Here is a 57,300-nt window from a genome sequence, read left to right on the forward strand (position 1 = left end):
CCCCAGTCCAAGGACAAGGGCATCGACTACGTCAGGAACATCGTCTCCTCGGGCTCCTACCAGTTCCAGAGCTACGACGAGGGCAAGCAGGTCGTCCTCGTCCGCAACAAGAACTGGGACCCGAAGACGGACCCGCTGCGCAAGCAGTACCCGGACAAGATCGTCGTCAACCTGAAGGTCAACGCCGAGACGATCGACAAGGACGTCCAGGCCGGTGACGCGATCGACCTGGGTGGCACGGGTGTCCAGGCCTCGACGCAGGCCCAGGTCGTCAACGACGCGGCGAAGAAGGCCAACACCGACAACACGTACGGTGGCCGTCTCGTCTACATGGCGATCAACACCAAGGTGAAGCCGTTCGACAACGCCGCCTGCCGCAAGGCCGTGCAGTACGCGATCGACAAGGTTTCGGTGCAGACCGCCGAGGGCGGCCCGATCCGCGGTGACATCGCCTCCACCGTCCTCCCGCCGGACATCCCCGGCTACCAGAAGTCGGACGTCTACGCGACCGACGGCAACAAGGGTGACTTGGCCAAGGCCAAGGAGCAGCTGAAGGCCTGCGGCAGGTCGGCGATCAACACGAACATCTCCGCGCGCAGCGACCGTCCGCAGGAGATCGACGCGGCCACCGCGATCATCAACTCGCTGAAGAAGGCAGGCATCAACGCCAGCCTGAAGCAGTACCCGTCGGGCAAGTACTTCACCGACTACGCCGGTGTCCCGAAGTTCACCGAGAGGCAGAACATCGGCCTGATCATGATGCAGTGGGGCGCCGACTGGCCGTCCGGCTACGGCTTCCTGCAGCAGATCCTGAACGGCAAGGCCATCGGCGCGTCCGGCAACACCAACCTCTCGCAGTACGACAACAAGGACGTCAACGCGCTGCTGGAGAAGGCGATCGGCACGCAGGACAAGGCCGCGCGCGACAGCCTGTACACCGAGGTCGACAAGAAGGCCATGGACGACGCGGTGCTCGTCCCGCTGACCTACTTCAAGGTCCTGCTGTACCGTCCGACGACCTTCACCAACCTGGTCTCGACGGCTGCCTTCAGCGGTCAGTACGACTACCTCAACATCGGCTCGACCAAGTAGTAGCCCCGGAAGGCAGGTGAAGGCATTGGTGCCCGCGGGCCGTGAGGCCCGCGGGCACCAGCGCCGGTCCCCGTGATCTCGTACATCCTCCGCCGGACGATCGCGGCAGTGATCCTGCTGCTGGTCGTCACCGCGGTCACCTTCGCCATCTTCTTCCTGCTGCCACGGCTCGCCGGCCAGACCGCCGACCAGCTGGCCCAGCAGTACATCGGGAAGAGCCCGTCGAAGGCCGACATCGCCGCGGTCAAGCACAACCTCGGTCTGGACCAGCCCCTGTACGTCCAGTACTGGCACTTCATCAAGGGGATCGTGTCGGGGGCCACCTACGACCTGGGCCCCACCACGGCGCACTGCAACGCGCCGTGCTTCGGCTACTCCTTCAAAACCCATGTCGAGGTCTGGCCGCAGCTCATGTCCCGCCTTCCGGTGACGATCTCACTGGCCGCCGGTGCCGCTGTGATGTGGCTGGTGTCCGGTGTGGCGGTCGGTGTCATCTCGGCTCTCAAGCCCCGGTCGTTCTTCGACCGCACGTTCATGGGCGTCGCGCTCGCCGGTGTCTCGCTGCCCATGTTCTTCACCGGCAACCTGGCCCTGCTGCTCTTCACCTACCAGTGGCCGATCTTCGGCCGCACCTACGTCCCGTTCACCGAGAACCCGGCACAGTGGGCCAACACGCTCTTCCCCGCCTGGTGCTCTCTCGCCCTGCTGTACTCCGCCATCTACGCGCGGCTCACCCGCTCGGGCATGCTGGAGACGATGAACGAGGACTTCATCCGCACCGCCCGCGCCAAGGGCCTTCGAGAACGCAGGGTGGTCGCCCGGCACGGTCTGCGCGCCGCGCTGACGCCGATCATCACCGTGTTCGGTATGGACCTCGGTCTGCTGCTCGGCGGTGCGCTGATCACCGAGACGGTGTTCTCGCTGCACGGCATCGGCGAGTACGCGGTGAAGTCCATCGAGGACAACGACCTGCCCCCGATCCTCGGCGTCACCCTGCTCGCAGCCTTGTTCGTCGTGATCGCAAATCTTCTGGTGGACCTGCTGTACGCCGCCGCCGACCCGCGGGTGAGGCTCTCGTGACCGAACTGTCCAAGACCGGCGCCGCCGTGGGGGAGCCCGTCAACGCGCCCTCGAACGCTCCGAGCGCCTTCCTCGAAGTGCGTGACCTCAAGGTGCACTTCCCCACCGACGACGGCCTGGTCAAGTCCGTCGACGGGCTCAGCTTCCAGGTGGAGAAGGGCAAGACCCTCAGCATCGTGGGCGAGTCGGGCTCCGGGAAGTCCGTCACCTCGCTTGCGATCATGGGCCTGCACCGGCTCGGCGCGCGCGGCAAGAACGTCCAGATGTCGGGCGAGATCTGGCTCGACGGCAAGGAACTGGTCAGCGGCGACCCGGACGAGGTGCGCAAGCTCCGCGGCCGTGAGATGGCGATGATCTTCCAGGACCCGCTGTCCGCGATGCACCCGTACTACACGATCGGCAACCAGATCGTCGAGGCGTACCGGGTCCACCACGACGTCAGCAAGAAGGTCGCCCGCAAGCGGGCCATCGAGATGCTCGACCGGGTCGGCATCCCCGAGCCCGCCAAGCGTGTGGACGGCTACCCGCACGAGTTCTCCGGCGGTATGCGCCAGCGCGCGATGATCGCCATGGCGCTGGTCAACAACCCTGAGCTGCTCATCGCGGACGAGCCGACGACCGCCCTCGACGTGACCGTCCAGGCGCAGATCCTCGACCTCATCCGGGACCTGCAGAAGGAGTTCGGCTCCGCGGTCGTCATCATCACCCACGACCTCGGTGTCGTCGCCGAGATCGCCGACGACGTCCTCGTGATGTACGCCGGCCGGTGCGTGGAACGCGGTCCGGTCGACGAGATCTTCGACAAGCCGCAGCACCCGTACACCTGGGGCCTGCTCGGCTCGATGCCCCGCATCGACCGTGAGACATCTGAGCGGCTCATCCCGGTCAAGGGCCAGCCGCCGAGCCTCATCAACGTCCCCTCGGGCTGCGCCTTCCACCCCCGCTGCCCGTACGCGGACATCCCCAAGGGCGGTGTCACCCGCACCGTGCGCCCGGAGCTCCAGCAGATCGAGGGCGGCCACTGGTCCGCCTGCCATCTCTCGCCGGAGGACCGTACGCGGATCTGGACCGAAGAGATTGTGCCGAAGCTGTGAGTGAGACGAAGAAAACGGGCCCGGGCCCCACGATTCCGCAGCAGGCGCCGGCTACTGACGAGCGCGAGGTGCTGCTCGAGGTCGAGGGCCTGCAGAAGCACTTCCCCATCCGCAAGGGCGTGCTCCAGCGCCAGGTCGGCGCCGTCAAGGCGGTCGACGGCATCGACTTCCAGGTGCGCAAAGGCGAGACCCTGGGCGTGGTCGGGGAGTCGGGCTGCGGCAAGTCGACCATGGGACGGGTCATCACCCGGCTCCTGGAACCGACCGCCGGAAGCATCCACTTCGAGGGCAAGGACATCACGAGGCTGAACGCGGCCGGGATGCGCCCGCTGAGGCGGGACATCCAGATGATCTTCCAGGACCCGTACGGTTCGCTGAACCCGCGGCACACCATCGGCGGGATCGTCTCGGCACCGTTCCGGCTCCAGGGCGTCGAGCCCGAGGGCGGCGTGAAGAGGGAGGTCCAGCGGCTCCTGGAGCTGGTGGGGCTGAGCCCCGAGCACTACAACCGCTACCCGCACGAGTTCTCCGGCGGTCAGCGCCAGCGCATCGGCATCGCCCGCGCGCTCGCCCTGAGGCCGAAGCTCGTGGTGGCGGACGAGCCGGTCTCCGCGCTCGACGTGTCGATCCAGGCACAGGTTGTCAACCTCATGGACGACCTGCAGTCCGAGCTGGGCCTGACGTACGTGATCATCGCGCACGACCTCTCGGTCGTCCGTCACGTCTCGGACCGGATCGCGGTGATGTACCTCGGCAAGATCGTCGAACTCGCCGACCGTACCGCGCTGTATGAGGCGCCGATGCACCCGTACACCAAGGCGCTGATGTCGGCCGTGCCGGTCCCGGACCCGCGGCGCAAGGCGGCCGGGAGCGAGCGGATCCTGCTCCAGGGCGACGTGCCCTCGCCCATCTCCCCGCCGAGCGGCTGCCGCTTCCACACCCGGTGCTGGAAGGCGACGGAGATCTGCCGGACGACGGAGCCGAAGCTCGTGGAGCTCAAGCCCGGCCAGCAGGTCGCCTGCCACCACCCGGAGAACTTCGCGGACCAGGCCCCGCAGGACACCGTCCTGCTGACCGCCGCGAAGGCGGCTGCGGAGCTGGTCTCCGACGAGGTCCCGGACGAGTCGGCGCGGAGGTCGGCCGAGACCGCCGCCGAGCCCTCCGCCGAGGCTGACGGAGAGCCGTCTTCGGAGGAAATCTCCAAGGAGAAGTAGGATCCTGGAAGCCCCCGCCTTGGTTTGTAAGGCGGGGGCTTTGTGATGGGTAAGAATAGAAGGGTGCTCCAGCAGATATTCAGCCCCTCCGTCCAGCACGCGCTCGACCTCGTCGGGATCTTCGTGTTCGCCATCTCCGGCGCGCTGCTGGCCGTGCGCAAGAACTTCGACGTCTTCGGCATCGCCGTTCTCGCCGAGGTCACCGCGCTCGGCGGAGGAGTGTTCCGCGACCTGGTCATCGGGGCCGTACCGCCCGCCGCCTTCACGGACCTCGGGTACTTCATCACGCCGCTGTTCGCCGCCCTGCTGGTCTTCTTCCTCCACCCGCAGGTGGAGCGCATCCAGATCGCGGTCAACGTCTTCGACGCGGCGGGCCTCGGCCTGTTCTGCGTCGCCGGGACTGTCAAGGCGTACGACCACGGGCTCGGCCTCACCGCGTCTGCGGCCCTCGGACTCGGTGCCGCGGTCGGCGGTGGTGTGCTGCGGGACGTGCTCGCCAACGAGGTACCCTCGCTGCTGCGCTGGGACCGCGACCTGTACGCGGTGCCGGCGATCGTCGGCGCCACCCTGGTGGTGCTGTGCATCCGTTACGACGCCCTCACCCCGTTCACCAGCGGCGTCGCGGTCCTCACCGCCTTCGTTCTGCGGCTGCTCGCGATGCGGTTCCACTGGCGAGCACCGCGCGCGTGGAACCGCCGGTCGACGGTGCGGGAGGAGTAGCTGCGGAGGATGGCCGGGCGCTCGGGTTTACGGACGAGTGCGGACACGTGCCGAGAAACTGCCCTTCCCTCACCTGAACCAAAGCTACCGCTTAGTAGTTTCTTGTTGTACCGTTCAGGCATGCCAGAAGCAGCCACCGCAGCGGCCGTACGGGCCACGATCGGAGACAGCGAGTTCGACCGGGACACCGCGGTCACCCGGCGCGAACCCGGCGTCTACGACATCGACCTCTCCGCCGGCTGGACGATCATCAGCGCCGTCAACGGCGGCTATCTGCTGGCCGTCCTGGGCCGTGCGCTCGCGGACGCCCTGCCGCACTCCGACCCGTTCACGATCTCGGCGCACTACCTGACCGCGTCCCAGCCCGGCCCGGCCGTCGTCCGCACGGACCTTGTCCGCACCGGACGGACCCTGTCGACCGGCCAGGCCTCCCTCTTCCAGTACGACGACGAGGGCCGCGAGGTGGAACGCATCCGCGTCCTCGCCTCCTACGGCGACCTGGACACACTGCCCGACGACGTCCGTACGACGGCCGAGCCGCCCGTTTTCCCGCCCATGGACCAGTGCTTCGGCCCCGAGGACGGCCCCGCCCCCGTCGACGGCAGCTCGGCCATCGCCGACCGGCTGATGCTGAGGCTCGACCCGTCGACGCTGGGCTGGGCGCTCGGCGCGCCGTCCGGGAAGGGGGAGATGCGTGCCTGGTTCGGGCTCGCCGACGGCCGCGACGCCGATCCCCTCTCAGTGCTCCTCGCGGTCGACGCGCTGCCGCCGACCGCCTTCGAGATCGGCCTGTCCGGCTGGGTCCCGACGGTCGAGCTGACGGTCCACGTCCGCTCCCGTCCGGCGCCGGGCCCGCTGCGGGTGTCGATCACCACCCGCAACCTCGCCGGCGGCTTCCTGGAGGAGGACGCCGAGGTATGGGACAGCGCGGACCGGCTGGTGGCGCAGTCGCGGCAGCTCGCGCGCGTCAGGCTGTGAGCGGCTGCCGCCCCGGCCGGGCCGCCAACTCCTCGTAGGCACCGGCTCCTTCGGGGGGCGGCCGGGCCGAGTCGAACGGGGTGTGTTCGTCGCGCTGTGCGTCCGGCAGGGCGTGTCGGGTGGCGACCAGGGAGAACTCGGCCGGTTCCGGGTCGAGTCGCGGGGTCGGGCGAGGGTCTCGGTGAGGTCCCAGGTGGGCGCCACGATCTCCATGGCATACCCGGACAGGGCGTTGTGGCCGGACACCTCGCCCCAGGGCGCGCATTGCCGACGGAGGTGCAGTGGGCGGGCAGCCGGCGCCCGGCCGCGGAGACCGCGCACCGGCGCTTCCATCCGGTCGGCGCCCGCCCAGGCCGCGAGGGCCCTCGTCCTGACCTCGTCGTAGCCGTAGGCCAGGTGTCGTCCACGGCCTGGCCGGCGAACGGCCGGACGGCGAGCCCGTCGACCCCTCGTCCGGGCTCAGTCCAGCCAGTGCCGGCGGCCGATGCTGATCAGCCGCAGCTGGCGGGTGGCGACCTGGGTGACGCGTTCCCGCCGCTCCCGCGGAGCCTCCAGCGCCTCCAGGAACAGCGAGGCCGTGATCAGCATCTGGTCGACGTACAGGTGGGCGAGCATCAGGAGGTCGTCGTCGCTCCAGCCGGCGGACTCCGGGTCCTTGGTGAGTTCCGCCTTCACCTCCTCGGCGAACCGGGCGAGTTGGGCCCGGATGGCCTCGCGCACGGGCTGGACTCCGCCATGTCGCTCGCGGGCGATGAATCGGACATGAGCGGGGTACGCGTCTACATGGCGGGCGATCAACTCGATGGCGCGCGCGATGCGTTCACCGCTGTCGCCCGCCGCGGACACCGTCGTCCGGATCATCGGGTGCAGGCTGCCCAGCGCCTCCTCGACCAGGGCCACGCCGAGGTCCGCGGTGGAGCGGAAGTGCCGGTAGAAGGCCGTCGGGGCGACGCCGACGGCACGCGTGACCTCGCGCAGGCCCAGGCTGCTCAGGCTCTGCTCCTCCAGCAGGGTCAACGCTGCGTCCAGGAGCGCCTGTCGGGTCTTCTGCTTCTGGGCCTGCCGGATCCCGAGGGTGTGACTCATACCATGCAGTTAACAACTGTTCTCCGGAATTGGAAAGCCGTGAAGCGCGCTAGACTCAGTAGTCAGTGAACAAGTGTTACTACAGTCGTTCGCCGAAACGTAACGAGAGGCGTCTCGCAGGCATCTCGGAGGGGGATCCCGTCCCATGCTGTTCCTCGTCGCCGCACTTCTGCTGCTCGGCGTCGTGCTGGGCACCGTTGCCCACGCGCCGCTCATCTTCACCGTCGTCGCGGCCGCCGTCATCGCCGCCTGGCTCGGCGTCTTCGCGCTCCGCGAGCGCCACGGCCGTCGTCACACGTCGACCCACTGATCGTCGGGAGCTGGCAGACATGCACCTCACCGCACCGGCCACACGCCGCACCGGTACCCGCGACGCCGACGGCATGGCCGTCGCGTCCTTCATCCTCGGCCTCCTGGGCCTCCTCGTCCTCAACCTCTTCCTCGGCCCGATCGCCATCGCCCTTGCGGGCGTGGCCCTGTGGCGCGGCACGGCCCGCCGTGGCCGCGCCTACCTGGGCCTCGGCCTGGGCGTCGCGGACCTGGTGGTCCTGCTGGCCTTCATGCAGGCGGACAACACGGTTTCGTGGAGCTTCTGAGGCCGCGGGCTGCGGTCTGAGCAGGACTCGGGGCCCCGAGGACGACGGGGCGCACCCTCGGCCGACCTGTCAGCGAGGCCGCCAACCAGGTCCCCGTAGAATCGGGTCACCATGGCATACCTCGACCACGCCGCGACCACCCCGATGCTTCCCGAGGCAGTCGAGGCACTCACGGCGCACCTGAGCACCACCGGCAACGCGTCCTCCCTGCACGCATCCGGCCGCCAGGCCCGCCGTGCGGTCGAGGAGGCCCGCGAGACCCTCGCGGAGGCACTCGGAGCACGCCCCAGCGAGGTCGTCTTCACCTCCGGCGGCACCGAGGCCGACAACCTGGCCGTCAAGGGCCTGTACTGGTCACGCCGCGACGCCGACCCCGCCCGCACCCGGGTTCTGGCCAGCCCCGTCGAGCACCACGCCGTCCTCGACGCCGTGCACTGGCTCGGCGAACACGAGGGCGCCACCGTCGAGTACCTCCCGGTCGACACGTACGGCCGAGTCCACCCCGAGTCGCTGCGCGAGGCCATCGCCCGCAACCCCGACAACGTGGCCCTGGCCACCGTGATGTGGGCGAACAACGAGATCGGCACGGTCCTCCCGGTCCGCGAACTGGCCGACGTGGCCGCCGAGTTCGGCATCCCCCTGCACGCCGACGCGGTCCAGGCCCTCGGTCAGGTCCCTGTCGACTTCGCGGCGTCCGGCCTCGCCGCGATCACGGTGTCGGGCCACAAGATCGGCGGTCCGTACGGCATCGGCGCACTCGTCCTCGGCCGCGAGTACACACCCGTACCCGTCCTGCACGGCGGCGGACAGGAGCGCCACGTCCGCTCCGGCACCCTCGACGTCCCGGCGATCGCCTCCTTCGCGGTCGCCGGCCGACTGGCCGCAGGGCAGCGCGAGTGGTTCGCGCGGGAGATCGGCGCCCTGCGCGACAGCCTGGTCGAGGCGGTCCGTACGGCGGTCCCCGACGCGATCCTCGGCGGCGACCCCGCACCCGGCGGCCGTCTCCCGGCGAACGCCCACTTCACGTTCCCGGGCTGCGAGGGCGACTCGCTGCTGCTCCTGCTCGACGCGCAGGGCATCGAGTGCTCCACGGGCTCCGCCTGCACCGCGGGCGTCGCCCAGCCCAGCCATGTCCTGCTGGCCACCGGTACCGACCCGGACCTGGCCCGCGGCACCCTCCGCTTCTCCCTCGGCCACACCTCCACGGAGGCCGACATCGAGGCGGTCGCCAAGGCGATCGGCCCGGCGGTCGAGCGGGCGCGGGCGGCAGGACTGACGTAGGGGCGTACGCCGCCCCGGTGTGCGATGTTCCCCCGTGCGAGGAGCCGCCAAGCCGCTCTTGGGAAAGGCCGACAGTTCATGTGATGTGTGTCACTGGTGTGTCAGGCCGAGGCGGCGCGTGCCTCCCGCACGAGTCGCATGTACCGGTCCCAGTCCCAGTGCGTCCCCGGGTCGGTGTGGTCCGTCCCCGGCACCTCCACATGGCCGATGACGTGCTCCCGGTCGACGGGGATGTCGTACCGCCCGCATATCCCCGCGGTCAGCCGCGCGGAGGCTGCGTACATGGCGTCGGTGAAGTCCTGCGGCCGGTCCACGAAACCCTCGTGCTCGATGCCGACGCTCCGCTCGTTGTACTCCCGGGCACCCGCGTGGAACGCCACGTCCAGCTCGCGGATCATCTGCGTGATGCGCCCGTTCCTGCGGACGATGTAGTGGGCCGCGGCCCGGTGGCCCGGATCCCGGAAGGCCTTGACCGCGCTCGCGTAGCCGCCCTGGGTGACATGGATGACGACCCGGTCTATCGAGTAGTCGTCCGGCCGGTCGGCCCACCGGAAGTTCGCCGAAGAGGCCGCCACCCACCGTGCGCCGCGGAAGTCCACCGCGCCCTCGACCCGCGACTTCTCCACGCCCGGCAGCCGCCACCACAGGTGCGCCAGTTCGTCCCGCGCGAGCGCGGCCGTGCCTGCGGCGGCCGCGGCCCCGCCGATGAGCAGGGCCCGCCGGCCGATCCGCCGGTCCGCGTCACGATGCGTCTCCCCCATGTGATCGTGAACGGATACTCGGGAGCCCCGGTTCCCGCGCCCCCGTACCCTTGAAGCGTTATGACTGACACCCCGCAGCGCACCCGCCCTCTCCGCGTCCTCGCCGCCATGTCCGGCGGGGTGGACTCCGCCGTCGCCGCAGCCCGCGCCGCGGAGGCCGGCCACGACGTCACCGGCGTCCACCTCGCGCTCTCCGCGAACCCGCAGTCGTTCCGCACGGGCGCGCGAGGCTGTTGCACCATCGAGGACTCGCGCGACGCCCGCCGCGCCGCGGACGTCATCGGCATCCCGTTCTATGTGTGGGACCTCGCCGACCGCTTCCGCGAGGACGTCGTCGACGACTTCGTCGCCGAGTACGAGGCCGGCCGCACCCCGAACCCGTGCCTGCGCTGCAACGAGAAGATCAAGTTCGCCGCCCTCCTGGACAAGGCGCTGGCCCTCGGCTTCGACGCGGTGTGCACGGGCCACTACGCCAAGGTGATCGTGAACGAGGACGGCAGCCGTGAGCTGCACCGCGCCTCCGACATGGCGAAGGACCAGTCGTACGTCCTCGGTGTGCTGGACGACAAGCAGCTCGCCCACGCGCTGTTCCCGCTCGGCGACACGGTCACCACCAAGGACGAGATCCGCGCGGAGGCCGAGCGCCGTGGCCTCGCGGTCGCCAAGAAGCCCGACTCGCACGACATCTGCTTCATCGCCGACGGCGACACCCAGGGCTTCCTCGCCCAGCGGCTCGGCAAGGCGGAGGGCGACATCGTCGACGAGTCCGGCAACCGGATCGGCACCCACGAAGGCGCGTACGGCTTCACCATCGGCCAGCGCAAGGGCCTGCGCATCGGCACCCCCGCCGCGGACGGCAAGCCGCGCTACGTCCTCGACATCTCGCCGGTGGACAACACCGTGACGGTCGGCCCGGCCGCCGCCCTGGACGTGTGCGCGCTCACGGCGATCAAGCCGCGCTGGTGCGGGTCCGCCCCGACCGGCCCCGGCACGTACACGGCCCAGCTGCGCGCCCACGGCGGCGAGAGCGAGGTCACCGCCGAGCTCGTCGACGGCACCCTGGAGGTGTCCTTCACCGAGCCGGTCCGCGGCGTGGCCCCCGGCCAGGCGATCGTGCTCTACGACGGCACGCGCGTGGTCGGCTCGGCGACGATCGCGTCGACCACGCGCGCGACGGCCGGGGCGGCCTGAACCGGCACCCCCCGCGTCAGGCGGCGAAGAACTCCGCCAGCACCGGTGCCAGGACGTTCGGGTCCACCATGTGGGTCTGACCTTCCAGGCTTCTGTACACGCCCTGGGGTACGGCCTCCGCGACCGCCCTGGTCGCCTCCCGCAGCCAGCGGGGGCTCGCGCCGCCCGCGACGGCCAGGACGGGGACGGTGATCGAGGCAAGCCGGTCCCGCGGCACCAGACCGTCGCCCATCACAGCGTTGTCGTAGGCCAGGCTCGGCGCGATCGCCTCCATACCGGCCCACAGAGGTGACTGGCGGGCGCCCGCGATCATCTCCTCGGCGAGGCCGGTGAGCCTCAGGAACAGCTCGACGGCGTCCCCGGGCCGGCCCTGCGCCAGCGCCTCGGTCAGGCTCGCGGTGTACTGGGCGCGCTCCTCGGCACCGCCGCCGAAATCGGCGAACGGCGTCTCGTACACGGCTACCTGACGGACCGGCAGCCCGCTCGCCGCCGCCTCCAGAGCCAGCGCGCCGCCGGACGAGATGCCGTAGAGCGCCGCGTCACCGTCCGCCGCCCCGATGAGCGCGGCGATGTCCTCGACCTCACGGGCCACCGAGTACGGCGCCGTGTCTCCGCTCGCGCCCCGGCCCCGGCGGTCGTACGCGATGACGCTGAAGCGGTCGGCGAGACGCGGGGCCAGGGGTGCCACCGTGGCGCCCGTGGACATCGCGCCGCTCACGAGGACGACCGTCGGACCCCGTCCGACGCGTTGGTACGCGATGGGGGTGCCGTCGCGCGAAATGGTCTGCTTGTCCATGTCTGGGGAGACTGCCGTATCGCAGGCGATTAATCGGTCACGACACTTCCGCTTCGCAGAAGCAGAGGCGGTCCGTGATCTCGGCGACATCGGGCCCGGGGCCGGGGTGGGCCCACACGAGGCCGGGCGCCGGGCGCGCGGGGCCGCCGAAACCCACTGGCGGGCACCCGGTTCCTCCCGCGTACGGTGACCTCATGCGAATCTGCGTCTTCCTGTCCGCCGCCGACCTCGACGACCGCTACACGCGCCCCGCACGGGAGTTCGCGGAGCTGCTGGGCAAGGGCGGGCACACCCTCGTGTGGGGCGGCTCCGACGTCGGGCTGATGAAGGTGGTCGCCGACGGCGTGCGGGAGGCGGGCGGCCGGCTGCTGGGCGTGTCCGTGGACTTCCTCGCCGCCAAGGTACACGCGGGCGCCGACGAGATGGTCGTCGCGCGGGACCTGGCCGAGCGGAAGAAGCTGCTCCTGGAGAAGGCCGACGCGGTCGTGGTCATGGTCGGCGGCACCGGGACGCTCGACGAGGCCACCGAGATCCTGGAACTCAAGAAGCACGGTCACACCGACAAGCCCGTGGTCCTGCTCAACACCGCGGGCTTCTACGACGGCCTGAAGGAACAGTTCCGGCGCATGGAGGACGAGGGGTTCCTGCCCTGCCCGCTCACCGACCTGGTGTTCTTCGCCGAGGAGCCGGTGGGCGCACTGGCCTACCTGGAGGAGAGCCAGGGCGTGCAGTGACGCCGGGGAGCACGATGCGAGCATGGCAGGCATGGCTACTCATGTGATCACCGGGGCGGGTTCCGGCATCGGCGCGGCCGTCACCCGCCGTCTGCACGCGCGCGGGGACGACCTCGTGCTGCACGCGCGCGACGCCGGCCGCGCGAAGGAGCTGGCGGCGGAGTTCCCCGGCGCGCGGACCCTCGTCGGCGACCTGGCGGACCCCGACAAGCTGAGCTGGGCGTTCTCGCACCAGACGCTCCCGGACCGGGTGGACTCGCTGCTGCACATCGCGGGCGTCGTCGACCTGGGCCCGGTCGGCGAGCTGACCCCGAAGTCCTGGCGCCACCAGCTCAACGTCAACCTGATCGCCCCCGCGGAGCTGACCCGCCACTTCCTGCCCCAACTCCGCGCCACCCGCGGCCACGTCGTCTTCGTGAACTCGGGGGCGGGCCTGAGCGCCCACGCCGACTGGTCCGCGTACGCCGCGTCGAAGCACGGTCTCAAGGCCCTCGCGGACTCGCTGCGGCACGAGGAGCACGGCAACGGCGTCCGCGTCACCTCGGTCTACCCCGGCCGCACCGCCGGCCCCATGCAGGCCAAGGTCCACCAGCAGGAGGGCAAGGACTACGACGCCTCGAAGTGGATCGACCCCGAGTCGGTGGCGACGACGATCCTGATGGCCGTCGACCTGCCGAGGGACGCGGAGATCAACGACCTGACGGTGCGGCCGGGGCGATGACGCCCGCCTGCCGGTGAAGGCAGGCAATGCCGACCTTGAGGACGAGTCCGTTCAGGCCGAAGCGGGGGCCGGCGGGCGGCAGCCCTTGAGGTGGGGGACAGCAGCCGCCGGTGCGGTGGCGGCAGCCTGTGGAGCGGTGCGGTGGCGGCAGCCTGTGGGGTGCGGTGGCGCGGCGTGGGGTGTGGTGGCGGCAGTGTGGGGTGCGGTGGCGGCAGCCTGTGGGGTGTGGTGGCGGCAGTGTGGGGTGCGGTGGCGGCAGCCTGTGGGGTGCGGTGGCGCGGCGTGGGGTGTGGTGGCGGCAGCCTGTGGTGCGGTGGCGGTGGCCCGTGGGGTGTGGTGGCGGCAGCCTGTGGGGTGTGGTGGCGGCAGTGTGGGGTGCGGTGGCGGCAGCCCGCGGGTGTGGTGGCGGCAGCCTGTGGGGTGCGGTGGCGGCAGCCCGCGGGGGGTGGGGGACGGCAGAGCTGGGGGGACGGCAGCCCACGGTGCGGTGGGCGGCAGCCCGCGGGGTGGGGGACGGCAGAGCCGCCGGGGCGTGGGGCGGCAGCCCCGGGGGGGACGGCAGCCTCCGGGGGGCGGCGACTCCCCCGGAGGGTTACGTAGGCTTCCGGGGTGAGCAACGACACTCAGTTCCGCTTTGGTGCCGCCACCGGCGTCGGGTCCATGCCCGGTGGCGGTGCCCGGGAAGCCGCCAAGACCGTCAGCGGGTCCTTCGAGGACTTCCCGTTCCTGCCCGAACTGCCCGCCCGGGGGCCGGGTGCCGACATGATCGGGCGTACCGCCGGGATGCTCGTCGAGCTGTACGCGCGCGTGGAGCCCAGCGGGTGGCGGATCGGGGACCGGCCGGGTCGGGACACCAAGCGGGCCCGGTCGTGGCTCGGCGAGGACCTCGACGCGCTGGAGGAGTTCACCCAGGGCTACGAGGGCCCGCTCAAGGTGCAGGCGGTCGGTCCCTGGACCCTGGCCGCCGCGCTGGAGCTGAAGAACGGCGAGGCGGCCCTCTCCGACCCCGGCGCCTGCCGCGACCTCGCCGCGTCGCTCGCCGAGGGCCTGCGGCTGCATCTCGAAGAGGTCCGGCGGCGCGTACCCGGCGCACAGCTGGTGCTCCAGCTCGACGAGCCCTCCCTCATTGCCGTGCTGCGCGGGCAGGTGAAGTCCGCCAGCGGCTACCGCGCCCACCGCGCCGTCGACCGGCAGGCGGTCGAGGCCGCGCTCCGGGACGTCGCCGGGGTTCACGGCGGCGGCCCGGTCGTGGTCCACTCGTGCGCGCCGGACGTCCCGTTCGCCCTGCTGCGCCGGGCGGGCGCTACGGCGATCTCCTTCGACTTCTCGCTTCTCACCGAGCGTGACGACGATGCGATCGGCGAGGCGGTGGAAGGGGGTACCCGGCTCTTCGCGGGTGTCGTGCCGGGCACCGACGGTCCGCTGTCAGACCCTGCCGGTAGCGTCATGGGTGTCAGGACGCTGTGGCGCAGGCTGGGGCTGCATCCGGGGCTTCTCACGGAGGCGGTCACGGTAACTCCGTCGTGCGGACTCGCGGGGGCCTCCCCGGAGTACGCGCGCAGGGCTCTCGCCCACTGCGTCCGGGCGGCGAGATCTCTCGCGGACAACCCAGAGTAACGGGAGGACGACACGGTGGCCGGCGACAAGCAAGCGGAGACGACGGTGCCCGCCGAGGCACGGGAGAAGCACGCGCAGCTCGCTGAGCAGATCGAGGAGCACCGCTTCCGGTACTACGTGAAGGACGCTCCCGTCATCAGCGACGCGGACTTCGACACACTCCTGCGCTCCCTCGAAGCGCTGGAGGACGAGTATCCCGAGCTGCGCACGCCCAACTCGCCGACCCAGAAGGTCGCCGGTGCGTACGAGACGGAGTTCACGTCCGTCGAGCACCGCTCGCGCATGCTCTCCCTGGACAACGCCTTCAACGACCTGGAGCTCGCGGCCTGGGCCGAGCGTGTCCACAAGGACGTCGGCAGTTCCGGCCACCACTTCCTGTGTGAGCTGAAGGTCGACGGCCTCGCCGTCAACCTCACCTACGAGAACGGCCGTCTGACACGCGCGGCGACCCGCGGCGACGGCCGCACCGGTGAGGACATCACGCCGAACGTCCGCACGATCGCGGAGATCCCGGACCGCCTCGCGGGCGACGGTGTCCCGGACCTCGTGGAGATCCGCGGCGAGGTGTACTTCCCGATGGAGAAGTTCGAAGAGCTGAACGCCCGCCTGGTCGAGGCCGGCGACAAGCCCTTCGCCAACCCGCGCAACGCGGCGGCCGGTTCACTGCGCCAGAAGGACCCGCGCGTGACGGCCACCCGCCCGCTGCACATGGTCGTCCACGGCATCGGCGCACTGGAGGGCTTCGAGGGCCTCACCCGCCTCTCGCAGGCCTACGACCTGCTCAAGACCTGGGGCCTGCCCACCTCCCGGCACAACAAGGTGGTCGACGACATCGACGGCGTACGGGAGTTCATCGCGCACTACGGAGAGCACCGGCACTCCGTGGAGCACGAGATCGACGGGGTGGTGGTGAAGCTCGACGAGATCCGCCTCCAGGGCCGTCTCGGGTCCACGGCGCGCGCGCCTCGTTGGGCGATCGCCTACAAGTACGCCCCCGAAGAGGTCAACACCAAACTGATCGACATCAAGGTGGGCGTCGGCCGCACCGGCCGCGTCACACCGTATGCACAGGTCGAGCCGGTCACCGTGGCCGGATCCGAGGTCGAGTTCGCGACGCTCCACAACCAGGACGTGGTCAAGTCCAAGGGTGTGCTCATCGGCGACACGGTCGTGCTGCGCAAGGCCGGCGACGTGATCCCCGAGATCCTCGGTCCGGTCGTGGACCTGCGGGACGGCAGCGAGCGTGAGTTCGTGATGCCGGCCGAGTGCCCGGTGTGCGGGACGCCGCTCCGCGCGATGAAGGAGGGCGACATCGACCTGCGCTGCCCCAACGCCCGGACCTGTCCGGCGCAGTTGAGAGAGCGCGTCTCCTATCTCGCCGGCCGGGAGTGCCTGGACATCGAACACTTCGGTGAAGTGGTGGCGGCCGCGCTCACCCGGCCCCTGGAGCCGGCCGACCCGCCCCTCGTCGACGAGGGCGACCTTTTCGACCTCACCGTGGACAAGCTGCTCCCCATCAAGGCGCACGTCCTCGACAAGGACAGCGGCCTGCCCAAGCGCGATCCCAAGACGGGCGAGGAGAAGGTCGTCACGGTGTTCGCCAACCAGGCGGGCGAACCGAAGAAGAACACGCTTGCTCTGCTGGAGAACATCGAAGCCGCCAAGACCCGTCCGCTCGCCCGCTTCATCAACGGTCTCTCCATCCGGCACGTCGGCCCGGTCGCGGCCGAGGCCCTGGCCCGCGCCTTCCGTTCGATCGACCTCATCGACGAGGCGAGCGAGGAGGAACTGAAGAACACGGACGGCGTAGGCCCGATCGTCGCCGCCGCGGTCAAGCAGTGGTTCGCCGAGGAATGGCACCGTGAGATCGTCCGGAAGTGGAAGGCCGCCGGTGTCGTCCTCGAAGAGAAAGGCGCAGGCGAGGACGAAGGCCCTCGTCCCCTCGAAGGCCTCGTCGTCGTCGTCACCGGCACCCTCGAACGCTTCACCCGGGACGGGGCAAAGGACGCACTGCAGAGCCGGGGAGCGAAAGTCACCGGTTCGGTTTCCAAGAAGACCTCTTTCGTCGTTGTGGGTGACAATCCCGGTTCGAAGTTCGACAAGGCGATGCAGCTCAAGGTGCCTGTTCTGAACGAGGACGGGTTCAACGTCCTGCTGGAACAAGGGCCGGAAGCCGCCGCCGAAGTCGCCCTTCCGCCCGGGGAGTAGCGGTTGAAGTCCACCCGATCGGCGCATATCAGATGCATACGGGTGGCAGAGGCGCATTCGGGCAACCGTCGACGACCGCTGCCCGAGGAAGCCTTCCGCGGCCTACTGTTGAGGTGTGCGCCTGCCGTGCCCAGCTGCGGTCGGGGCATCCGCTTGCTCTCGCGGAGCGAGGGTAAGGGTTTTCCAACGCGGCCGTTGACGGATGTCGGGCCGCGTGGCGTGGGCACCGCCGGCTGTGAGAGGGACGGGAATGGAACCGACCGAGAGCGCCGCCCCGGACTCATGGCTGCGCCTGCGCCGGATGGCCGGCGCATGGTGGGGGAGCCGGTGGTCCGGGCGGCCTTCGGAGCCTGCGGACGCGGAGGGGCGCGCCGCCGGACCGCACGCCGGAGTGGACGGCCGCGGCCCCGCCCAGCCCACCGCCGAGCACAACCCCGCACTGCCGGGCGCCGACCACGAACGTCACCTGTCCTGGCCCCCACTGCCCGCGGCGGTCGTCGCGGGCGCAGGGTTTCTCCTGGGCGCCGGCTTCTACCGGGGCTTCAGCGGGGACCACGCGCTCTTCCCGTCCGGCACGGTCGGCTGGTCCCTGGCCGTACTCACCGGCGTCATCGTCGGCCACCTGGTCGCGCTCGGCCGCGCCCGCTGGTGGGGCGGCACGGGTTCGGGCGCCGCCCTCACCCTCGCCGTGCTGCTGCTGTACGGCTGGATGCCCGCCGGGATGGTCAGCCTCACCGTCGTCGTCCTGGTCGGCATAGCCCGGCGCCACCGCTGGCGGCAAGGCGTGCTGCACGGGGCGGTGGACGTCCTCGGCATCGGCGCGGGAGCCCTGGTGCTGGCCGCTTTCGGCCGTGTCCCGTCCGTCGAGAACCCCTGGAACCCCGACACCTGGACGCCCTACACCGCAACGGGGGTGGTGCTGGTCGCGGTCGCCTATCTCGCGGTCACCCGCACCCTGCTCTGGTATCTGCACGCCCCGCGCGGCGGCCTGCCCACCGTCGCCCGCACCGCCCTGGTCAGACAGGGCCTGGTCGCGATCGCGCTGCTGGGCATCGCGCCGCTGGTGTGCGTGGTCGCCGTGGCCGAGCCCCTCCTGCTGCCGCTGTTCGCCATTCCCCTCATCGCCCTCGACTCGACCCTGTGGATGGCCCGGGCCCGGGCCGAGGAGCAGCTGCGCGATCCGCTGACCGGATTGCCCAACCGGCAGTGGCTGCTGGAACGCATCTGGACCGCGCTGGACGACGCCGAGCGCATCGGCGCCCGCGCCGCCCTGATGCTGATCGACCTCGACCGTTTCCGGTCGGTCAACGACACGCTCGGGCATCTCGCCGGTGACCGGCTGCTTCTCCAGATAGCCGACCGGCTGCGGATGGCGCTGCCGCGCGGGGCGGAGGCCGCGCGGCTCGGCGGCGACGAGTTCGCCGTCTTACTGCCGGTCGCCGACTCCACGACGTCCGCGACCCGCATCGCCCGCGGCCTGGTCGCCGCGCTCAGCTCCCCGCTCGACCTCGACGGCCTCACCCTCGTTCTGGAGGCGAGTGCGGGGGTCGCCGTCTTTCCCGACCACGCCCTCGACGCCGAGGGGCTGCTCAGGCGGGCGGACGTGGCGATGTACCAGGCGAAGCGGGACCGTACGGGCGTCGAGGTCTACGAGTCCAAGCGCGACTCGAACACGCCGGACCGGCTCGGACTGCTCGGCGACCTGCGACGGGCCCTCGACGCGCACGAGGTCCAGCTGCACTATCAGCCGAAGGTCCGCTTCGACGGACAGGTCGCGGGCCTTGAGGCGCTGGTCCGGTGGGTGCACCCGGAGCGCGGGAAGGTGCCGCCCGACGAGTTCATAGCCATCGCCGAGTCCTCGGGGCTGATGCCGCATCTCACGGAGTACGTGCTGGAGACGGCGCTCGGTCAGGTGGCCGCATGGCGCGCCCAGGGCCTGTTCGTGCCGGTCGCGGTCAACGTCTCCCCGCGCGACGTCCATACCCCCGGATTCGCCGGGTCGGTCGCCGCCCGGCTGGCCCGCCACGGAGTTCCCGCGGGTGCGCTGCAGCTGGAGATAACGGAGCACGTGCTCCTGGAGGACCCGCAGCGGGCCGCCGACACGCTCGCCGCGCTGACCGGGCACGGCGTGAAGATGTCCCTGGACGACTTCGGCACGGGCTACTCCTCGCTGGTGCACCTGCGCCGGCTCCCGGTCAGCGAGCTCAAGATCGACCGCTCGTTCGTGGCCCGGCTGGCCGTCGACACCCAGGACGCGGAGATCGTCCGCTGCACGGTCGACCTCGCCCACTCGCTCGGCCTGCTCGTGGTCGCCGAGGGCGTGGAGGACGACGAGACCTGGGAGCGGCTCCGCGACCTGGGCTGCGACGCCGTACAGGGCTGGCTGGTGGCGGCCGCGATGCCGCCGGAGGAGACGACGGCGTGGCTGCGCGCGCGGGGCTCCCGCGGCTGGCAGCGTCCGCGGGCCGCGCTGCCCGCGGCGGCGTCCGACGAGTAACTCTCCCGCCCGCCCGTTCAGGGGATCGGGCCCCGGCCCGGTGTCCGCTGCGCATCCGTGTCACCGGGCCGCGCGGCACGGCCCCGTGGCACTGCGGAGTGCGGGCCGGCAAACCGTTTCACGGGCACGGCCCCCCGCCCCATAGGATTAGGACCTGTCGCCACATGCCTGCCTGCCCCTCCGGGCGGACGACGGGAATGTGACGACAGGCCCTAGGCCCAAACCACACACACTCACCCCAGAGGATCGCTGCATGCCTGGCATCACGCGCGAGGAGGTCGCCCACCTCGCCCGGCTGGCGCGTCTGGAGCTGAAGCCCGAAGAGCTCGACCACTTCGCAGGCCAGCTGGACGACATCATCGGCGCGGTCGCCCGCGTCAGCGAGGTCGCCGACCAAGACGTACCGCCGACCTCTCACCCGCTGCCGCTGACGAACGTCATGCGCGCGGACGAGGTCCGTCCCTCGCTCACCCCCGAGCAGGCGCTCTCCGGCGCCCCGGCCCAGGAGCAGCAGCGTTTCAAGGTGCCGCAGATCCTGGGGGAGGACTGATCCCATGACGGACATCATCAAGCTCACAGCGGCCGAGATCGCGTCGAAGATCGCCTCCGGCGAGCTCACGGCGGTCGAGGTCACCGAGGCCCACCTCGCCCGTATCGAGGCCGTCGACGAGAAGGTGCACGCCTTCCTGCACGTCGACCGCGAGGGCGCCCTCGCGCAGGCCCGCGCCGTCGACGAGAAGCGGGCCCGGGGAGAGAAGCTCGGGCCGCTGGCCGGCGTGCCCCTCGCGCTCAAGGACATCTTCACCACCGAGGGCGTGCCCACGACCGTCGGTTCGAAGATCCTCGAGGGCTGGATCCCGCCGTACGACGCGACCGTCACCAAGAAGCTGAAGGCCGCCGACGTCGTCATCCTCGGCAAGACCAACATGGACGAGTTCGCCATGGGGTCCTCCACCGAGAACAGCGCGTACGGGCCGACCGGCAACCCCTGGGATCTGACCAGGATCCCCGGCGGCTCCGGCGGCGGCTCCTCCGCCGCGCTCGCCTCCTTCCAGTCGCCGCTCGCCATCGGCACCGACACCGGCGGTTCCATCCGCCAGCCCGCCGCCGTCACCGGCACGGTCGGTGTGAAGCCGACGTACGGCGCGGTCTCCCGCTTCGGCATGGTGGCCTTCTCCTCCTCCCTCGACCAGGGCGGGCCCTGCGCCCGTACGGTCCTGGACGCGGCCCTGCTGCACGAGGTCATCGCCGGACACGACCCGCTCGACTCCACCTCGATCGACGAGCCGGTTCCGCCGATCGTCGAGGCCGCCCGGGGCGGCAGCGTCGCCGGGATGCGCGTCGGCGTCGTCAAGCAGTTCCGCGGCGAGGGCTACCAGGCCGGTGTCATCCAGCGGTTTGACGAGTCCGTCGCCCTTCTGAAGGAGCTGGGCGCCGAGATCGTCGAGCTGGACTGCCCGTCCTTCGACCTGGCCCTGTCGGCGTACTACCTGATCGCGCCGTCCGAGTGCTCGTCCAACCTCGCCCGCTTCGACGGCCTGCGCTACGGCCTGCGTACCGGCGACGACGGCGCCCACTCGGCCGAGGAGGTCACCTCCCTCACCCGTGAGGCGGGCTTCGGCCCCGAGGTCAAGCGCCGCATCATGCTCGGCACGTACGCGCTCAGCTCCGGCTACTACGACGCGTACTACGGCAGCGCCCAGAAGGTCCGCACGCTCATCAAGCAGGAGTTCGACCGGGCGTTCGAGCAGGTCGACGTCATCGTCTCCCCGACGACACCGACCACCGCCTTCCCGATCGGCGAGCGCGCCGACGACCCGATGGCGATGTACCTGGCCGACCTGTGCACCATCCCCACCAACCTGGCGGGCAACGCGGCCATGTCGCTGCCCTGCGGCCTCGCGCCGGAGGACAACCTCCCGGTCGGCCTGCAGATCATCGCCCCGGTGATGAAGGACGACCGTCTTTACAAGGTCGGCGCCGCGGTCGAGGCCGCCTTCGTGGAAAGGTGGGGGCACCCGCTTCTCGAGGAGGCTCCGTCGCTGTGAGTGCACTGACCAAGGCCAAGGGCTTCAAGAAGTCCAAGTCCGGTACGTACCTGTCCATCGCCGGGACCGCGTTCGGCGCGATCGGTGTCGCCAAGCGGCTCAAGAAGGCCCGCGCCGAGCAGGACACCCTGGTCCTGATCGACGCCACCGTGTCCGCCGTCGCCATCGTCACCGGCCTCGCCATTCTCTACCGCGAGCTGAAGCGGCTGGGCGACGACGACGTCCTGCTGGGCTGAGAGGGAAGTTTCACCGTGACCACCACGACCGACCTGGTGTCGTACGAGGACGCGCTGGCGTCGTACGACCCCGTCATGGGCCTTGAGGTTCATGTCGAACTCGGCACCAAGACCAAGATGTTCTGCGGGTGTTCGACCGAGCTGGGCGCCGAGCCCAACTCGCAGACCTGCCCGACCTGCCTCGGCATGCCGGGGTCGCTCCCGGTCGTCAACGCGACCGGCGTCGAGTCCGCGATCAAGATCGGTCTCGCGCTGAACTGCGAGATCGCCGAGTGGTGCCGCTTCGCCCGGAAGAACTACTTCTATCCGGACATGCCCAAGAACTTCCAGACCTCCCAGTACGACGAGCCGATCGCCTTCAACGGCTACCTCGACGTGCAGCTGGAGGACGGCGAGACCTTCCGCGTGGAGATCGAGCGGGCCCACATGGAGGAGGACACCGGCAAGTCGACACACGTCGGCGGCGCCACCGGCCGTATCCACGGTGCGTCCCACTCCCTGCTCGACTACAACCGCGCAGGCATCCCGCTCATCGAGATCGTCACCAAGCCGATCGTGGGTGCGGGCGAGCGCGCTCCCGAGGTCGCCCGGGCGTACGTCCGTGAGCTGCGCGAGCTCATCCGGGCCCTCGGTGTCTCCGAGGCCCGTATGGAGATGGGCCAGATGCGCTGCGACGTCAACCTGTCGCTGATGCCGAAGGGTGCCGAGAAGTTCGGCACGCGCTCCGAGACGAAGAACGTGAACTCGCTGCGTTCCGTGGAGCGTGCGGCCCGTTTCGAGATCCAGCGGCACGCGGCTGTCCTGGGCAGCGGCGGGACGATCATCCAGGAGACCAGGCACTTCCACGAGGACACGGGGTCGACCACCTCGGGCCGTGTGAAGGAGGAGGCCGAGGACTACCGGTACTTCCCCGAGCCGGACCTGGTGCCGGTGGCACCCTCCCGTGAGTGGGTCGAGGAGATCCGCGCCGTGCTGCCGGAACTTCCGCTGGTCCGCCGCAACCGGCTGCGCGAGGAGTGGGGCGTCAGCGCCACCGACATGCAGTCGATCCTCAACGCCGGTGCCCTGGACCCGATCGTCGACACGATCGAGGCAGGCGCCGAGGCCGCCTCCGCCCGCAAGTGGTGGATGGGCGAACTGGCGCGCAGCGCCAACGAGTCGGGCGTCTCGCTCGACGAGCTGGCGATCACGCCGGAGCAGGTCGCAAGGGTCACCGAGCTGGTCGCCTCCGGCGACCTGAACGACAAGCTGGCCCGCCAGGTCATCGAAGGTGTCCTCGCCGGCGAGGGCACCCCGGACGAGGTCGTCGACAAGCGCGGTCTGAAGGTCGTCTCCGACGAGGGCGCGCTCACCGCCGCCGTCGACGAGGCCATCGCCGGCAACCCGGGCATCGCGGACAAGATCCGCGGTGGCAAGGTGGCCGCGGCCGGCGCCCTGGTCGGCGCGGTCATGAAGGCCACGCGGGGTCAGGCGGACGCGGCCCGCGTCAAGGAGCTGATCCTGGAGAAGCTGGGCGTCAGCGAGGGCTGAGCCTTCGGAAGCAGAAGCCCCAGGGGGATGCATCGGTGCCCATGCGTCCCCCTGGGCGTCTCCCATCAGCCCCGGGCGTGCCGATCAGAGGCCCCCCACCACCCGCGCGAAGCCCAGCGCGCGGCCCTGGTCGACGCACACCAGCTCGACTGACTCACGAGCCATGCGCGCCATGAAGTCCTGCGGGCTCTCCTTGGCGCCGGCCTGTCGCACCACCGCCCCGCTGCGCGTCCAGTTCCGGCGCCACCAGGCGGGGGACCGGAACGCCCAGAAGCCCGGGCCCCAGAAGGGCCCCAGATGCTCCCGGCGGCTCGGTCATCGGTGAACGGGCTCCTTGAGTCCTTCGTAGTGGAAAGAGATGCGTAGGAGCTCGGTCGGACCTTCGGACAATGCACCTGCCTCGGTCGGCGGTGGTGCGCCTCGGGCGGCCGACGCCGGGACGCCGGCAGCGCCCCGGGCTGCCCCGCGTCAGGTTTCTCAGCCGGAGGCGCTACGCTCCCCCGGCATGAACGGACGCGGTGATTCCGAAATACCCGACGCCGGGGATCCGGCCGAGGACGCCCGGCGGGCCCGCTGGACGGCGGCCGGGACCGGGGCGCTGCTCGCCCTCGCCGGACTGGCCGCGGCGGCGCTCCGCTTCACCGGTTCCGCGCCGGCACTCGTCCCCGCCGCCTACGCCGTCGGAGCCGTCGTGTGCGCGTCGGCATCCTTCCTGGGCTCCCGGGGCCGCACCCGGCGCGCCCTGTGGCTGCTGGTCGCCGGGGCGATGGTGATGGCGCTGGGCGACCAGTTCGACTGAGGCGGCAGAGTGAATCGAACCGTCCTGTGAGTTGTCTCGCACTCCTGTGAGGAAGCCCACGAACGCGGCAAACGATCACTTTCGCCTGTAAGAGTGGCTTCGCATTGCTCATGCGTTCTTTGCGGGCTGTTCAGTTCATTGACGACTGTTCCCGGCCAAAGATCCACAAATCCACCCCCGGGAGCACGTCTCGTGGCAGCCCTTGCACGCTGGTGTGTCCAGCGCCGCCTCGTCGCCGTTCTGCTCTGGCTCCTCGCCTTCGGCGGGGTGACCGCGGCCGCAGCCGTCGCCGGTTCCGCGTACTCGAACGACTACGAGGCTCCGGGCACCGAGTCGGGCCGCGCCGCCCAGCTGCTGCAGGACGGCTTCCCGGGCCTCGGCGGCGACAGCGACACGGTTGTGTGGCACACCACGTCCGGCACCGTCCGGGCCGCCGACGTCGAGCAGACCATGACCCGCACCCTGGCCCAGATCGCCGACCTGCCCGGCGTGGCCGCCGTGGTCAGCCCGTACGACGGCCAGGGCGCGGCACAGATCAGCGGCAACGGCCGTACGGCGTACGCCACGGTCGTCTTCGACGACCGGGCCGAGGACATCGACCACTCCGAGGCGCAGGCCGTCGTCGACACCGCCGAGGACGCCGGAACCGACGGGCTCCGGGTGGAGCTGGGCGGCAGCGCCGTCGCGCTCACCGAGTCGTCCGGCGGCCACATGGCCGAGGTCGTCGGTGTGGCCGTCGCCGGTGTCGTCCTGTTCCTCGCCTTCGGCTCGCTCGCCGCCTCCCTGCTGCCCATCGCCACCGCACTGGTCAGTGTCGGCACCGCGTACGCCGGGATCGTGCTGCTCGGGCACGCGATGACCGTCGCCGACTTCGCGCCCATGCTCGGCATGCTGATCGGACTGGGCGTAGGCATCGACTACGCGCTGTTCATCGTCACCCGGCACCGGCGTGGGCTGAAGCGCGGGCTCTGCGTCACCGAGGCCGTCACGAACGCCGTCGCCACCACCGGACGCGCGGTCGTCTTCGCAGGTGCCACGGTTTGCATCGCGCTGCTGGGGATGCTGACCCTGCGGCTGAACTTCCTCAACGGAGTCGCGATAGCCGCCTCGCTGACCGTGGTGCTGACGGTCGCGGCCTCCGTGACCCTGCTGCCCGCCCTGCTGTCGTTCATCGGGCCCCGCGCCCTGAGCCGGCGCGAGCGACGCAGGCTTGCGGAGCACGGGCCCGAGCCCGAGCTGCCGACCGGGCTCGCCGCCCGCTGGTCGGCTTTCGTGGAGCGTCACCCCAAGCTGCTCGGCATCGTGGCCCTGGTCGTCATGACCGTCCTCGCCCTGCCCACCCTCTCCCTCCGCCTGGGCACCTCCGACCAGGGCAACGGCCCGACGTCCTCGACCACCCGCCAGGCCTACGACCTCCTGGCGGACGGCTTCGGGTCCGGCGTGAACGGCCCTCTCACCCTCGTCACCAACGTCGACGGCGCCGAGGACAAGCTCGCCCTCGACAACCTGGACGCCACGATCCGCACCACCGAGGGCGTCGCGTCGGTGACGCCGGTCACGTACAACACGGGCGGTGACACGGCGTACTTCACGATCGTCCCCGAGTCGGCCCCCCAGTCCCAGAGGACCAGCGACCTCGTGGACCGGCTGCGCACCGAGGTGCTGCCGCGCGCCGAGACCGGCACCTCGCTCGACATCCACGTCGGCGGTCTGACGGCGAGCTACGACGACTTCGCCGACGTCATCGTCGGCAAGCTGCCCCTGTTCGTCGGCGTCGTCGTCGGTCTGGGCTGTCTGCTGCTCCTGCTCGCCTTCCGGTCCGTCGGCATCCCGCTCAAGGCCGCCGTGATGAACGTCGCCGCCGTCGCCGCCGCCTTCGGTGTCGTCGTCGCGATCTTCGAGTGGGGCTGGGGCAGCGAACTGCTGGGGCTGGGCCGCGCCGGGCCGATCGAGCCCTTCCTCCCCGTGATCATGGTCTCGGTGCTGTTCGGGCTCTCCATGGACTACCAGGTCTTCCTGGTCAGCCGGATGTACGAGGAGTGGCTCGAGACCGGCGACAACCGGCGTGCCGTCCGGGTCGGCCTCGCCGAGACCAGCCGGGTGATCAACTCCGCCGCGGTCATCATGATCTCCGTCTTCCTGGCCTTCGTGCTCAGCGGAGACCGCGTGATCGCCATGTTCGGCATCGCGCTCGCCTCCGCCGTCGCCCTCGACGCCTTCGTGCTCCGTACGCTGCTGGTGCCGGCCCTCATGCACATGCTCGGCGGCGCCAACTGGTGGCTGCCCCGCTGGCTCGACCGGCGCCTGCCGCGCATCAGCATCGAACCGCCCGAGGCCCGCGCCGCCCATGAGAGGCTGGCCGCCGCGACGGACGCCGAGGTGGCGGACGTACTGGCGAAGGAGCAACAGCGGGATGTACGCGATATCCCTGGGTGACGACGGAGCCGAACTGCGCCCCCTGGAGCCGTGGCACGCCGAGGAGTTCCTGGCGCATCTGGACCGGGGCAGGGAGTTCATCAACCAGTACGTCCCCTTCGGGGAGAAGGCCACCGACGTGGCGTCCGCGCGGGACACCCTCCAGCGGTACGCCGACATGCGCGCCGCCGACACCGCCTCCCTGCACGGCCTGTGGCTGGAGGGCGAGCTCGTGGGCGGGGTGCTCTTCCTGAACTTCGACGCGGAGAACGGCAACTGCGAGGTCGGCTGCTGGCTGGAACCCGCCGGCACCGGGCGCGGGCTCGTCACCCGCGCGATGCGCGTGCTCATCGACTTCGCCGTCGAGCGGCGCGGAATCCACCGGGTCGAGTGGGTCGCCTCCGCGGGCAACCGGCCGAGCCTGGACGTGGCCCGGCGGCTGGGCATGACCAGAGACGGCGTGCGGCGCGAGAGCTACCTCCACCACGGCGTACGGCACGACCTGGAGGTGTGGTCGATCCTCGCGCCCGAGTGGCGTGAGGCACGCGCGCGTGCCGCGCACAGCGATCATTAAGAGACCTCTCAGACTCCGCCCCTACGGTGCGGGGCATGGGAACCAGGACAGTGGACGAGACGGGGGCCGGGACCGGCGCCCGGGCGAAGACCGACGAGGAGAAGGCGGAGGTCACCGAGGCCGAGCAGGCCACGGAGACGGAGGCCGCCACCGCTGACACCGCGGCGGACGCCGTCGCCGACGAAGCCGCCGAGACGGCGGCCGAACTCGACGACGTGACCGAGGAGCAGGGCCCGTCCGGCGTCGGCCAGGGCGCCGGGGCAGTGGTCTCCGCCGCGCTGGGCGCCGTCTCGCTCAGCGGCGGCTGGATCGCCACCGTCGCCGCAGCGCGCGAGACCCTCGTCGGACAGCTCCAGACCTCGTCGAGCGCGAGCGTCGCCCAGCAGGTCAAGGAGGTGTACGGCGACGCCTGGCACACCACCGCGTTCTGGGGTGGCCTGTTCGCGCTGGCCGCGCTGATCGTCGGCGTCGTCGTCCTCGCCCGGCCCGCGTTCGGGGCCCCGGGCAGGCCGCAGGCCACGTGGATCAAGTCGGTCGCCTGGGGCGGCGTGTCGCTCGGCGTCATCGGCCTGCTCCTGGCTGTCCTCAAGTACACCGACATCCTGCTCGGACTGCCGTCCACCGGCTGAATGACCGCAGGTTCTGAGGGGTCTTAGGGCAATCCGTAGGCGCCTTACGGAGCTCCTCGGGCCCCTCACGCACGCCTAAGGCCCCGCTCACCGCCGAAGATGCGGAACTCTCCCGATGTGGCGGAACCCTCTGGGAGACGAAGGTTGAGGCATCGCGGATAACCCGCCGCGGCGAAGCCGGAAACCGAACTCTCCGAGGGACACGCCATGTACGAGTACGAGATCCAGCAGCTCCGTTCCGCCGAACTGATCCGCCGGGCCGAGAACGAGCGGCTGGCCCGCGAGGCCGTCCGCAGCCGTCGCGCCGCCCGCCGCGAGGCCGCACGCCGCGAGGCCGACGGCGAGGTGGATACCGGCCGCCCCCGCCGGCACCGGTTGCCACGCACCGCGTGAGCGCCGGGGCAGGGCAGGACGGCCGCACGGCACAGGCCTCCCCGGCCGAGGGCACGCTGCTCCTCCCCGCGGCCGTCCTCCCGAAAAAGGGTGCGTCACCGCCCGGGCCGCATGCGATGCTCGGGCGGGTGGAGACCAGATCCGTCAGCCCGGTGTTCGTGGGCCGCACCGAGGAACTGCGCACGCTGAACGATGCTCTCGCCCGCGCCACCGCGGGCGAGCCGCAGGCGTTGCTCCTGGGCGGCGAGGCCGGCGTCGGCAAGACGCGTCTCGTCGAGGAGTTCGCCACCGCCGCGTGCCGCCGAGGCGCCGTCGTCGCGCTCGGCGGCTGCGTCGAGATCGGCGCCGACGGACTGCCCTTCGCCCCCTTCTCGACCGCTCTGCGAGCCCTGCGCCGCGAACTCCCGGACGAACTGGCCGCCGCTGCCGCCGGGCAGGAGGAGGAACTGGCCCGGCTGCTGCCCGAAGTCGGCGAAACGGCCACCGCCCGGGACGCACGCCGGCCCGACGAGGAGGGCATGGCCCGCCTCTTCGAACTCACCGCCCGGCTGCTGGAGCGGGTCGCCGCCGACCGTCCGGTCGTCGTCGTCCTGGAGGACCTGCACTGGGCGGACGCCTCCACCCGCCATCTTCTCGCCTACCTGCTGCGCACCCTGCGCACCGGCCGCCTCGTCGTCCTCGCGACCTACCGCGCCGACGACATCCACCGCCGCCACCCGCTGCGCCCGCTGCTCGCCGAACTCGACCGGCTTCGCACGGTCCGCCGAATAGAACTCGGCCGCTTCAACCGCGCCGAGGTCGGCCGCCAGATCGCCGGAATCCTCGCCCGGGAACCCGACCCGGGGCAGGTCGACGACATCTTCGAACGCTCCGACGGCAACGCCTTCTTCGTCGAGGAACTCGCCGTCGCCGCCCATGAGGGCAGCTGTTGCACCGGCCTCACCGACTCCCTTCGCGACCTGCTCCTGGTGCGCGTCGAGGGCCTGCCCGAGAGCGCCCAGCGGGTCGCCCGGATCGTCGCCGAGGGCGGCTCCATCGTCGAGTACCGGCTGCTCGCCGCCGTCGCCCGGTTCGCCGAGGACGACCTCATCGAGGCGCTGCGGGCCGCCGTGAACGCGAACATCCTGCTGGCCGCGCCGGGCGGCGACGGCTACCGCTTCCGGCACTCCCTGGTCCGCGAGGCCGTCAGCGACGACCTGTTGCCCGGCGAGCGCTCCCGCCTCAACCGCCGCTACGCCGAAGCCCTGGAAGCGGACCCCGCGCTCGTCCCCGCCGACGAGCGTGTCATGCGCCTGGCCAGCTACTGGTACCACGCCCATGACGCCGCCAAGGCGCTTCCCGCCGTCCTGCACGCCTCCGTCGCCGCCCGCCGCCGGCATGCCCACAGCGAACAACTGCGGCTCCTGGAGCGGGCGATGGAGCTGTGGGACTCAACCCCCGAGGAACTCCGGGCGAGGCTGCGCCCCGCCGACTACACCGAGGTCTACGCGCCCTGCGGCTGCGACCCGGCGACCACACCTCTGCACTACCTCGATCTGATGGCCGAGGCGGCCGTCGCCGGCCGGCTGTGCGGAGAACGCGAGCGCGCCCTGAAGATCACCAAGCGGGCGCTGCACCTCCTGGAGGAGGAGGCGGACCCGCTGCGCGCCGCCTGGTTCTGGACACAGCGCTCCCTGCTGGTCCAGGCGCAGGCCCGCGGCGACGGCTGGCGGGAACTGGCCACCGCCCAGGAACTGGTGCGCGGACTGCCTCCCTCCGAGGTCCATGCCGAGGTGCTCAGCAGCGTCGCCAGCTGGTCCATGCTCCATGAACCGGGTCCCGACGCCCTGGCCGCCGCCGAGCGCGCCGTGGAGTACGCGCGCATGGTGAACGCCCGCGAGACCGAGCTGAACGCACGTCTCACCCTCGCCTGCCTCATGGTCAACTCGGGTGACATCGAGGCCGGGCTCGCCGCGATGTACGAGGTCAAGGAGCAGGCGCTCCAGGAGGGCATCTCGTCTGTCGCGGGCCGCTCCTACGTGAACCTGCCCTCCGAACTCGAAGCGGTCGGCCGTTCCCAGGAGGCCGCCGCGATCCTCCGGGAAGGGACCGTCTACTCCCGCAGGTTCGGCCTGCTGCACACCGAGGCCTGGGCCTGGGGCAACCTCTCCGACTCGCTGCACTCGCTCGGCCGCTGGGACGAGGCCGCCGAGGCCGCCGGCCAGGCGCAGCGACGCGAGAACAGCGCCAGGCCCCAGGGCACGGGCGCCCTGCGCCTGGCCCATGTCGCGCTGGACCGGGGCGACGTGGCCGAGGCCGCCCGCCAACTGGCCGCCGCCCGCCACCATTTCGGTGCGCATGACTCCATACCCCAGCAGTGGCTGTCCGTGGCCCGCATCGCCGTCGGCGTCGCGGCGGGCGAGGGCCGCATCCTCGACGTCCGCGCGGAGCTCGAGCGCGCCCTGGACGCCGGCGTCCCGCCCGGCACCCACCGCTATGGCTGGCCCCTGCTGCTGGCCGCCGCCACCGCCGAGGCCGACGCCCGCGCACGGCCCGCCGCGCAGCAGGGCCGCGACAAGGCACTCGAACGCCTCTTCGGCGCCGCCAAGTCGCTCACCACGGACGTCCCCCTGTGGCTCGCCCACGAGAAGTGGGTCCGTGCCGAACTCCTCCGCGCCGAGGACCGCGCCACCCCGGGCATCTGGTCGGACGTGGTCACCGCCTTCGAACGCCTGGAGCGGCCCTACGACCTCGCCCGCGTCCGCCACCGCCTCGCCGAGGCCCTTCTGGCGGCCGGAGGCGAGGACGAACGCGAGCGCGCCACCGAACTGCTCCGCCTCGCCCACGCAGTCGCCGAGCACATCGGCGCCCGCCCGCTCGCCGACGCCGTCACCCTGCTCGCCCAGCGCGCCCGCCTCGCCCTGACCGGCGCCCCGGCGCGGCCGTCGCCGCCCGCGGACCAGGTGAAGGCTCTCGGGCTCACCAGCCGGGAACGCGACGTCCTGCGCCTGGTCGCCGCCGGCCGCACGAACCGCCAGATCGCCGAGGAGCTGTTCATCTCCCCGAAGACGGCGAGCGTCCACGTGTCCAACATCCTGGCCAAGCTCGGAGTCTCGGGCAGGGGAGAGGCCGCGGCGACCGCGCACCGGCTGGAACTGTTCCCGCCCGACGCTCTCAAGGCTCCGTCGGCGGGCTGAGGCGTACGCTGTCAGGACCGGCAGGGGAGGCGCCGTGTTCAACATGTTCGAGGAACTGTTCGCACCCGGCCGCAAGCACACTCAAGACGAGCAGAACCGGCTGGAGCTCACCCGGGAGGACGTCGGAGACGGCGATCCCGGGCGCGGGCCGATAGACCTCACCTCCGGCAGGGTCGTCGTACGGCTGCCGAAGCCGGACGATCCGGACGACGATCCGGACCACGATCCGGACGCCGAGCCGGACGACGCGGCGGGCCCCGCCGGCGGTGCGGCCTGAGCAGGACAGGCCCTAGCGCACCCGCACCTCCAGAATCCGGTCGTCCCCGTCCTTCGGGCTGCCCCGCCCGTCCGTGTTGCTGGTCGTGATCCACAGCTTGTCGCCGCCCGCCGGGACCACCGTGCGCAGGCGGCCGTGCTCGCCATCGAGGAAGGCCTGGGGGTCCGCCGAGGCGTCCGTTCCGTTCAGGGGGATGCGCCACAGGCGCTCGCCCTTCAGGCCGGCCATCCAGATGGAGCCCTCGGCGTAGGCGATACCGCTCGGGGAGGCGTCGTCCGTGGCCCACTGGGCAATCGGGTTGTGGTACCCGGCATCGCCGGACCTGCCCTCGGCCTCCGGCCAGCCGTAGTTGTCGCCCGGCTTGATCGCGTTCAGCTCGTCCCAGGTGTCCTGGCCGAACTCCGAGGCGAACAAGCGCTGTCTGGCGTCCCAGGCGAGGCCCTGCACATTGCGGTGGCCGTACGAGTACACCGGGGAGTCGGGGAAGGGGTTGCCCGGGGCCGGTTCGCCTTCCGGGGTCAGGCGCAGGATCTTGCCGCCCAGGGACTCCTTGTCCTGGGAGAGCCCGCGGTCACCGCTCTCGCCCGTGCCGGCGTACAGCATTTTGTCGGGCCCGAAGGCGATCCGGCCGCCGTTGTGGATGAAGCCCTTGGGAATGCCCCTGAAGATCGTGTCGGGCGCGCCGAGCCGCTCGCCGGCCGGCTTCTCCTCGTCGTAGAGCATGCGGACGATGCGGTTGTCCGAGACCGAGGTGAAGTAGGCGTAGATCATGTGGTCCGAGGCGTAGTCCGGGGAGAGGGCGAGGCCCATGAGGCCGCCCTCGCCGGCCGGTGACACCCCGGGCACCTCGCCCACCTCGGTCTTCTTGCCCGTCTTCGTGTCGACCCGGGTGATCGTGCCGTCGTCACGGGAGGAGACGAGGAGGTCTCCGTCGGGCAGCGGGGCGAGGCCCCATGGGGTGTTCAGGTTCTCGGCGACCGTGCGGAGCACCTTCACCGAGCCCTTTGCCGGCGGTGTCTCCTCGGCCTGCCGGGAGGGCGCGGACTGCGCACTCGCCCCACGCGACGGAGCCCTCTCGCCGCCGCCCGGCGGTCCACCCCCTCCGTCGTCGGAGGAGCAGCCGGCCGTGAGCAGGAGCGCGGCTGCGGCCAGGACGGCCGGCACAGCTCGACGATGCACGATCGTGGTCCCTTCGACGCGGCGGGTTCTACCTGTCATACACCGCTCGCGCCTCACAGGTTCCCGATCAACGAACCGCGAATCGCCGAAGCCGTTGGACTGCGCCCGGATGCCGGCCTGGCCGCGCGGGGATCCGGGCGTCTGGCCGCGTCCGGGTGCCGATGCCCTGCTCGCGCGGATGCCGGCCTTCTGACGGTACGGATCTCACGGCTCTCGGCGCCTTGATCGCGTGCGGAAGTCAGCGTTCCGGCCGCGTGGATCCGGCGCACCGGCCGCGTGAGAATGCCGCCGCCCGCCGCGCGGGGATCTCAGCGTGCGCCGCGGATGCCGGTGTCCTGGGTAGCGCGGATTTCGGCGCCGTGGCCGCCCACGGATGCCGTGGCCCCCGCCCCGACCGCCCACGGATCTCGGCGCCCCCCGCCGCCCACGGATCTCGGCGCCCCCCGCCGCCCGCATCTCGACGCCCCGACCGTCCGCGGGTCCGCCGTCCGACCGCCCGCGGATGCCGCCGTCCGACCGCCCGCGGATGCCGCCGTCCGACCGCCCGCGGATGCCGCCGTCCGACCGCCCGGGAACTCAGTCCCACGACCCCTGCGCCACCGGCAGCTCCGCCACCTCCGTCAGATCCTCCGGCGTCAGCCGCAGCGCGGGCGCGGCCGAGTTGTCCGTCACCCACCGCTCCTGCTTGGCCCCCGGAACCGGGACCACGTGGCGGCCCTGCGCCAGGACCCACGCCAGGGCGACCTGGGCGGGTGTGACCGTCTCGCCGTGCCGGCGGGCCACCCGGCGCAGTCCGGCCACGATCGGCTGGTTCGCGGCCATCATCTCCGCGGTGAAACGGGGGTGGCGGGCACGCACGTCGTCCGGCTCGAAGCCCTCGCCGGGCGTCAGCGTGCCGGTCAGGAAGCCGTTGCCGAGCGGCATCGCCGCCAGGAAACCCACACCGCGGGCCTCGCACCAGGGCAGCAGCCCCTCCAGCGCCTCCGGTGACCACACCGACAGCTCCGCCTGCACCACGCTCACCGGGAAGACCTGCTGCACCCGCTGCAACTGCCGGATCGTCGCGTCGTGCAGCCGCGTTCCTGAGCGGCGGCCGCCCCGCGCACCCACCGCGCACAGTCCCAACGCCCGGACTTTTCCGGCCTGGACGAGCTCGGCCATCGCGCCCCAGGTCTCCTCGACCGGAACCTCCGGGTCCGCCCGGTGTAACTGATAGAGATCGATCACGTCCGTCTGCAGGCGCCGCAGCGAGGCGTCGCACGCCCGCTTCACATAAGCGGGGCGGCCGTTGGCCACGACGTGCTGCTCACCCACCAGCAGGCCGACCTTGGTCGACACGAAGGCGTCCGCGCGCCGCTCCTTCAACACCCGCCCCACGAGCAGCTCGTTGGTGAACGGGCCGTACATGTCGGCCGTGTCGAGGAGCGTCGAGCCCGCGTCCAGCGCCCTGTGCACGGCCCTGAGCGATTCCTCGCCCCGCTGCCGCGAACCGCTGTACGCCCAGCTCATCGGCATGCACCCGAGTCCGACGGCTCCCACCGCGAGCGCCGCCGCGCCGATCGTCCTGCGCTCCACCTGCCCGTGACCCTCCCTCTCCTGGCCCCCAACCTAACCTCTGCGCCGACGTGTGCCTGACATAGCCTCATGGCCATGACTGCTGACGTGTGGCTCCCGATCGCGCCGGACGAGATCGAAGGCCTTCCCGAGGGGCTGGGCTACCGCTTCTGGGACGGAGCGCAGGACTTCCCGGCGGACCCGGCCGGCTGCGCGTTCTACGTGGTGCCCTACATGAAGCCCGCCGAGGTCTCACAGCGGCCCCTGCCCGCGATGCGCTCCCTGCAGGTCGTACAGACGCTGTCGGCCGGCATCGACCATGTGGAGCCGGGCCTCAAGTACCTGCGTGCGGGCGTGCAGTTGTGCAACGCGCGCGGCGTGCACGAGGCGAGCACCGCCGAACTCACCCTCACTCTGGTCCTCGCCTCGCTGCGCGGCGTTCCCGACTTCGTCCGGGCACAGGACCGGGGGGAGTGGCTCGGCGGGTTCCGGCCCGCGCTGGCAGACAGGAACGTGCTCATCGTGGGGTACGGGTCGATCGGCTCGGCCATCGAGGACCGGCTCACTCCCTTCGAGGTCGCGCGGGTGGCGCGCGTCGCGCGCTCCAGGCGCACCACGGTGCGCGGCCCGGTGCACCCGCTCACCGAACTGCCCGCCCTGCTCCCGGAGGCGGACGTCGTCATCCTGTCCACACCGCTGAGCGAGACCACCCGCCACCTGGTCGACGCCGACTTCCTGGCCCGGATGAAGGACGGCGCGCTCCTGGTCAACGTGGCCCGCGGCCCGGTCGTCGACACCAGGGCACTGCTCGCCGAACTGGAGACCGGCCGCATCACCGCCGCCCTCGACGTCACGGACCCCGAACCGCTGCCCCCGGAGCACCCCCTGTGGCAGGCGCCGGGCGTGCTCATCAGCCCGCACGTCGGGGGGCCGACTTCCGCTTTCCTGCCGCGGGCCAAGCGGCTCCTGGTGGAACAGCTGACCCGATTCGTGAACCGGGAGCCCCTGCGCAACGTGGTCCTTACGACGGGCGCCACGAGCGCTCGGCCGGCGGACCCAGAAGGCGCATAATCCGTTTCCGGTACCCTCCGCAGTCTTCCGGACGCGGTCCGTGCCCGCATCCCCGCTGGTCGTCACGGAGCGTAGAGGAACTATGTCCCTGAGTGACGAGACTGGTGTATCGTCCGGACAGGGGCAGCGCCGCGTACCGTTCGGCGCCGGGGACGGACATTTCAGACTGTGAGGGGGGGCGACGGACGATGCACGGCCTATGGACGAGCGATCCGACGCGGCGGGGCCGTCGGTGGCGACCCTGGCGCACGACCACGCGCAGACTCGGCCACCACGGCACCCATGGCGGCCGGCAGGACGGTCACAGCAGCCGGCACAGTCATCATCACCGGCGGCACAGCAGCCGCAGGAGGCATGCGCACCCGGCACACCGGGACCGCCGGGACCCGGGAGCCACGCGGGCCGGGAGGGTCCGGTGAGCTCGCCCCCGCCCCCCACGACCACCCTCGACGGAGCGCTGCGGGTGCGGCCCGCGTCGAGGACGCTGCTGCCCCGCCCGCCTGGCTGTGGCGGCGGTTCGGGCCTGGTCCGTCAACTCGTCCTGGTCCTGGTGTGCGCGGCGTACGCCGTCGGCTCCGCGCTCGGCTGGGGCTCCGGTGAACTCGCGCTGATCATGGGCGACTTCGGGCTGAGCGCCGCGGCCGGCACCGCCGCAGTGTCCTGCTGCGCCTACGCCCGGAACCGACGTATCCGCTTTCGACCCGCCTGGCTGCTGTTCGCCCTCTCCTCGGCGATGGCGGCCCTGGGCAACATGGTCTGGGGGTGGTACGAGGTCGTCCTGGGACAGCCCGTGCCCAGCCCCAGCTACGCCGACCTGTTCTTCCTGTGCTTCGCGCCGCCCGCCATCGTGGGCCTGCTCGTGCTCGCCAAGCGGCCGGTGACGAAGGCGGGCTGGGTCTGCCTCGCCCTGGACGCCTGGCTGATCGGCGGCTCGCTGCTCACGCTCGCGTGGAGCCTCGCGCTCGCGCAGGCGGCGAAGTCCGAGGGATCGAGCGTGGCGCACACCGCGCTGTCGCTGGCGTACCCGCTGCTGGACATCGCCCTGGTCAGCATGGTCCTCGCGCTGCACTTCCGGCGCTCGGCGGGCAACCGTACGGCGGTCAACACCGCGATCGGCGCGCTCGCCCTCACCGTGATGTGCGACGCCCTTTTCACCTCACCCCTGCTGCACAACAACTACAGCTCCGGCCAGCTGCTCGACGCCGGCTGGTTCGCCGGTTCGCTCCTGCTCGCGTACGCCCCGTGGGCCACGCCCCAGCACGGCGGGGCAGCCGACGACGGGCACACACGCGTGGTGCACGAACACCTGCCCGGGCAGCGTAGCGGCCCGCACCACCTAGCGCTCCCGCAGGGAGGTGATCACAGCCGGTATCCGGCCACCCAGCCCATCGCCGGCTCGCTGGCCGCCCTCACCCCGTATCTGGCCGCCGCGGTCTGCACACTGGGCATCCTGTACAACGTGCTCAGCGGTCGCAGCGTGGACCGGGTGGTGCTCCTCACCGGCACCACCGTCGTGCTCGCCCTCGTGGTGCGCCAGGGCATCATGCTGCTCGACAACATCACCCTCACCCAGGAACTCGCGCAGAAGGAGAACCACTTCCGCTCCCTGGTGCAGGGCTCCAGCGACGTCATCATGATCGCCGCGCCGAACGGCATCCTCCGCTACGTCTCCCCGGCCGCCGTCGGCGTGTACGGCCGCTCCGCGGAGGAGCTCGTCGGCACGGAACTGGCCGGCCTGATCCACCCGGAGGACCTGGGCTGCGTGGTGCACGAGGTGCGCCGCTTCCTCGCCGCCAGCCCTCTCGAGGAACCCACTACGCGCATCGAGTGCCGTTTCCGCTCCGGCGAAGGCGGCTGGCTCAACGTCGAATCGACCATCAACCGTCACCACGGCGGCCTCATCTTCAACAGCCGGGACGTGACCGAAAGGGTGCGGCTCCAGGCGCAGCTCCAGCACAACGCCGAGCACGACCCGCTCACGGACCTGCCGAACCGCGCCCTGTTCACCAAGCGCGTCCAGCAGGCCCTGTCCGGCCGCCGGTCCTCCGACCGCGGCGCCGCACTGAGAAACACGGCAGTCCTCTTCATCGACCTCGACGGCTTCAAGGCCGTCAACGACACGATCGGGCACCAGGCCGGGGACGAGCTGCTCGTCCAGGCCGCCCGCAGACTCCAGGGCGCGGTGCGGCAGTCGGACACCGCCTCCCGGCTCGGCGGCGACGAGTTCGCGGCCCTGGTCGTCGGGGACGGCACCCGCGAGCGAAGCGCCCGCGAAGGTCACATCCTGGAGCTCGCCGACCGTCTCAGGATCACGCTGTCGCAGCCGTACCTCATCGACGGCAACGATGTCCGGGTCGCCGCCTCCATCGGCGTCGCCTTCGCGGAACCGGGCCTCGGCGCGGGAGAGCTGCTGCGCAACGCCGACCTCGCCATGTACCGGGCCAAGGCGGGCGGCAAGGGCCGGGTCGAGCTGTACGCCCCGCAGATGCAGCAGGACGTCGTACGGAAGGCGGAGCTGGCCACGCGTCTGCGTGCCGCGCTGCACGACGGCGAGTTCGCGCTGCTGCACCAGCCGGTGGTGTGTCTGGAAGACGGCCGGATCACGTCGGTCGCGGCCCAGGCACGCTGGCGGTCCTCACAGGGGGTGCTGTTCACGCCCGCCGAGTTCCTGCGGGTCGCCGAGGACAGCGACAAGACCGCAGAGCTGGACCGCTGGATGCTGGAGGAAGCCGTCGAACAGGCCGCCGAGCGCGCCGGGACCGGCCTTGCCGTGCCCGTGGCCGTGCGGATGGGCGCCCGTCGGCTGCTGGACCGCTCGATGCCGCTCGGCTCCGTAGAGGCCCTGCTGACACGGCACGGTCTGCCCTCCGGCTCCCTGGTGATCGAGCTGTCCGACGCCGATCCACGGGTCTCCCTGGACGAATTGGAACGCCGCCTGGGCGCCCTGCGCAGGCTCGGCGTCCGGATCGCCCTGGACGGCTTCGGCAGCGGATACGCGGCCATCACGGCACTGCGCAGGCTCCCCGTCGACGTGCTGAGAATCGACCGCAGCCTGGTCGAGGGGGTCGTCGAGTCGGCGCGGCTGCACAAGATCACCAGTGGGCTGCTGCGGATCGCGACCGATCTCGGACTGCACTCGGTGGCCGACGGCGTCGACCTGCCGGAGCAGGTCGTGGCGCTGCGCGCGATGGGCTGCACACACGGTCAGGGCATGGCGTTCTCGGGGCCGCTGGACGAGTACCGGCTGCGCCGGGCACTGAGTTCCGGCCATTGTCCGGTGCCGCACGGACCGGCCGAGCCGGCCTTCGCAGGAGGGGGTTCGGGGGTGTACACCAGTGGTGTACCCGCCGTTCTGGGAGGCGGAAGTGCCCTGCGCTCACATAATGAGACTCCCGTCCCACCCACTTGACACGTGGTGCGTGCCGGGGGGAGGGTCAGTGCCATGCGCACCCGAATTCTCGTACTTGGAAAGCGCGTCGGCTGAAGCTGGTGACGTCCGGACAAACCCGGAACTCCCAGCGACCACTCCCGGCGCGCTCCCCTCGCTTGCCTCATGGCACGAGGGGTTTTTTGTTGCACAGGCACCTGCCGTACAACAGCCGTACACCGCACAAACTTCGCAAAAACCCTCAGCATCGAGAAGAGAATGCCGATGACCGAGCAGGCCACCGGGGCCCATCATCCGCAGCCGCGGCCCCGATCCGGAGGACAGCAGTCCGCGCCCGAGCACGTCACGGGTGCGCAGTCCCTCATCCGCTCTCTCGAGGAGGTCGGCGCCGACACGGTATTCGGCATTCCCGGCGGTGCGATCCTTCCGGCGTACGACCCGCTGATGGACTCCACCAAGGTGCGTCACATCCTGGTCCGGCACGAGCAGGGCGCCGGCCACGCGGCCACCGGTTACGCGCAGGCCACCGGCAAGGTCGGCGTCTGCATGGCGACTTCGGGACCGGGCGCCACCAACCTGGTCACCCCGATCGCCGACGCGCACATGGACTCCGTGCCGCTGGTCGCGATCACCGGCCAGGTGGCGTCGAAGGCGATCGGCACGGACGCCTTCCAGGAGGCGGACATCGTCGGCATCACGATGCCGATCACCAAGCACAACTTCCTTGTCACCGAGGCCGAGGACATCCCGCGGGTGATCGCGCAGGCGTTCCACATCGCCTCCACCGGCCGCCCGGGCCCGGTCCTGGTCGACATCGCCAAGGACGCCCTCCAGGCGCGGACGACCTTCTCCTGGCCGCCCACCATGGACCTGCCCGGCTACCGCCCGGTGACCAAGCCGCACGCCAAGCAGATCCGCGAGGCCGCCAAGCTGATCACGTCCGCCAAGCGGCCCGTCCTCTACGTCGGCGGCGGCGTGCTCAAGGCCAAGGCCACCGCCGAGCTGAAGGTCCTCGCCGAACTCACCGGAGCGCCCGTCACCACCACCCTGATGGCGCTCGGCGCGTTCCCCGACAGCCACCCGCTGCACGTGGGAATGCCGGGCATGCACGGTGCGGTCACCGCCGTCACCGCGCTGCAGAAGGCCGACCTGATCGTCGCCCTCGGAGCCCGCTTCGACGACCGTGTCACCGGCAGGCTGGACAGCTTCGCCCCGTACGCCAAGATCGTCCACGCCGACATCGACCCGGCGGAGATCGGCAAGAACCGCGCCGCCGACGTGCCGATCGTCGGTGACGCCCGCGAGGTCATCGCCGACCTGGTCCAGGCGGTGCAGAAGGAGCACAGCGAGGGCCACCAGGGCGACTACAGCGCGTGGTGGAAGGACCTCAACCGCTGGCGCGAGACGTATCCGCTGGGCTACGAGCAGCCCGAGAACGGCTCGCTGTCGCCGCAGCAGGTCATCCAGCGCATCGGCCGGCTCGCTCCCGAGGGCACGATCTTCGCCGCCGGTGTCGGCCAGCACCAGATGTGGGCCGCGCACTACATCGAGTACGAGAAGCCCGCGACCTGGCTGAACTCGGGCGGCGCCGGAACGATGGGCTACGCGGTCCCGGCCGCGATGGGCGCCAAGGCCGGGGCCCCGGACAAGACCGTCTGGGCGGTCGACGGCGACGGCTGCTTCCAGATGACCAACCAGGAGCTCACCACCTGCGCCCTGAACAACATCCCGATCAAGGTCGCCGTCATCAACAACGGTGCCCTCGGGATGGTCCGCCAGTGGCAGACCCTCTTCTACAACCAGCGGTACTCCAACACCGTGCTGCACTCCGGCCCCCACGACGTCAACCCGGAGGCCCGGGGCACCCGCGTCCCCGACTTCGTGAAGCTGTCGGAGGCCATGGGCTGCTACGCCATCCGCTGCGAGGACCCGGCGGACCTCGACAAGGTCATCGAAGAGGCGAACTCCATCAACGACCGCCCCGTCGTCGTCGACTTCGTGGTCCACGAGGACGCGATGGTGTGGCCGATGGTCGCCGCCGGCACCTCCAACGACGAGATCATGGCCGCCCGGGACGTCCGCCCCGACTTCGGCGACAACGAAGACGACTGAGCGAGAGAGACGAAAGAGAAATGTCCAAGCACACGCTCTCCGTCCTGGTGGAGAACACCCCGGGCATCCTGGCCCGGATCGCCGCCCTCTTCTCCCGCCGCGGCTTCAACATCGACTCGCTCGCCGTCGGTGTCACCGAGCACACCGACATCTCCCGCATCACCATCGTGGTGAGCGTCGACGACCTGCCGCTGGAGCAGGTGACGAAGCAGCTCAACAAGCTCGTCAACGTGCTGAAGATCGTCGAGCTGGAGCCGGGTTCGGCCGTTCAGCGGGAACTCGTTCTGGTGAAGGTGCGTGCGGACAACGAGACGCGCTCGCAGATCATCGAGATCGTCCAGCTGTTCCGGGCCAAGACCGTCGACGTCTCCCCGGAGGCCGTGACCATCGAGGCCACCGGCTCCAGCGACAAGCTGGAGGCCATGCGCAAGATGCTGGAGCCGTTCGGCATCAAGGAGCTCGTCCAGTCCGGCACGATCGCGATCGGACGCGGTGCCCGTTCGATCACGGACCGGTCGCTGCGCGCGCTCGACCGATCGGCGTAAGGATGAAACCGGGCGGCCGGCCCGCTCCGGCCGCCCGCATTCCGAGACCACGAGACGTCCCTTCCGCCCGCCGTCATACGGTGGGACGCAACACCTGCACTCAAGGAGAGAACCCAAAGTGGCCGAGCTGTTCTACGACGCCGACGCCGACCTGTCCATCATCCAGGGCCGCAAGGTCGCGGTCATCGGTTACGGCAGCCAGGGCCACGCCCACGCCCTGTCGCTGCGCGACTCGGGTGTCGACGTCCGCGTGGGTCTGCACGAGGGCTCCAAGTCCAAGGCCAAGGCCGAGGAGCAGGGCCTGCGCGTGGTGACCCCGGCCGAGGCCGCCGCCGAGGCCGACGTCATCATGATCCTGGTCCCGGACCCGATCCAGGCCCAGGTCTACGAGGAGTCCATCGCCCCGAACCTGAAGGACGGCGACGCCCTGTTCTTCGGCCACGGCCTCAACATCCGCTTCGGCTTCATCAAGCCGCCGGCCGGTGTCGACGTCGCCATGGTCGCCCCGAAGGGCCCGGGCCACCTGGTGCGCCGCCAGTACGAGGAGGGCCGCGGCGTTCCCTGCATCGCCGCTGTCGAGCAGGACGCCTCGGGAGGCGCCTTCGCACTGGCCCTGTCCTACGCGAAGGGAATCGGCGGCACCCGCGCCGGCGTCATCAAGACGACCTTCACCGAGGAGACCGAGACCGACCTGTTCGGCGAGCAGGCCGTGCTGTGCGGTGGCACCGCGGCCCTGGTCAAGGCGGGCTTCGAGACGCTGACCGAGGCCGGCTACCAGCCGGAGATCGCGTACTTCGAGTGCCTGCACGAGCTGAAGCTGATCGTCGACCTCATGTACGAGGGCGGCCTGGAGAAGATGCGCTGGTCCGTCTCCGAGACCGCGGAGTGGGGCGACTACGTCACCGGCCCGCGCATCATCACCGACGCCACCAAGGCCGAGATGAAGCAGGTCCTCGCCGAGATCCAGGACGGTACCTTCGCCCGGAACTGGATGGAGGAGTACCACGGCGGTCTGAAGAAGTACAACGAGTACAAGACCGCGGACTCCGAGCACCTGCTGGAGACCACCGGCAAGGAGCTGCGCAAGCTCATGAGCTGGGTCAACGACGAAGAGGCCTGAGTCCTGACCGCGGCGGCACCTCGGGGTGCCGCCGCGGGGCTCTGCTCCCGGACCCCGCTCCTCGATCGCCGAAGGGGCTGACCGTTGTTGGCCGCCGCGTCCAACCTCGTCCGGGTGATCCTTCCGTAGAGGCGTAAGACGATTCACGTCGCGCCACTACACTGCTGCACAACAAACGCGTCAGGCCCACAGCGTCGTGCGTCTTCCACGCGGCTAAGCGACACCGAGGAAGTGCAGGCACGTCTTCACGCCCCCCGGCACGCGCTCTCGCCGCACCGGCCGAAGGCCCGAGTAGCTCCGCTACGAGGACCTCCGTCCGGCACAACCGAGAGCACGCACCGAACGACGCACGACCGCAACCGCACTTCCCCGATGCCGCTCCCCTCCACCGCATGCGGCCGTCGGGACGGCCGTCCGCATTGGACATGTGAGGACTCACGTGAGCTCGAAACCTGTCGTACTCATCGCTGAAGAGCTGTCGCCCGCGACCGTCGACGCGCTTGGCCCGGACTTCGAGATCCGGCAGTGCAACGGCGCCGACCGGGCCGAGCTGCTGCCCGCCATCGCCGAAGTGGACGCGATCCTGATCCGCTCCGCCACCAAGGTGGACGCCGAGGCGATCGCCGCCGCGAACAAGCTCAAGGTCGTCGCACGAGCCGGCGTCGGCCTGGACAACGTCGACGTCTCCGCCGCCACCAAGGCCGGCGTGATGGTCGTCAACGCCCCCACCTCCAACATCGTGACCGCCGCCGAGCTGGCCTGCGGGCTCCTGCTCGCCACCGCGCGCCACATCCCGCAGGCCAACACGGCGCTGAAGAACGGCGAGTGGAAGCGCAGCAAGTACACGGGGGTCGAGCTGGCGGAGAAGACCCTCGGTGTCGTCGGCCTCGGCCGCATCGGCGCGCTCGTCGCCCAGCGCATGTCGGCCTTCGGTATGAAGGTCGTCGCGTACGACCCCTACGTCCAGCCTGCCCGGGCCGCGCAGATGGGCGTGAAGGTCCTGTCGCTGGACGAGCTGCTCGAGGTCTCCGACTTCATCACCGTGCACCTGCCGAAGACCCCCGAGACCCTCGGGCTCATCGGCCACGAGGCGCTGCACAAGGTCAAGCCGTCGGTGCGCGTCGTCAACGCCGCGCGTGGCGGGATCGTCGACGAGGAGGCGCTGTACTCGGCGCTCAAGGAGGGCCGCGTCGCGGGCGCCGGCCTCGACGTGTACGCCAAGGAGCCCTGCACCGACTCGCCGCTCTTCGAGCTGGACCAGGTCGTGTGCACCCCGCACCTCGGCGCCTCCACGGACGAGGCGCAGGAGAAGGCGGGCATCGCCGTCGCCAGGTCGGTGCGCCTCGCCCTCGCCGGTGAGCTGGTCCCGGACGCGGTGAACGTCCAGGGCGGTGTCATCGCCGAGGACGTCAAGCCGGGCCTGCCGCTCGCCGAGCGCCTCGGCCGCATCTTCACCGCCCTCGCGGGCGAGGTCGCGGTCCGCCTCGACGTCGAGGTGTACGGCGAGATCACCCAGCACGATGTGAAGGTGCTGGAGCTCAGCGCCCTCAAGGGTGTCTTCGAGGACGTCGTCGACGAGACCGTCTCGTACGTCAACGCCCCGCTCTTCGCGCAGGAGCGCGGCGTAGAGGTGCGGCTGACCACCAGCTCGGAGTCCGCCGACCACCGCAACGTCGTCACCGTGCGCGGCACCCTCGGCAGCGGCGAGGAGGTGGCGGTCTCCGGCACGCTGGCCGGCCCGAAGCACCTGCAGAAGATCGTCGCCGTCGGCGACTACGACGTCGACCTCGCGCTGGCCGACCACATGGTCGTCCTCAAGTACGAGGACCGTCCGGGCGTCGTCGGCACGGTGGGCCGCATCTTCGGCGAGGCGGGCATCAACATCGCCGGCATGCAGGTCGCTCGCGCGGCGGCGGGCGGCGAGGCGTTGGCTGTGCTGACCGTCGACGACACGGTTGGTCCCACCGTTCTGGCCGAGGTGGCCGAGGAGATCGGCGCGACCTCCGCGCGTTCGGTGAACCTGGTCTGAGGTGACCGCCCTGGGGGCTGCCGCCCCCCGGGCCCCCGCGGTCGGCCCTGAACGGGCCTCGTCCTCAAACGCCGGACGGGCTGGTACGTCAGCTCGTCCGGCGTTTTCCTGTGCCCCTCACCCAGTCGAAAGGGCCGGGTCCAGGAAGGTCCTTCGACTCGGGGAGCAGGGCCGGGCGGAGAACCAGCAGCAGAACCATCGCGGGCAGGTCGACCAGGAAGACGGAGCCCCACCAGAAGTACTCGACCAGCACGCCGCTCATCACCGAGCCGAGCGCGATGCCGGCCGTCATCACGCCGGACCACATGCCGATCGCCTTCGCGCGGCGACCGGTGCCGAGCAGCTCACCGAAGGCCTGCGGCGCGTCATCGCGGGAGTCGGGAACGCCTGACCCGGCCGTCCGGTGACCCGGCGGCCGCGCTGCGCGGCGAGGTCCGTGTCGCCGTGCAGACGCAGGGGCGTGCCTACAGTCGCGCACCTTTCAAGGTCATGTGCAGCAGCAGCCGGTCCTCGCCGTCGTCCAGGTCCAGGCCCGTCAGCTGCTCGACGCGGGAGAGGCGGTAGTAGAGGGTCTGGCGGTGGATGCCGAGTTCGGCCGCTGTGCGGCCGGCCTGGCCCGCGCAGTCGAGGTAGACCTCGGCGGTATGCGCCAGCTCACGGTGGGCGGGGGAGAGGAGAGGGCGCACCGCGGCATCGTGGACGATCTCCGGGGGCAGCGCGGTGAGCAGGCGGAACGGGCCGATGGCCGCCCACTCGGCGACCGGGCCGAGCCGGGGTTCCGACAGAGCGGCCCGTGCCGCCGCCGATGCCTCCCGCCAGGCCGTCCCCAGCTCCACGAGACCGGGGCGGGCGGCCGCGATGCCGGCGGCCACGTCCGCGACCCCCGCCGCCGTCCTGTCGTGCGCCCGCTCCAGGAGCCGCGTCGCCGCCGACACCGCCGGGGTCAGGGTGTCCGCCGAACGCAGTCGTACCAGCAGGGCAAGGGACTGGGCCGTCGTCCCCGACGGGACCGTGCACAGGGCCGCGGCTCCCGGCACCGTGCGGACCGAAGGGGCGTCCTCGGGGCCGGCCGAGGGCCAGGGAGCCACGCAGACCACTGTGTGGACGCCGTCGGCGCGGGGGCCGAGGCCGGCGCGGAGCTCGGCGACCGCCATGTCGTGCCGCCAGTCGTGCTCGGCGGTGAGGACCGCCCGCAGCTCACGGGTGAGGTCCGCGCCGTGCTGGGCCTCGTCCGCGAGCAGCGCGCCGATGCGGGCCGTCACCTCCATCGCCGCAGTCAGCTGCTGCGCGGTGGGGCCCGGGTCGTCGTCCAGCAGCCAGACGTATCCGAGGGCGACGCCCCGATGGCGTGCGGGCAGGCAGACGCGGCCGCGGTAGACCCCCGCCTCCGGGGTGGGAGGGATGCGGACGGGGCCCGTCGCCCGTGTGATGCCGAAGCCCTCGAACCAGGTCCGGACGGCCGCCGTGGACCGGCGGGTCAGGATCGAGCGGGTGCGGACGGGGTCCAGGGCCGCCGCGTCCAGGTCGTCCGCGCTGTCGTACGCGCCGAAGGCGATCAGCTCGAAGTCCCGGTTCTCCAGTGTGGCGGGGGCGCCGAGCAGCTCGGAGATCTCGTCGACCAGCTCCTGGTAGTCACCCTTGAATTCGGACGTCACGCGGGCATTCTGCCGCATTTCCCGGAACCCTTCATACATCTGTCTGAGATCTGCGGCACGGATGCGTGACAGCTGTCGATGGCCGACGATCGGAGGGATCCTTAGGTTTCACGGTGGTTCTCCGTGCCGTACCCGAAGCATCGCTCGCCGGGGGTTTCGGCCTTCATCGCTCCTGTTGTGGAGGTGCCCCGTGCTGGGTCCCGTGATACTCGCCGCGTCGCGCAGCGACCGGATGCGACGCCTGATCTCGGCGGCCCCGGTGACCAAGCAGGTGGTCGACCGGTTCATCCCCGGCGAGACCGTCGACGACATCGTCCCGGTCATCCGGGACCTGACCGGCCGGGGGCTCGAGCTGACGATGGACGTCGTCGGCGAGGACATCACCCGCCCCGGGCAGGCGGCCGCCGCCCGCGACGCGTACCTGAAGCTCATCGACCGGCTCAAGGAGCTGGAGCTGGGCACCAGGGCCGAGATGTCGGTCAAGCTGTCCATGTTCGGGCAGGCGCTGCAGGGCGGCCACGAGCTCGCGCTCGGCAACGTCCGCCCGGTCGTCGAGGCCGCCGCCGCCATCGGCACGACGGTCACACTCGACGCCGAGGACCACACCACCCTCGACTCGATGTTCGCCATCCACGAGGAACTGCGGAAGGACTTCCCGCAGACCGGCTGCGTGATCCAGGCCTACCTGTTCCGCACCGACGCCGACGCCCGCCGCCTCGCCGGGAGCGGCAGCCGTGTACGCCTGGTGAAGGGCGCGTACAAGGAGCCCGCCGAGGTCGCGTACCAGCAGAGGCACGAGATCGACAAGGCGTACGTCCGCATCCTCAAGGTCCTGATGGGGGGCGGGGGGTACCCGATGATCGGGTCCCACGACCCGCGCCTCATCTCCATCGCCCAAGAGCTCGCCCGGCGTGCCGGGCGCAAGCTCGACGAGTACGAGTTCCAGATGCTGTACGGCATCCGCAGCGACGAGCACCTGCGACTGGCCGCCGAAGGCCACCGCATGCGCGTGTACACCGCCTACGGCACCGACTGGTACGGCTACTTCATGCGCCGCCTCGCGGAGAAGCCCGCCAACCTGCAGTTCTTCGTCCGCTCGATGGTCAGCAAGGGCTGAGCCCGAAACGACCGCTCAGTTAAGGAGCAACGGAACCCATGGACGCTGTGACCCAGGTCCCCACCCCCGTCAACGAGCCGGTGCACGGCTACGCCCCCGGCTCACCGGAGCGCGCCCGTCTGGAGGCCAGGCTCAAGGAGCTCGCCGAGAACCCGATCGACCTCCCGATGACGATCGGCGGCGAGAAGCGGCTGGGCGGCGGCGAGGAGTTCCCGGTCGTGCAGCCGCACAACCACAAGGCCGTGCTCGGCACGTACCGCAACGCCACCCGGCAGGACGCCCAGGACGCCATCGACGCGGCCCTCGCCGCCGCGCCCGCCTGGCGCGCGATGTCCTTCGACGACCGCGCCGCGATCATCCTGCGCGCCGCCGAACTGCTGGCCGGCCCCTGGCGCGAGACCCTGGCGGCCTCCACCATGCTCGGTCAGTCCAAGACCGCCCAGCAGGCCGAGATCGACACCCCCTGCGAGCTGGTCGACTTCTGGCGCTTCAACGTCAAGTACGCCCGCGACCTGCTCGCCGAGCAGCCCCCGGCCAACTCCCCGGGCGTCTGGAACCGCCTCGACCACCGCCCGCTGGAGGGCTTCGTCTACGCGATCACGCCCTTCAACTTCACGGCGATCGCGGGCAACCTGCCCACCGCGCCCGCGCTGATGGGCAACGTCGTCGTCTGGAAGCCGTCCCCGACCCAGACCCACGCCGCCGTGCTGCTGATGCAGCTCCTGGAGGAGGCCGGTCTGCCCAAGGGCGTCATCAACCTCGTCACCGGCGACGGCATCGAGGTCTCCGAGGTCGCCCTGGTCCACCGCGACCTCGCCGGCATCCACTTCACCGGTTCGACCAAGACGTTCCAGTACCTGTGGAAGACGGTCGGCGCCAACATCGAGAAGTACCGCTCCTACCCGCGCCTGGTCGGCGAGACCGGCGGCAAGGACTTCGTCGTCGCCCACCCGAGCGCCGACCGCGCGGTGCTGAAGACAGCCCTGACCCGCGGTGCCTTCGAGTACCAGGGCCAGAAGTGCTCCGCCACCTCCCGGGCGTACATCCCGGCGTCCCTCTGGAACTCCGGCTTCAAGGAGGAGTTCGCGGCCGAGGTCGACCACCTCACGATGGGTGACGTCACCGACCTGTCGAACTTCATCGGCGCGGTCATCGACGAGCGCGCGTTCGCCAAGAACAAGGCGGCCATCGAGCGCGCGAAGTCGGACCCGTCCTGCGCGGTCGTCGCGGGCGGCTCCTGCGACGACTCCGTCGGCTACTTCGTCCGCCCGACCGTCATCGAGTGCGGCGACCCGGAGAACGAGGTCTTCACCACCGAGTATTTCGGCCCGATCCTCGCCGTGCACGTCTACGAGGACGAGAGCTACGACGAGATGCTGACCCAGATGGAGTCGGTCTCCGACTACGCCCTCACCGGCTCGGTGATCGCGGGCGACCGCGCGGCGGCGGCGTACACGATGGACAGGCTCCGCTACGCGGCCGGCAACTTCTACATCAACGACAAGTCGACCGGCGCCGTCGTCGGCCAGCAGCCCTTCGGCGGCGGCCGTGCCTCCGGCACCAACGACAAGGCCGGCGCTCCGCAGAACCTGATGCGCTGGACCCTGACCCGCGCCATCAAGGAGACGCTGGTCGCGCCTACCGACTACACGTACCCGCACATGGGCTGACGCCCCGGGCGCACGGCGGGCCGGGAAGCCGCTTCCCGGCCCCGTCCGTGCCGCCGCCGGGCAGACTTCCGTCATGAAGGGGACGCGGAACGAGACGGTGACGGCGGACGACGGCCTGCGTCTGTGGGCCTCCCGGTCGGGCCGCGGTGCGCCGCTGGTGCTGTGCCACGGCGGGCCCGGCCTGTGGGACATGTTCACGGACGTGTCCGGACTGCTCGCCGACCGGGCCACGGTGGTCCGCTGGGACCAGCGCGGCTGCGGGCGGTCCGAGCGGTGCGCCGGGCCGTGGACGAGCGAGCGGTTCGTGGCCGATCTGGACGCCGTACGACGGCACTTCGGGCTCGGCCGGACGGCGCTGCTCGGCCATTCCTGGGGTGCGCAGCTCGCACTGAGTTACGCGCTGGCACATCCGGAGCGGGTGAGCGCGCTGGTGTACGTGGCCGGGACCGGCATCGGTCCGGACGCGGACTGGCACCCGGCGTACGTGGAGAACTTGCTCGAACGGCTCGGCGAACACCCGCAACGGCTCGCCCGCTGGCAGAAGTTGACGGACCGTCAGTGGCGGACGGAGGGCGAGGAGCGGGAGCGGGCGGTCCTGCAGTGGTCCGTCGAGTTCGAGGACCGCGGGCGGGCCCTGGAGCACGCCGGGCGCATGGCGGACCCCTGGTTCGGGATCAACGCCGAGTGCGGCAAGGCCCTCGACGAGGAGCGGAAACGAACGTGGGGCACGCCCGAGCTGTACGCCGCGTGCCGGGCTCTCGACCTGCCGGTGCTGATCGTCGACGGTGCCCGGGACATCCGGCCGCGCTCGGCGGTGGACTCGCTGGAGCGGGCCCTGCCGCATGTACGCAGGGTGGTTCTCCCGGAGGCCGGGCACTTGCCATGGGCCGAGGACCCGGAGGGGTTCCGGGAGGCGGTGGCGGCGGCGGTGCGGTGAGCCGGTGTCCGGCGCGGGAGCGGGCGCGGAACTACCCGGGGAGCTCCGTCCGCTCCCACCACTCGTAGACGGGCAAAGTGCCCTCCGGTGTGTCCGCCTGCCGTGGGGTCGCCCTGAAGTGTTCGTAGCCGCCCAGGAACGCGATCTTCACGTCGTTTCCCGGGGGTGGGACCGGGACGATCCGCACGGGCAGACCCTCCGGTCCGCCTTCGAGGACTACCTTGACCTTGTCGTTCATGACCTCACCGTTCCCGTTGTCGGAACCCGGCGACGCGTGCCGCGCGGAGGATCAGTCGTGTGGGCGAGAGTCAGGCCATCACCAGGACCAGTCCGCCCTTCCCGAGCCCCGTCTCGCCCAGCTCATGCGCCTTGGCCGCCTCCGTGAACGGGACGGCCGCCTCGATGTGGACGCGGATGCGGTCGTCGGCGAGAAGAGCGGCGATCTTCGTCAGGCGTTCTCCCGAGGGCGCCGGCCGGACCAGCGCGAAGCGCATCCCGCGAGCCTCCACGTCCTCCGGGGACAAGCCCAGGTCGCCGGGGACCGCTGAGATCAACAGGCCGTTCGGGCGCAGGGTGTTCAGGGTGCGGGGGCCGTGGTCGCCGCCGACCAGGTCGAGCGCGGCGTCGACGTCGTGCACGGCGGTGGCGAAGTCGGTGGTCGCCGGGTCGACGAGTTCGTCGGCGCCGAGGCCCCGCAGGAACTCGTGGTGGTCGGCGTGGGCCGTGCCGATGACGTACGCGCCCTCCGCCTTGGCGAGCTGCACCGCCACGTGCCCCTTGCCGCCCGCCGCCGCGTGGACCAGCACGCGCGTCCCCGGTCCGGCCGCGGCGAGGTCGATCAGCGCCTGCCACGCGGTCAGCGCCGCCGTCGGGGCGGCGGCCGCGCGGACGTGGGTCAGCGTGGACGGCTTGACGGCGAAGTGGTCGGCGGGCGCGGTGAGGTGCGAGGCGTGACCGCCGCCGTCGATCAAGCCGAACACCGCGTCGCCGGGGCGGAGGCGGGTCACTTGCGCGCCGACCGCCTCCACCACACCGGACACGTCCTGCCCCGGCGTGAACGGCGGCTCCCCGTACAGCGGGGCCGCTCCCGAACGCGCCAGCCAGTCCGCCGGGCCGACGCCCGCCGCGTGCACCTGCAGCAGGATCTCGCCCTCGGCGGGAACGGGACGCGGCATCTCCTCCGGCTCCAGGACCTCGGGTCCGCCGAAGCGGTGCTGGGTCATCGCCAGGATGCGGGGATGTTCCGTGGTCATCGGGTCTCCCTCCCGAGTCCGGACCGGGAACGGCACGCAGGGCCGCTGCCGACCATCGTGGCGCGGCGCCACCGCTTCGGCACCCTGCGGGGCCGAACGGGGGTGCCGACGCTCCCCGGAAGGCCTGAAGGCGCAGGTCAGAGTGGTGTGACCCGATCCACCGTCTCAGATAGTAGGAAGTCCGAGTAATTGTGGAGACAGAAGCGGCGTCCTCATCTAGTTTTGTAGAAGCCGAACGTCTCGCTCGATCAAGCGAATGGCGGTCGTGAGCCGGGCCCCGTGCAGGCAACCCCTGCGGCACCGCTCCCCGCCCCTTCCGGCGTCTCGTATCCCCGTTCGCCTTCCGGAATTCGAAGGAGTCGATTCCCCATGGCCGAGACGACCGCCCGCCGTCGAGTCCGTCGCATCTCCCGTACCACCGAATCCGACCGCAAGAACGCGGCGGCCGCGCTCCAGCGCGCCCTCGACCGCCGGGACAACGGCGGCTCGACCGGTCACTGAGCCGCGGACCGAAACGGGTAGAAAGCACAAGCCGGGAGCCGCACCCGCGGGGTGCGGCGCGGCCTCATCCGCCGCGCCGCACCTCGAAATAGTCGATGCGCTCGCCGCTCTGCGCGAGCGCCGACACCCTGAGCCTCGGGGCCGTACCGCTCTCCGCCTCCACGGAGAGGAAAGAGAAGCCCCGGTAGCGCACCCGCGACCACTCCACGGTCTCCGGCCTGGTGGCCCGGGACCTGGTCCACTGGAAGGTCTCGACGGCCTCGCCGCGCGTGACATGCCCTTCGTAGCTCTCCTTCACGCCCGCCGGAAAGCCGTACAGGTCCTTGCCGCCCCCGCCCGCCGTGACGTACACGATCCCGTCCCGCGTCGGATCCGTGGTGGCGCCGATGGGTACCGGCCTGCCGACCCCGCCGTGCCTGATGGCGTCGGTCCGCTCGTAGACGTGGTTGTGCCCGTTGATCACCAGGTCCACCCGGTGCCGGGCGAACAGCGGTACCCACTCGGCGCGGACGCCCCCGTCGGAGGCGTGCGAGGACGTCGAGTACGCGCAGTGGTGGAAGAAGGCGACGACGAAGTCGACCGCCTTGTCCGCCCGCAGCTCCCCCAGCTTCTGGTCCAGCCACTTGGTCTGCCGGCCGTCGGTGTGCCCGAGGTTGGCGGGGATCTCGTACGAGACGTCGTTGGCGTCCAGCGCGACGACGCCGACGTTGCCGTAGGTGAACGCGTACGCGCCGGGTGCCGAGCGCGGGTCGAAGCCGCTGTCCGGGAGGGAGAAGCGGGCCAGCTGGCCGCCGTAGCCGTCCGGCGAGTACCAGGCCTCCATGTCGTGGTTGCCGGTCGTCACCATCCACGGCACCGACTTCGCCACCGGCTCGTTCTGTTTGAGGAACAGGTCCCAGAAGGCCGGGTCGTACCCGTCCGACTTCTTGCCCCGGCCGTTCACGTCGGCGTAGCAGATGTCGCCCGCGTGGAGGTGGAAGGCCGGTTTCTGGCGCATCAGGGCGTCGTCAGCGGCGGCGGCGGCCCGGCTCACGCCCTGGTCGCCGAAGGCGGTGAACACGAACCGCTCCGGGCTCGCGGGCGCCGTACGGAAGGAGGCGATCGTCCGCCTGCCCTGCCACGAGGCCGGGTCGAAGCCCTCGTGGCCGACGCCGTAGTAGTACGTCGTGCCGGGGCGCAGGCGGTCCAGGGCCGCGTGCACGTAGTACTGCTGCAGAGCGGGCCGCACGCCCGTCAGCCCGGGTGTGTGCAGGCCCCGTACCTCGGCCTCGATCCTGCGGCCCAGATCGTCGGGCCGCAGGCCGATGCGGACGTACGGCTTCCGCACCGGGAGCGGCACCTGCCAGGAGACCCGCATCTGCGACTTCGGGTCGGCGCCGAAGGCGAGGTGGCGGCCGAAGGGCGCGACGACGGAGCCGTGCACCTCGTCGAGAGGGGAGCCGGAGGCCGCGGTGGTGGCCGTTCCGCTCGCTCCCGCGGCGGCGCAGCCGGTCAGCAGCCCGCCCGCCACCGCGCCCGCGGTCACCAGCGTGCGGCGCCGGGTCAGCTTCGTGCGCAGGTACTCGTGCTGCTCCGCCATGCTCATCCGGCGCGCGAGCCGCGGGGGAATGCCGAAGTCCGGTGTCTCCATGCGGGTGAACTTCCCAGCGAAGCCCAACACCGGCCCCACGTACGGGTGAACGGCAGCCGAAGGGCTGCCGCCTTCCACCCGTGTGGCTGTCCGTATCGCGGACGGCCCATGTCATTCCATGGGACAAGGAGTACGGTGCCGACATGTCTCGCAGCATCAATCTCGCAGTGATCCCCGGTGACGGCATCGGCCAGGAGGTCGTGGCCGAAGGCCTGAAGGTCCTCTCCGCCGTCCTTCCGCAGGATGTGAAGCTGGAGACCCAGGAGTACGACTTCGGCGCCAGGCGCTACCACGCCACCGGTGAGACCCTCACCGACGCCGACCTCGGCGCCCTCAAGCAGCACGACGCCATTCTGCTCGGCGCGATCGGCGACCCCTCGGTGCCGTCCGGCGTCCTGGAGCGCGGCTTCCTGCTCAAACTCCGCTTCGCCTTCGACCACCACGTCAACCTGCGTCCCTCGAAGCTCCTTCCGGGCGTGGCCACCCCGCTGGCCGGCGAGCCGCAGATCGACTTCGTCGTCGTCCGCGAGGGCACCGAGGGCCCGTACACCGGCAACGGCGGCACCATCCGCAAGGGCACCGAGCACGAGGTCGCCACCGAGGTCTCCGTCAACACCGCGTTCGGTGTGGAGCGCGTGGTCCGTGACGCCTTCGCCCGTGCGCAGGCCCGCCCGCGCAAGAAGCTCGCGCTGATCCACAAGAACAACGTGCTGACCTTCGCCGGTCATCTGTGGACCGACGTCTTCAACAAGGTGGCCGCGGAGTTCCCCGAGGTCACCACCGAGTACATGCACGTGGACGCGGCGACCATCTACCTGGTCACGCAGCCCGAGCGCTTCGACGTGATCGTCACCGACAACCTCTTCGGCGACATCATCACCGACCTCGCCGCGGCCGTCTCCGGCGGCATCGGCGTCGCCGCCTCCGGCAACATCAACCCCGGCGGCGACTTCCCGTCCATGTTCGAGCCGGTCCACGGCTCGGCCCCGGACATCGCGGGCCAGGGCAAGGCCGACCCCACCGCCACGGTCCTGTCCGTCGCCCTGCTCCTGCGTCACCTCGGCTACGAGACCCAGGCGACGCGCATCGAGGACGCCGTCTCCGCCGACCTCGCGGAGCGCACCGGCAAGCCCGCCCGCAGCACCTCCGAGATCGGCGACGCGCTCGCCGTACGAGTAGCCGGCTGACCCTCCCCCAGAGCCTGAAGGGCCTTGGGGGGACCCCCAGGCCACTCGAAGCATTCGAAGCCGCCGGGTCGCACCGCACCCGGCGGCTTCCCCCTGTCCCCGCCGGGTGCCACCATCATCCCCTGGACCGCATTCACGCCGTTTCGTCCACGGTCTCCGTCTTGCGATAATCGAACGCGGAGCCGCGGAATGAGGGAATGCTCGGACGTCCTAGCACTGGCCACTGGCAGTACGGGCGTGAGCGCGGCCCGTCACTACAACCGGTGAAGGACTACCACTCATGACGACGCCCACGACGATCGAGCTCAAGCCCTCCGCCAGCCCGCTCTCCGCCGCCGAGCGCGAGGCGATCCTGGCCGACCCCGGGTTCGGCCGCCACTTCACCGACCACATGGTGACGGTCAAGTGGACGGAGGGCCGCGGCTGGCACGACGGCCAGCTCGTGCCGTACGCCCCGCTCTCCCTCGATCCGGCCACCATGGTCCTGCACTACGCACAGGAGATCTTCGAGGGCCTCAAGGCGTACCGCCAGCCCGACGGGTCGGTCGCCACCTTCCGTCCCGAGAAGAACGCCCGGCGCTTCCAGGCCTCCGCCCGCCGGCTCGGTATGCCCGAGCTGCCCGTCGAGACGTTCATCGAGGCATGCGACGCGCTGGTGCGGCAGGACCAGGCCTGGGTCCCGGCGCACGGCGGCGAGGAGTCCCTCTACCTTCGCCCGTTCATGATCGCGACCGAGGTCGGTCTGGGCGTGAAGCCCGCCAACGAGTACCTCTTCCTGGTCATCGCCTCCCCGGCCGGCGCGTACTTCCCCGGTGGCGTCAAGCCGGTCTCCATCTGGGTCTCCGAGGACCACGTCCGCGCCGTCCCAGGCGGCATGGGCGACGCGAAGACCGGCGGCAACTACGCCGCCTCCCTGCTCGCTCAGGCCGAGGCCGCCGCCAAGGGCTGCGCCCAGGTCTGCTACCTCGACGCGGTCGAGCGCAAGTGGGTCGAGGAACTCGGCGGCATGAACCTCTACTTCGTGTACGGCAACAAGATCATCACGCCCTCCCTCACCGGCTCCATTCTGGAGGGCGTCACCCGCGACTCGCTGCTGAGCGTCGCGGCCGACCTCGGTTACGAGGCCGAGGAGGGCCGTGTCTCCGTCGAGCAGTGGCAGCGCGACTCCGAGAACGGCACGCTGACGGAGGTCTTCGCCTGCGGCACGGCTGCGGTCATCACCCCGGTCGGCACGGTCAAGCGCACCAGCGGCGAGTGGCAGCAGTCGGGCGGCGAGCCCGGCGAGGTCACCCTCAGACTGCGCGAGGCACTGCTGGACATCCAGCGGGGCACGGCCGAGGACAAGCACGGCTGGATGCACCGGCTGGGCTGAGTCCCGTCCTGCCGGCCTCGACGGCCGGGCGAGGAACGGCGGTCCGTTGGACGCTGCATCGCCTCCCCGCGCGGGTATCCACTGATTCCGCGGGGGGAGCGCGCGCCCTTGAGTGCGCTTGGCCGGGGGAGGGGGAGTACGGGTGAGCGGACGGTCGCCGGTACCCCGGCTGCGCCGGCGGGCGCGGACGTTGCGCACGCCGCGGCGTCCGCAGAGCCTCACGGTGCTCGTCCTGCCGGCGGCCTGCACCGGGCTGTTCGCATCCTGAGACGGTCGGTTCACGCGGGGACGGCTTGTGCCAGAATGCCCCCGTGCTCTCGTTCGCCATGATTATTGGCAGCAGGCGCGCCGGTCCGCAGTGACCGCCACGTACAACCACGTACGGGCGGACACCGTCGTCCTCGACCCGCGCGCAGACCTCTCGCACCCGCGAGGGGTTTTTCGCATTTCTGGCCCACCCCGAGCCGGGAGCGCAGCGCGAGGGATCACGGGAGGACGGTGGAGCCGGTCATTCCGGTACAGACCGAGATCCAACACAGGAGCCTTGACACCATGACGGAAACCAGCGAGCTCGACGACTCGTTCCACGTCTTCGACACCACCCTGCGCGACGGCGCCCAGCGCGAGGGCATCAACCTCACCGTCGCCGACAAGCTGGCCATCGCACGGCACCTGGACGACTTCGGCGTGGGCTTCATCGAAGGCGGCTGGCCCGGCGCCAACCCGCGCGACACCGAGTTCTTCGCCCGCGCCCAGCAGGAGATCCACTTCAGGCACGCCCAGCTGGTCGCGTTCGGCGCGACGCGCCGGGCGGGTGCGAAGGCGGAGGAGGACCCCCAGGTCAAGGCGCTCCTGGAGTCGGGCGCTCCGGTGGTCACCCTGGTCGCGAAGTCCCACGACCGGCACGTCGAGCTGGCCCTGCGCACGACGCTGGACGAGAACCTGGAGATGGTCCGCGACACGGTGTCGTTCCTCAAGGAGCAGGGCCGCCGTGTGTTCGTCGACTGCGAGCACTTCTTCGACGGCTACCGGGCCAACCCGGAGTATGCGAAGGACGTCGTCCGTACGGCGTCCCGGGCCGGCGCGGACGTGGTGATCCTCTGCGACACCAACGGCGGCATGCTCCCCGCCCAGATCCAGGCAGTCGTGTCGACGGTTCTCGCGGACACCGGCGCCCGCCTCGGCATCCACGCCCAGGACGACACGGGCTGCGCGGTCGCGAACACGCTGGCCGCTG

General features: G+C 71.0%; 49 protein-coding genes and 1 pseudogene (2 of these 50 running past the window's edge). 39 read left to right on the plus strand and 11 right to left on the minus strand.

Annotated features, from left to right (window positions below; all coding sequences use genetic code 11):
• From ACZ562_RS29590 to ACZ562_RS29615, 6 genes are all read left to right on the plus strand, one after another.
• Positions 1–1,092: the 3' portion of an ABC transporter substrate-binding protein gene (locus ACZ562_RS29590; RefSeq protein ID WP_471185223.1), read on the plus strand. The gene continues 657 nt to the left of window position 1, outside the view; only the last 1,092 of its 1,749 coding nucleotides appear in the window; its start codon lies off the left edge, out of view; it ends in the stop codon at positions 1,090–1,092.
• A gap of 72 nt (positions 1,093–1,164) precedes the next feature.
• Positions 1,165–2,172, plus strand: coding sequence for an ABC transporter permease (locus tag ACZ562_RS29595; RefSeq protein ID WP_471185226.1), 1,008 nt, complete (start codon positions 1,165–1,167; stop codon positions 2,170–2,172).
• Entirely contained in the window at positions 2,169–3,266 is a 1,098-nt protein-coding gene (locus ACZ562_RS29600; RefSeq protein ID WP_471185228.1) for an ABC transporter ATP-binding protein, read from the plus strand. The genes ACZ562_RS29595 and ACZ562_RS29600 overlap by 4 nt, the downstream gene beginning before the upstream one ends.
• A complete protein-coding gene (locus tag ACZ562_RS29605; RefSeq protein WP_471185231.1) occupies positions 3,263–4,480 on the plus strand; it encodes an ABC transporter ATP-binding protein in 1,218 nt (405 codons plus the stop codon). Before ACZ562_RS29600 ends, ACZ562_RS29605 begins: the two co-directional genes overlap by 4 nt.
• A gap of 63 nt (positions 4,481–4,543) precedes the next feature.
• Positions 4,544–5,200, plus strand: coding sequence for a trimeric intracellular cation channel family protein (locus tag ACZ562_RS29610; protein ID WP_471185233.1), 657 nt, complete (start codon positions 4,544–4,546; stop codon positions 5,198–5,200).
• Between the two features lie 120 nt (positions 5,201–5,320).
• Entirely contained in the window at positions 5,321–6,178 is an 858-nt protein-coding gene (locus ACZ562_RS29615; RefSeq protein ID WP_471185235.1) for a thioesterase family protein, read from the plus strand.
• Positions 6,179–6,637: 459 nt separating this feature from the next.
• On the opposite strand, the gene ACZ562_RS29620 is transcribed toward ACZ562_RS29615, so the two are convergent.
• Complete coding sequence (locus ACZ562_RS29620) at positions 6,638–7,264, minus strand: TetR family transcriptional regulator (RefSeq protein WP_471185238.1); 627 nt, start codon at positions 7,262–7,264, stop codon at positions 6,638–6,640.
• Positions 7,265–7,409: 145 nt separating this feature from the next.
• On the opposite strand from ACZ562_RS29620, the gene ACZ562_RS29625 reads away from it, so the two are divergent.
• The 3 genes from ACZ562_RS29625 (at position 7,410) to ACZ562_RS29635 (ending at position 9,141) form a co-directional block, all read left to right on the plus strand.
• On the plus strand, positions 7,410–7,574 hold the full coding sequence (locus ACZ562_RS29625) for a hypothetical protein (protein ID WP_471185240.1): 165 nt from the start codon (positions 7,410–7,412) through the stop codon (positions 7,572–7,574).
• 19 nt (positions 7,575–7,593) lie between these two features.
• Entirely contained in the window at positions 7,594–7,860 is a 267-nt protein-coding gene (locus tag ACZ562_RS29630; protein WP_471185241.1) for a DUF4190 domain-containing protein, read from the plus strand.
• A 111-nt stretch (positions 7,861–7,971) separates the two neighbouring features.
• A complete protein-coding gene (locus tag ACZ562_RS29635; protein ID WP_471185244.1) occupies positions 7,972–9,141 on the plus strand; it encodes a cysteine desulfurase family protein in 1,170 nt (389 codons plus the stop codon).
• Between the two features lie 101 nt (positions 9,142–9,242).
• On the opposite strand, the gene ACZ562_RS29640 is transcribed toward ACZ562_RS29635, so the two are convergent.
• Positions 9,243–9,902, minus strand: coding sequence for an N-acetylmuramoyl-L-alanine amidase (locus ACZ562_RS29640; RefSeq protein ID WP_471185246.1), 660 nt, complete (start codon positions 9,900–9,902; stop codon positions 9,243–9,245).
• 60 nt (positions 9,903–9,962) lie between these two features.
• Between ACZ562_RS29640 and mnmA the strand changes: the two genes are divergently transcribed.
• The gene (mnmA, locus tag ACZ562_RS29645; protein ID WP_471185249.1) at positions 9,963–11,093 is read left to right on the plus strand and encodes a tRNA 2-thiouridine(34) synthase MnmA; all 1,131 of its coding nucleotides are present in this window, start codon (positions 9,963–9,965) and stop codon (positions 11,091–11,093) included.
• 16 nt (positions 11,094–11,109) lie between these two features.
• On the opposite strand, the gene ACZ562_RS29650 is transcribed toward mnmA, so the two are convergent.
• Positions 11,110–11,889, minus strand: coding sequence for an alpha/beta fold hydrolase (locus ACZ562_RS29650; protein ID WP_471185251.1), 780 nt, complete (start codon positions 11,887–11,889; stop codon positions 11,110–11,112).
• Positions 11,890–12,083: 194 nt separating this feature from the next.
• Here ACZ562_RS29650 and ACZ562_RS29655 point away from each other — a divergent pair, with 194 nt between their 5' ends.
• The 9 genes from ACZ562_RS29655 (at position 12,084) to gatB (ending at position 23,480) form a co-directional block, all read left to right on the plus strand.
• A complete protein-coding gene (locus ACZ562_RS29655) occupies positions 12,084–12,623 on the plus strand; it encodes an LOG family protein (RefSeq protein WP_471185253.1) in 540 nt (179 codons plus the stop codon).
• A 31-nt stretch (positions 12,624–12,654) separates the two neighbouring features.
• The gene (locus ACZ562_RS29660) at positions 12,655–13,344 is read left to right on the plus strand and encodes an SDR family oxidoreductase (RefSeq protein WP_471185256.1); all 690 of its coding nucleotides are present in this window, start codon (positions 12,655–12,657) and stop codon (positions 13,342–13,344) included.
• A gap of 660 nt (positions 13,345–14,004) precedes the next feature.
• On the plus strand, positions 14,005–14,961 hold the full coding sequence (locus ACZ562_RS29665; RefSeq protein WP_471185407.1) for a methionine synthase: 957 nt from the start codon (positions 14,005–14,007) through the stop codon (positions 14,959–14,961).
• Between the two features lie 15 nt (positions 14,962–14,976).
• A complete protein-coding gene (ligA, locus tag ACZ562_RS29670) occupies positions 14,977–17,169 on the plus strand; it encodes an NAD-dependent DNA ligase LigA (RefSeq protein WP_471185258.1) in 2,193 nt (730 codons plus the stop codon).
• Positions 17,170–17,419: 250 nt separating this feature from the next.
• Positions 17,420–19,666 carry a putative bifunctional diguanylate cyclase/phosphodiesterase gene (locus tag ACZ562_RS29675; RefSeq protein ID WP_471185260.1) on the plus strand — a complete coding sequence of 749 codons (2,247 nt, stop codon included), beginning with the start codon at positions 17,420–17,422 and terminating at the stop codon, positions 19,664–19,666.
• A 253-nt stretch (positions 19,667–19,919) separates the two neighbouring features.
• Positions 19,920–20,216 (plus strand): Asp-tRNA(Asn)/Glu-tRNA(Gln) amidotransferase subunit GatC, encoded by a 297-nt coding sequence (gene gatC, locus ACZ562_RS29680; RefSeq protein WP_018531282.1) that lies wholly within the window; start codon positions 19,920–19,922, stop codon positions 20,214–20,216.
• 4 nt (positions 20,217–20,220) lie between these two features.
• Entirely contained in the window at positions 20,221–21,714 is a 1,494-nt protein-coding gene (gene gatA, locus ACZ562_RS29685) for an Asp-tRNA(Asn)/Glu-tRNA(Gln) amidotransferase subunit GatA (protein ID WP_471185262.1), read from the plus strand.
• Complete coding sequence (locus ACZ562_RS29690) at positions 21,711–21,950, plus strand: hypothetical protein (RefSeq protein ID WP_184598645.1); 240 nt, start codon at positions 21,711–21,713, stop codon at positions 21,948–21,950. Before gatA ends, ACZ562_RS29690 begins: the two co-directional genes overlap by 4 nt.
• A 15-nt stretch (positions 21,951–21,965) precedes the next feature.
• The gene (gene gatB, locus ACZ562_RS29695; protein ID WP_471185265.1) at positions 21,966–23,480 is read left to right on the plus strand and encodes an Asp-tRNA(Asn)/Glu-tRNA(Gln) amidotransferase subunit GatB; all 1,515 of its coding nucleotides are present in this window, start codon (positions 21,966–21,968) and stop codon (positions 23,478–23,480) included.
• An 84-nt stretch (positions 23,481–23,564) separates the two neighbouring features.
• On the opposite strand, the gene ACZ562_RS29700 is transcribed toward gatB, so the two are convergent.
• Entirely contained in the window at positions 23,565–23,696 is a 132-nt protein-coding gene (locus ACZ562_RS29700; protein ID WP_471185267.1) for a hypothetical protein, read from the minus strand.
• A 289-nt stretch (positions 23,697–23,985) separates the two neighbouring features.
• Between ACZ562_RS29700 and ACZ562_RS29705 the strand changes: the two genes are divergently transcribed.
• The 7 genes from ACZ562_RS29705 (at position 23,986) to ACZ562_RS29735 (ending at position 31,743) form a co-directional block, all read left to right on the plus strand.
• Positions 23,986–24,279: a hypothetical protein gene (locus ACZ562_RS29705; protein ID WP_471185270.1), complete on the plus strand. Its 294-nt coding sequence runs from the start codon at positions 23,986–23,988 to the stop codon at positions 24,277–24,279.
• Positions 24,280–24,471: 192 nt separating this feature from the next.
• The gene (locus ACZ562_RS29710; RefSeq protein ID WP_471185272.1) at positions 24,472–26,715 is read left to right on the plus strand and encodes an MMPL family transporter; all 2,244 of its coding nucleotides are present in this window, start codon (positions 24,472–24,474) and stop codon (positions 26,713–26,715) included.
• Entirely contained in the window at positions 26,693–27,268 is a 576-nt protein-coding gene (locus ACZ562_RS29715; protein WP_471185275.1) for a GNAT family N-acetyltransferase, read from the plus strand. The genes ACZ562_RS29710 and ACZ562_RS29715 overlap by 23 nt, the downstream gene beginning before the upstream one ends.
• A 35-nt stretch (positions 27,269–27,303) precedes the next feature.
• Positions 27,304–27,897, plus strand: coding sequence for a hypothetical protein (locus ACZ562_RS29720; protein ID WP_471185278.1), 594 nt, complete (start codon positions 27,304–27,306; stop codon positions 27,895–27,897).
• A gap of 207 nt (positions 27,898–28,104) precedes the next feature.
• Entirely contained in the window at positions 28,105–28,290 is a 186-nt protein-coding gene (locus tag ACZ562_RS29725; protein WP_471185281.1) for a hypothetical protein, read from the plus strand.
• Positions 28,291–28,406: 116 nt separating this feature from the next.
• A complete protein-coding gene (locus ACZ562_RS29730) occupies positions 28,407–31,466 on the plus strand; it encodes a helix-turn-helix transcriptional regulator (RefSeq protein WP_471185409.1) in 3,060 nt (1,019 codons plus the stop codon).
• A gap of 34 nt (positions 31,467–31,500) precedes the next feature.
• Entirely contained in the window at positions 31,501–31,743 is a 243-nt protein-coding gene (locus ACZ562_RS29735) for a DUF6191 domain-containing protein (RefSeq protein ID WP_471185284.1), read from the plus strand.
• Positions 31,744–31,755: 12 nt separating this feature from the next.
• On the opposite strand, the gene ACZ562_RS29740 is transcribed toward ACZ562_RS29735, so the two are convergent.
• Complete coding sequence (locus ACZ562_RS29740; protein ID WP_471185287.1) at positions 31,756–32,961, minus strand: PQQ-dependent sugar dehydrogenase; 1,206 nt, start codon at positions 32,959–32,961, stop codon at positions 31,756–31,758.
• 537 nt (positions 32,962–33,498) lie between these two features.
• Positions 33,499–34,497: an aldo/keto reductase gene (locus ACZ562_RS29745; RefSeq protein WP_471185290.1), complete on the minus strand. Its 999-nt coding sequence runs from the start codon at positions 34,495–34,497 to the stop codon at positions 33,499–33,501.
• Between the two features lie 75 nt (positions 34,498–34,572).
• On the opposite strand from ACZ562_RS29745, the gene ACZ562_RS29750 reads away from it, so the two are divergent.
• From ACZ562_RS29750 to serA, 6 genes are all read left to right on the plus strand, one after another.
• On the plus strand, positions 34,573–35,547 hold the full coding sequence (locus tag ACZ562_RS29750; protein ID WP_471185292.1) for a 2-hydroxyacid dehydrogenase: 975 nt from the start codon (positions 34,573–34,575) through the stop codon (positions 35,545–35,547).
• Positions 35,548–35,962: 415 nt separating this feature from the next.
• The gene (locus ACZ562_RS29755) at positions 35,963–38,956 is read left to right on the plus strand and encodes a putative bifunctional diguanylate cyclase/phosphodiesterase (protein ID WP_471185295.1); all 2,994 of its coding nucleotides are present in this window, start codon (positions 35,963–35,965) and stop codon (positions 38,954–38,956) included.
• Between the two features lie 237 nt (positions 38,957–39,193).
• Positions 39,194–41,047 (plus strand): acetolactate synthase large subunit, encoded by a 1,854-nt coding sequence (locus ACZ562_RS29760; RefSeq protein ID WP_471185297.1) that lies wholly within the window; start codon positions 39,194–39,196, stop codon positions 41,045–41,047.
• A gap of 20 nt (positions 41,048–41,067) precedes the next feature.
• The gene (ilvN, locus tag ACZ562_RS29765) at positions 41,068–41,592 is read left to right on the plus strand and encodes an acetolactate synthase small subunit (protein WP_471185300.1); all 525 of its coding nucleotides are present in this window, start codon (positions 41,068–41,070) and stop codon (positions 41,590–41,592) included.
• A gap of 118 nt (positions 41,593–41,710) precedes the next feature.
• Positions 41,711–42,712: a ketol-acid reductoisomerase gene (gene ilvC, locus ACZ562_RS29770; RefSeq protein ID WP_471185302.1), complete on the plus strand. Its 1,002-nt coding sequence runs from the start codon at positions 41,711–41,713 to the stop codon at positions 42,710–42,712.
• Positions 42,713–43,151: 439 nt separating this feature from the next.
• The gene (gene serA, locus ACZ562_RS29775; protein WP_471185305.1) at positions 43,152–44,741 is read left to right on the plus strand and encodes a phosphoglycerate dehydrogenase; all 1,590 of its coding nucleotides are present in this window, start codon (positions 43,152–43,154) and stop codon (positions 44,739–44,741) included.
• Between the two features lie 121 nt (positions 44,742–44,862).
• Here serA and ACZ562_RS29780 read toward each other — a convergent pair.
• Positions 44,863–45,075: pseudogene (locus tag ACZ562_RS29780) on the minus strand (MFS transporter); the annotation flags it as partial.
• Positions 45,076–45,205: 130 nt separating this feature from the next.
• A complete protein-coding gene (locus ACZ562_RS29785) occupies positions 45,206–46,414 on the minus strand; it encodes a PucR family transcriptional regulator (RefSeq protein ID WP_471185307.1) in 1,209 nt (402 codons plus the stop codon).
• Between the two features lie 172 nt (positions 46,415–46,586).
• Between ACZ562_RS29785 and ACZ562_RS29790 the strand changes: the two genes are divergently transcribed.
• The 3 genes from ACZ562_RS29790 to ACZ562_RS29800 all read left to right on the plus strand — a co-directional run bounded on the left by ACZ562_RS29790 (position 46,587) and on the right by ACZ562_RS29800 (position 50,120).
• Positions 46,587–47,513, plus strand: a complete 927-nt coding sequence (locus tag ACZ562_RS29790; RefSeq protein WP_471185310.1) for a proline dehydrogenase family protein — start codon at positions 46,587–46,589, stop codon at positions 47,511–47,513.
• Positions 47,514–47,551: 38 nt separating this feature from the next.
• A complete protein-coding gene (gene pruA / locus ACZ562_RS29795) occupies positions 47,552–49,183 on the plus strand; it encodes an L-glutamate gamma-semialdehyde dehydrogenase (RefSeq protein WP_471185312.1) in 1,632 nt (543 codons plus the stop codon).
• Positions 49,184–49,256: 73 nt separating this feature from the next.
• Entirely contained in the window at positions 49,257–50,120 is an 864-nt protein-coding gene (locus tag ACZ562_RS29800) for an alpha/beta fold hydrolase (protein WP_471185315.1), read from the plus strand.
• Positions 50,121–50,151: 31 nt separating this feature from the next.
• Here the strand turns inward: ACZ562_RS29800 and ACZ562_RS29805 are convergent, their stop codons facing one another.
• Positions 50,152–50,358 carry a DUF5988 family protein gene (locus ACZ562_RS29805; RefSeq protein WP_471185317.1) on the minus strand — a complete coding sequence of 69 codons (207 nt, stop codon included), beginning with the start codon at positions 50,356–50,358 and terminating at the stop codon, positions 50,152–50,154.
• A 70-nt stretch (positions 50,359–50,428) separates the two neighbouring features.
• Positions 50,429–51,373, minus strand: a complete 945-nt coding sequence (locus tag ACZ562_RS29810; RefSeq protein WP_471185320.1) for an NADP-dependent oxidoreductase — start codon at positions 51,371–51,373, stop codon at positions 50,429–50,431.
• A 369-nt stretch (positions 51,374–51,742) separates the two neighbouring features.
• Between ACZ562_RS29810 and ACZ562_RS29815 the strand changes: the two genes are divergently transcribed.
• Positions 51,743–51,874: a hypothetical protein gene (locus ACZ562_RS29815; RefSeq protein WP_471185332.1), complete on the plus strand. Its 132-nt coding sequence runs from the start codon at positions 51,743–51,745 to the stop codon at positions 51,872–51,874.
• 64 nt (positions 51,875–51,938) lie between these two features.
• On the opposite strand, the gene ACZ562_RS29820 is transcribed toward ACZ562_RS29815, so the two are convergent.
• Positions 51,939–53,504 carry a purple acid phosphatase family protein gene (locus tag ACZ562_RS29820; RefSeq protein WP_471185334.1) on the minus strand — a complete coding sequence of 522 codons (1,566 nt, stop codon included), beginning with the start codon at positions 53,502–53,504 and terminating at the stop codon, positions 51,939–51,941.
• Positions 53,505–53,647: 143 nt separating this feature from the next.
• On the opposite strand from ACZ562_RS29820, the gene ACZ562_RS29825 reads away from it, so the two are divergent.
• The 3 genes from ACZ562_RS29825 to cimA all read left to right on the plus strand — a co-directional run.
• On the plus strand, positions 53,648–54,691 hold the full coding sequence (locus tag ACZ562_RS29825; protein WP_471185337.1) for a 3-isopropylmalate dehydrogenase: 1,044 nt from the start codon (positions 53,648–53,650) through the stop codon (positions 54,689–54,691).
• Between the two features lie 280 nt (positions 54,692–54,971).
• Complete coding sequence (locus ACZ562_RS29830; RefSeq protein ID WP_471185339.1) at positions 54,972–56,063, plus strand: branched-chain amino acid aminotransferase; 1,092 nt, start codon at positions 54,972–54,974, stop codon at positions 56,061–56,063.
• Positions 56,064–56,615: 552 nt separating this feature from the next.
• On the plus strand, positions 56,616–57,300 hold the 5' end (the start) of the coding sequence (cimA, locus tag ACZ562_RS29835) for a citramalate synthase (RefSeq protein WP_471185342.1). 920 nt of this gene lie beyond the right edge of the window; 685 of the gene's 1,605 nt are visible here — the first part of the coding sequence; its start codon is at positions 56,616–56,618; its stop codon lies beyond the right edge, outside the window.

Source organism: Streptomyces sp. NPDC040410 (assembly GCF_055595715.1).

Excerpts from the sequence above, each read along its gene's own strand:
- ACZ562_RS29675 (WP_471185260.1), top strand. The coding sequence starts at position 17,420 with ATGGAACCGACCGAGAGCGCCGCCCCGGACTCATGGCTGCGCCTGCGC.
- ACZ562_RS29830 (WP_471185339.1), top strand. The coding sequence starts at position 54,972 with ATGACGACGCCCACGACGATCGAGCTCAAGCCCTCCGCCAGCCCGCTC.
- pruA (WP_471185312.1), top strand. The coding sequence starts at position 47,552 with ATGGACGCTGTGACCCAGGTCCCCACCCCCGTCAACGAGCCGGTGCAC.
- ACZ562_RS29625 (WP_471185240.1), top strand. The coding sequence starts at position 7,410 with ATGCTGTTCCTCGTCGCCGCACTTCTGCTGCTCGGCGTCGTGCTGGGC.
- ACZ562_RS29740 (WP_471185287.1), bottom strand. The coding sequence starts at position 32,961 with ATGACAGGTAGAACCCGCCGCGTCGAAGGGACCACGATCGTGCATCGT.
- ACZ562_RS29630 (WP_471185241.1), top strand. The coding sequence starts at position 7,594 with ATGCACCTCACCGCACCGGCCACACGCCGCACCGGTACCCGCGACGCC.
- ACZ562_RS29810 (WP_471185320.1), bottom strand. The coding sequence starts at position 51,373 with ATGACCACGGAACATCCCCGCATCCTGGCGATGACCCAGCACCGCTTC.
- ACZ562_RS29825 (WP_471185337.1), top strand. The coding sequence starts at position 53,648 with ATGTCTCGCAGCATCAATCTCGCAGTGATCCCCGGTGACGGCATCGGC.
- ACZ562_RS29730 (WP_471185409.1), top strand. The coding sequence starts at position 28,407 with ATGCTCGGGCGGGTGGAGACCAGATCCGTCAGCCCGGTGTTCGTGGGC.
- ACZ562_RS29620 (WP_471185238.1), bottom strand. The coding sequence starts at position 7,264 with ATGAGTCACACCCTCGGGATCCGGCAGGCCCAGAAGCAGAAGACCCGA.
- ACZ562_RS29805 (WP_471185317.1), bottom strand. The coding sequence starts at position 50,358 with ATGAACGACAAGGTCAAGGTAGTCCTCGAAGGCGGACCGGAGGGTCTG.
- ACZ562_RS29640 (WP_471185246.1), bottom strand. The coding sequence starts at position 9,902 with ATGGGGGAGACGCATCGTGACGCGGACCGGCGGATCGGCCGGCGGGCC.
- ilvN (WP_471185300.1), top strand. The coding sequence starts at position 41,068 with ATGTCCAAGCACACGCTCTCCGTCCTGGTGGAGAACACCCCGGGCATC.
- gatA (WP_471185262.1), top strand. The coding sequence starts at position 20,221 with ATGACGGACATCATCAAGCTCACAGCGGCCGAGATCGCGTCGAAGATC.
- ACZ562_RS29660 (WP_471185256.1), top strand. The coding sequence starts at position 12,655 with ATGGCTACTCATGTGATCACCGGGGCGGGTTCCGGCATCGGCGCGGCC.
- ACZ562_RS29725 (WP_471185281.1), top strand. The coding sequence starts at position 28,105 with ATGTACGAGTACGAGATCCAGCAGCTCCGTTCCGCCGAACTGATCCGC.
- ACZ562_RS29715 (WP_471185275.1), top strand. The coding sequence starts at position 26,693 with ATGTACGCGATATCCCTGGGTGACGACGGAGCCGAACTGCGCCCCCTG.
- ACZ562_RS29820 (WP_471185334.1), bottom strand. The coding sequence starts at position 53,504 with ATGGAGACACCGGACTTCGGCATTCCCCCGCGGCTCGCGCGCCGGATG.
- ACZ562_RS29705 (WP_471185270.1), top strand. The coding sequence starts at position 23,986 with ATGAACGGACGCGGTGATTCCGAAATACCCGACGCCGGGGATCCGGCC.
- ACZ562_RS29800 (WP_471185315.1), top strand. The coding sequence starts at position 49,257 with ATGAAGGGGACGCGGAACGAGACGGTGACGGCGGACGACGGCCTGCGT.
- ACZ562_RS29635 (WP_471185244.1), top strand. The coding sequence starts at position 7,972 with ATGGCATACCTCGACCACGCCGCGACCACCCCGATGCTTCCCGAGGCA.
- ACZ562_RS29665 (WP_471185407.1), top strand. The coding sequence starts at position 14,005 with ATGCCCGGTGGCGGTGCCCGGGAAGCCGCCAAGACCGTCAGCGGGTCC.
- ACZ562_RS29615 (WP_471185235.1), top strand. The coding sequence starts at position 5,321 with ATGCCAGAAGCAGCCACCGCAGCGGCCGTACGGGCCACGATCGGAGAC.
- mnmA (WP_471185249.1), top strand. The coding sequence starts at position 9,963 with ATGACTGACACCCCGCAGCGCACCCGCCCTCTCCGCGTCCTCGCCGCC.
- ACZ562_RS29785 (WP_471185307.1), bottom strand. The coding sequence starts at position 46,414 with ATGCGGCAGAATGCCCGCGTGACGTCCGAATTCAAGGGTGACTACCAG.
- ACZ562_RS29650 (WP_471185251.1), bottom strand. The coding sequence starts at position 11,889 with ATGGACAAGCAGACCATTTCGCGCGACGGCACCCCCATCGCGTACCAA.
- ACZ562_RS29720 (WP_471185278.1), top strand. The coding sequence starts at position 27,304 with ATGGGAACCAGGACAGTGGACGAGACGGGGGCCGGGACCGGCGCCCGG.
- ACZ562_RS29815 (WP_471185332.1), top strand. The coding sequence starts at position 51,743 with ATGGCCGAGACGACCGCCCGCCGTCGAGTCCGTCGCATCTCCCGTACC.
- ACZ562_RS29750 (WP_471185292.1), top strand. The coding sequence starts at position 34,573 with ATGACTGCTGACGTGTGGCTCCCGATCGCGCCGGACGAGATCGAAGGC.
- ACZ562_RS29655 (WP_471185253.1), top strand. The coding sequence starts at position 12,084 with ATGCGAATCTGCGTCTTCCTGTCCGCCGCCGACCTCGACGACCGCTAC.
- ACZ562_RS29760 (WP_471185297.1), top strand. The coding sequence starts at position 39,194 with ATGCCGATGACCGAGCAGGCCACCGGGGCCCATCATCCGCAGCCGCGG.
- gatC (WP_018531282.1), top strand. The coding sequence starts at position 19,920 with ATGCCTGGCATCACGCGCGAGGAGGTCGCCCACCTCGCCCGGCTGGCG.